54 protein-coding genes and 4 pseudogenes (2 of these 58 running past the window's edge) are annotated in these 56862 nt (G+C 51.5%); 31 read left to right on the top strand and 27 right to left on the bottom strand.

What is annotated here, in order from left to right:
• Positions 1-957 carry the 3' portion of an MFS transporter gene (locus QYH43_RS20395; protein ID WP_301157961.1) on the top strand. Its footprint begins 375 nt before the window's first position, so the window shows 957 of its 1332 coding nt (coding positions 376-1332); its start codon lies beyond the left edge, outside the window; the stop codon is at positions 955-957.
• Between the two features lie 78 nt (positions 958-1035).
• Here the strand turns inward: QYH43_RS20395 and QYH43_RS20390 are convergent, their stop codons facing one another.
• A complete protein-coding gene (locus tag QYH43_RS20390; RefSeq protein ID WP_095060196.1) occupies positions 1036-1524 on the bottom strand; it encodes a DMT family transporter in 489 nt (162 codons plus the stop codon).
• A 77-nt stretch (positions 1525-1601) separates the two neighbouring features.
• On the opposite strand from QYH43_RS20390, the gene QYH43_RS20385 reads away from it, so the two are divergent.
• Positions 1602-2510, top strand: a complete 909-nt coding sequence (locus QYH43_RS20385) for a LysR family transcriptional regulator (protein ID WP_301157960.1) — start codon at positions 1602-1604, stop codon at positions 2508-2510.
• A 20-nt stretch (positions 2511-2530) separates the two neighbouring features.
• Here QYH43_RS20385 and QYH43_RS20380 read toward each other — a convergent pair whose 3' ends face one another.
• Positions 2531-2815, bottom strand: a complete 285-nt coding sequence (locus QYH43_RS20380) for a type II toxin-antitoxin system RelE/ParE family toxin (protein ID WP_095060200.1) — start codon at positions 2813-2815, stop codon at positions 2531-2533.
• Entirely contained in the window at positions 2805-3044 is a 240-nt protein-coding gene (locus QYH43_RS20375; protein WP_095060203.1) for a CopG family ribbon-helix-helix protein, read from the bottom strand. The genes QYH43_RS20380 and QYH43_RS20375 overlap by 11 nt, the downstream gene beginning before the upstream one ends.
• A 154-nt stretch (positions 3045-3198) precedes the next feature.
• Between QYH43_RS20375 and QYH43_RS20370 the strand changes: the two genes are divergently transcribed.
• From QYH43_RS20370 to QYH43_RS20355, 4 genes are all read left to right on the top strand, one after another.
• Positions 3199-3837: a LysE family translocator gene (locus tag QYH43_RS20370; RefSeq protein ID WP_095060205.1), complete on the top strand. Its 639-nt coding sequence runs from the start codon at positions 3199-3201 to the stop codon at positions 3835-3837.
• A 102-nt stretch (positions 3838-3939) separates the two neighbouring features.
• Positions 3940-5280, top strand: coding sequence for a sensor domain-containing diguanylate cyclase (locus QYH43_RS20365; RefSeq protein WP_301157959.1), 1341 nt, complete (start codon positions 3940-3942; stop codon positions 5278-5280).
• Positions 5281-5397: 117 nt separating this feature from the next.
• Positions 5398-5559 carry a KGG domain-containing protein gene (locus QYH43_RS20360; RefSeq protein ID WP_082344429.1) on the top strand — a complete coding sequence of 54 codons (162 nt, stop codon included), beginning with the start codon at positions 5398-5400 and terminating at the stop codon, positions 5557-5559.
• Between the two features lie 72 nt (positions 5560-5631).
• Complete coding sequence (locus QYH43_RS20355; RefSeq protein ID WP_301157958.1) at positions 5632-6135, top strand: DUF4142 domain-containing protein; 504 nt, start codon at positions 5632-5634, stop codon at positions 6133-6135.
• A gap of 49 nt (positions 6136-6184) precedes the next feature.
• On the opposite strand, the gene QYH43_RS20350 is transcribed toward QYH43_RS20355, so the two are convergent.
• Positions 6185-6595 carry a low affinity iron permease family protein gene (locus tag QYH43_RS20350; RefSeq protein WP_095060211.1) on the bottom strand — a complete coding sequence of 137 codons (411 nt, stop codon included), beginning with the start codon at positions 6593-6595 and terminating at the stop codon, positions 6185-6187.
• A 153-nt stretch (positions 6596-6748) separates the two neighbouring features.
• Between QYH43_RS20350 and tam the strand changes: the two genes are divergently transcribed.
• Positions 6749-7519 (top strand): trans-aconitate 2-methyltransferase, encoded by a 771-nt coding sequence (gene tam, locus QYH43_RS20345; protein WP_301157957.1) that lies wholly within the window; start codon positions 6749-6751, stop codon positions 7517-7519.
• Between the two features lie 59 nt (positions 7520-7578).
• Here tam and QYH43_RS20340 read toward each other — a convergent pair whose 3' ends face one another.
• The 5 genes and pseudogenes from QYH43_RS20340 to QYH43_RS26930 form a co-directional block, all read right to left on the bottom strand.
• Complete coding sequence (locus QYH43_RS20340; protein WP_095060215.1) at positions 7579-7848, bottom strand: short-chain dehydrogenase; 270 nt, start codon at positions 7846-7848, stop codon at positions 7579-7581.
• Between the two features lie 431 nt (positions 7849-8279).
• Complete coding sequence (locus QYH43_RS20335) at positions 8280-8687, bottom strand: type II toxin-antitoxin system HicB family antitoxin (protein WP_034150108.1); 408 nt, start codon at positions 8685-8687, stop codon at positions 8280-8282.
• A gap of 37 nt (positions 8688-8724) precedes the next feature.
• Positions 8725-8904, bottom strand: coding sequence for a type II toxin-antitoxin system HicA family toxin (locus QYH43_RS20330; protein WP_095060219.1), 180 nt, complete (start codon positions 8902-8904; stop codon positions 8725-8727).
• Between the two features lie 203 nt (positions 8905-9107).
• Positions 9108-9338: pseudogene (locus tag QYH43_RS20325) on the bottom strand (type II toxin-antitoxin system HigA family antitoxin); the annotation flags it as partial.
• Positions 9338-9622: pseudogene (locus tag QYH43_RS26930) on the bottom strand (type II toxin-antitoxin system HigB family toxin). The pseudogenes QYH43_RS20325 and QYH43_RS26930, both read right to left, overlap by 1 nt.
• A gap of 361 nt (positions 9623-9983) precedes the next feature.
• Here QYH43_RS26930 and QYH43_RS20310 point away from each other — a divergent pair.
• The 3 genes from QYH43_RS20310 (at position 9984) to QYH43_RS20300 (ending at position 12445) form a co-directional block, all read left to right on the top strand.
• The gene (locus QYH43_RS20310) at positions 9984-10283 is read left to right on the top strand and encodes an FkbM family methyltransferase (RefSeq protein WP_301157955.1); all 300 of its coding nucleotides are present in this window, start codon (positions 9984-9986) and stop codon (positions 10281-10283) included.
• A gap of 244 nt (positions 10284-10527) precedes the next feature.
• Positions 10528-10875: a potassium channel family protein gene (locus tag QYH43_RS20305; protein ID WP_301157954.1), complete on the top strand. Its 348-nt coding sequence runs from the start codon at positions 10528-10530 to the stop codon at positions 10873-10875.
• 271 nt (positions 10876-11146) lie between these two features.
• Positions 11147-12445 (top strand): mechanosensitive ion channel family protein, encoded by a 1299-nt coding sequence (locus tag QYH43_RS20300; protein ID WP_301157953.1) that lies wholly within the window; start codon positions 11147-11149, stop codon positions 12443-12445.
• 711 nt (positions 12446-13156) lie between these two features.
• Here the strand turns inward: QYH43_RS20300 and QYH43_RS20295 are convergent.
• Positions 13157-13615, bottom strand: coding sequence for a helix-turn-helix domain-containing protein (locus QYH43_RS20295; protein ID WP_301157952.1), 459 nt, complete (start codon positions 13613-13615; stop codon positions 13157-13159).
• Positions 13616-13924: 309 nt separating this feature from the next.
• On the opposite strand from QYH43_RS20295, the gene QYH43_RS20290 reads away from it, so the two are divergent.
• From QYH43_RS20290 to QYH43_RS20270, 5 genes are all read left to right on the top strand, one after another.
• The gene (locus QYH43_RS20290) at positions 13925-14395 is read left to right on the top strand and encodes a hypothetical protein (RefSeq protein WP_301157951.1); all 471 of its coding nucleotides are present in this window, start codon (positions 13925-13927) and stop codon (positions 14393-14395) included.
• Between the two features lie 17 nt (positions 14396-14412).
• Positions 14413-15141, top strand: coding sequence for a metallophosphoesterase family protein (locus QYH43_RS20285; protein ID WP_301157950.1), 729 nt, complete (start codon positions 14413-14415; stop codon positions 15139-15141).
• A 42-nt stretch (positions 15142-15183) separates the two neighbouring features.
• Positions 15184-15585: a hypothetical protein gene (locus tag QYH43_RS20280; protein ID WP_301157949.1), complete on the top strand. Its 402-nt coding sequence runs from the start codon at positions 15184-15186 to the stop codon at positions 15583-15585.
• A gap of 51 nt (positions 15586-15636) precedes the next feature.
• Positions 15637-15993 (top strand): hypothetical protein, encoded by a 357-nt coding sequence (locus QYH43_RS20275; RefSeq protein ID WP_301157948.1) that lies wholly within the window; start codon positions 15637-15639, stop codon positions 15991-15993.
• Between the two features lie 188 nt (positions 15994-16181).
• Positions 16182-16481: a hypothetical protein gene (locus QYH43_RS20270; protein WP_301157947.1), complete on the top strand. Its 300-nt coding sequence runs from the start codon at positions 16182-16184 to the stop codon at positions 16479-16481.
• Between the two features lie 50 nt (positions 16482-16531).
• On the opposite strand, the gene QYH43_RS20265 is transcribed toward QYH43_RS20270, so the two are convergent.
• Positions 16532-16669: a type II toxin-antitoxin system CcdA family antitoxin gene (locus tag QYH43_RS20265; protein WP_301157946.1), complete on the bottom strand. Its 138-nt coding sequence runs from the start codon at positions 16667-16669 to the stop codon at positions 16532-16534.
• Positions 16670-17074: 405 nt separating this feature from the next.
• Between QYH43_RS20265 and QYH43_RS20260 the strand changes: the two genes are divergently transcribed.
• From QYH43_RS20260 to QYH43_RS20230, 7 genes are all read left to right on the top strand, one after another.
• Positions 17075-17650, top strand: a complete 576-nt coding sequence (locus QYH43_RS20260; RefSeq protein ID WP_301157945.1) for a hypothetical protein — start codon at positions 17075-17077, stop codon at positions 17648-17650.
• 145 nt (positions 17651-17795) lie between these two features.
• Positions 17796-18230 (top strand): LexA family transcriptional regulator, encoded by a 435-nt coding sequence (locus QYH43_RS20255; RefSeq protein ID WP_301157944.1) that lies wholly within the window; start codon positions 17796-17798, stop codon positions 18228-18230.
• On the top strand, positions 18217-19497 hold the full coding sequence (gene umuC, locus QYH43_RS20250) for a translesion error-prone DNA polymerase V subunit UmuC (protein WP_301157977.1): 1281 nt from the start codon (positions 18217-18219) through the stop codon (positions 19495-19497). The genes QYH43_RS20255 and umuC overlap by 14 nt, the downstream gene beginning before the upstream one ends.
• 545 nt (positions 19498-20042) lie before the next feature.
• The gene (locus QYH43_RS20245) at positions 20043-21479 is read left to right on the top strand and encodes an ABC-three component system protein (protein ID WP_301157943.1); all 1437 of its coding nucleotides are present in this window, start codon (positions 20043-20045) and stop codon (positions 21477-21479) included.
• On the top strand, positions 21469-22161 hold the full coding sequence (locus QYH43_RS20240; RefSeq protein ID WP_301157942.1) for an ABC-three component system middle component 1: 693 nt from the start codon (positions 21469-21471) through the stop codon (positions 22159-22161). The genes QYH43_RS20245 and QYH43_RS20240 overlap by 11 nt, the downstream gene beginning before the upstream one ends.
• The gene (locus QYH43_RS20235; protein WP_301157941.1) at positions 22161-24521 is read left to right on the top strand and encodes an AAA family ATPase; all 2361 of its coding nucleotides are present in this window, start codon (positions 22161-22163) and stop codon (positions 24519-24521) included. The genes QYH43_RS20240 and QYH43_RS20235 overlap by 1 nt, the downstream gene beginning before the upstream one ends.
• A 393-nt stretch (positions 24522-24914) precedes the next feature.
• A complete protein-coding gene (locus QYH43_RS20230) occupies positions 24915-25280 on the top strand; it encodes a histone-like nucleoid-structuring protein, MvaT/MvaU family (RefSeq protein ID WP_301157940.1) in 366 nt (121 codons plus the stop codon).
• 434 nt (positions 25281-25714) lie between these two features.
• On the opposite strand, the gene QYH43_RS20225 is transcribed toward QYH43_RS20230, so the two are convergent.
• Positions 25715-26980, bottom strand: a complete 1266-nt coding sequence (locus tag QYH43_RS20225) for a serine hydrolase (protein WP_301157939.1) — start codon at positions 26978-26980, stop codon at positions 25715-25717.
• Positions 26981-27179: 199 nt separating this feature from the next.
• On the opposite strand from QYH43_RS20225, the gene QYH43_RS20220 reads away from it, so the two are divergent.
• Both QYH43_RS20220 and QYH43_RS20215 read left to right on the top strand, forming a co-directional pair.
• The gene (locus QYH43_RS20220) at positions 27180-28064 is read left to right on the top strand and encodes an alpha/beta hydrolase (RefSeq protein ID WP_301157938.1); all 885 of its coding nucleotides are present in this window, start codon (positions 27180-27182) and stop codon (positions 28062-28064) included.
• Positions 28065-28167: 103 nt separating this feature from the next.
• Positions 28168-29466 carry a hypothetical protein gene (locus QYH43_RS20215; RefSeq protein ID WP_301157937.1) on the top strand — a complete coding sequence of 433 codons (1299 nt, stop codon included), beginning with the start codon at positions 28168-28170 and terminating at the stop codon, positions 29464-29466.
• A gap of 222 nt (positions 29467-29688) precedes the next feature.
• On the opposite strand, the gene QYH43_RS20210 is transcribed toward QYH43_RS20215, so the two are convergent.
• Positions 29689-31029, bottom strand: coding sequence for an aminotransferase class III-fold pyridoxal phosphate-dependent enzyme (locus tag QYH43_RS20210; protein ID WP_301157936.1), 1341 nt, complete (start codon positions 31027-31029; stop codon positions 29689-29691).
• Between the two features lie 744 nt (positions 31030-31773).
• Between QYH43_RS20210 and QYH43_RS20205 the strand changes: the two genes are divergently transcribed.
• The gene (locus QYH43_RS20205) at positions 31774-32697 is read left to right on the top strand and encodes a LysR family transcriptional regulator (protein WP_150757570.1); all 924 of its coding nucleotides are present in this window, start codon (positions 31774-31776) and stop codon (positions 32695-32697) included.
• A 67-nt stretch (positions 32698-32764) separates the two neighbouring features.
• Here QYH43_RS20205 and QYH43_RS20200 read toward each other — a convergent pair whose 3' ends face one another.
• Both QYH43_RS20200 and QYH43_RS20195 read right to left on the bottom strand, forming a co-directional pair.
• Positions 32765-34237, bottom strand: coding sequence for an aldehyde dehydrogenase family protein (locus QYH43_RS20200; RefSeq protein WP_301157935.1), 1473 nt, complete (start codon positions 34235-34237; stop codon positions 32765-32767).
• 126 nt (positions 34238-34363) lie between these two features.
• Positions 34364-35773 (bottom strand): APC family permease, encoded by a 1410-nt coding sequence (locus QYH43_RS20195; RefSeq protein ID WP_154861874.1) that lies wholly within the window; start codon positions 35771-35773, stop codon positions 34364-34366.
• Positions 35774-36229: 456 nt separating this feature from the next.
• Between QYH43_RS20195 and QYH43_RS20190 the strand changes: the two genes are divergently transcribed.
• The 3 genes from QYH43_RS20190 to QYH43_RS20180 all read left to right on the top strand — a co-directional run bounded on the left by QYH43_RS20190 (position 36230) and on the right by QYH43_RS20180 (position 41248).
• Complete coding sequence (locus QYH43_RS20190) at positions 36230-37528, top strand: hypothetical protein (RefSeq protein ID WP_154861900.1); 1299 nt, start codon at positions 36230-36232, stop codon at positions 37526-37528.
• A 141-nt stretch (positions 37529-37669) separates the two neighbouring features.
• A complete protein-coding gene (pobA, locus tag QYH43_RS20185; protein WP_154861873.1) occupies positions 37670-38854 on the top strand; it encodes a 4-hydroxybenzoate 3-monooxygenase in 1185 nt (394 codons plus the stop codon).
• 252 nt (positions 38855-39106) lie between these two features.
• Positions 39107-41248, top strand: a complete 2142-nt coding sequence (locus QYH43_RS20180) for a methyl-accepting chemotaxis protein (protein WP_301157934.1) — start codon at positions 39107-39109, stop codon at positions 41246-41248.
• A 203-nt stretch (positions 41249-41451) separates the two neighbouring features.
• Here the strand turns inward: QYH43_RS20180 and QYH43_RS20175 are convergent.
• Positions 41452-41684 (bottom strand): annotated as a pseudogene (locus tag QYH43_RS20175) (isochorismatase family protein); the annotation flags it as partial.
• Positions 41685-41741: 57 nt separating this feature from the next.
• Entirely contained in the window at positions 41742-42632 is an 891-nt protein-coding gene (locus QYH43_RS20170; RefSeq protein WP_301157933.1) for an MBL fold metallo-hydrolase, read from the bottom strand.
• Positions 42633-42824: 192 nt separating this feature from the next.
• On the opposite strand from QYH43_RS20170, the gene QYH43_RS20165 reads away from it, so the two are divergent.
• Entirely contained in the window at positions 42825-43853 is a 1029-nt protein-coding gene (locus QYH43_RS20165) for a GlxA family transcriptional regulator (RefSeq protein ID WP_154861870.1), read from the top strand.
• Positions 43854-43867: 14 nt separating this feature from the next.
• Here the strand turns inward: QYH43_RS20165 and QYH43_RS20160 are convergent, their stop codons facing one another.
• From QYH43_RS20160 to QYH43_RS20145, 4 genes are all read right to left on the bottom strand, one after another.
• The gene (locus QYH43_RS20160; RefSeq protein WP_301157932.1) at positions 43868-46921 is read right to left on the bottom strand and encodes an FAD-binding and (Fe-S)-binding domain-containing protein; all 3054 of its coding nucleotides are present in this window, start codon (positions 46919-46921) and stop codon (positions 43868-43870) included.
• Positions 46922-47052: 131 nt separating this feature from the next.
• Positions 47053-47691 (bottom strand): RraA family protein, encoded by a 639-nt coding sequence (locus QYH43_RS20155; protein WP_301157931.1) that lies wholly within the window; start codon positions 47689-47691, stop codon positions 47053-47055.
• 33 nt (positions 47692-47724) lie between these two features.
• A complete protein-coding gene (locus QYH43_RS20150) occupies positions 47725-48699 on the bottom strand; it encodes a hydroxyacid dehydrogenase (protein ID WP_301157930.1) in 975 nt (324 codons plus the stop codon).
• 10 nt (positions 48700-48709) lie between these two features.
• Positions 48710-50059 carry an MFS transporter gene (locus QYH43_RS20145; protein ID WP_301157929.1) on the bottom strand — a complete coding sequence of 450 codons (1350 nt, stop codon included), beginning with the start codon at positions 50057-50059 and terminating at the stop codon, positions 48710-48712.
• Between the two features lie 168 nt (positions 50060-50227).
• Here QYH43_RS20145 and QYH43_RS26925 point away from each other — a divergent pair.
• Positions 50228-50425 (top strand): annotated as a pseudogene (locus QYH43_RS26925) (helix-turn-helix domain-containing protein); the annotation flags it as partial.
• A 111-nt stretch (positions 50426-50536) separates the two neighbouring features.
• Complete coding sequence (locus QYH43_RS20140) at positions 50537-51775, top strand: IclR family transcriptional regulator (RefSeq protein WP_301157928.1); 1239 nt, start codon at positions 50537-50539, stop codon at positions 51773-51775.
• 254 nt (positions 51776-52029) lie between these two features.
• On the opposite strand, the gene cynS is transcribed toward QYH43_RS20140, so the two are convergent.
• The 6 genes from cynS to ntrB form a co-directional block, all read right to left on the bottom strand.
• Complete coding sequence (gene cynS, locus QYH43_RS20135; RefSeq protein ID WP_150757582.1) at positions 52030-52479, bottom strand: cyanase; 450 nt, start codon at positions 52477-52479, stop codon at positions 52030-52032.
• Between the two features lie 24 nt (positions 52480-52503).
• Positions 52504-53046, bottom strand: a complete 543-nt coding sequence (locus QYH43_RS20130; RefSeq protein WP_150757583.1) for an OsmC family protein — start codon at positions 53044-53046, stop codon at positions 52504-52506.
• 405 nt (positions 53047-53451) lie between these two features.
• Positions 53452-54315: an MBL fold metallo-hydrolase gene (locus QYH43_RS20125; protein ID WP_150757584.1), complete on the bottom strand. Its 864-nt coding sequence runs from the start codon at positions 54313-54315 to the stop codon at positions 53452-53454.
• 9 nt (positions 54316-54324) lie between these two features.
• Positions 54325-55140 carry a sulfite exporter TauE/SafE family protein gene (locus QYH43_RS20120; protein WP_301157927.1) on the bottom strand — a complete coding sequence of 272 codons (816 nt, stop codon included), beginning with the start codon at positions 55138-55140 and terminating at the stop codon, positions 54325-54327.
• Positions 55141-55247: 107 nt separating this feature from the next.
• Positions 55248-56162: an ABC transporter ATP-binding protein gene (locus QYH43_RS20115; protein WP_150757586.1), complete on the bottom strand. Its 915-nt coding sequence runs from the start codon at positions 56160-56162 to the stop codon at positions 55248-55250.
• Positions 56152-56862, bottom strand: the 3' portion of a protein-coding gene (gene ntrB, locus QYH43_RS20110) for a nitrate ABC transporter permease (protein ID WP_301157926.1). Its footprint extends 144 nt past the window's final position; 711 of the gene's 855 nt are visible here — the last part of the coding sequence; its start codon lies beyond the right edge, outside the window — the gene reads right to left on this strand; its stop codon occupies positions 56152-56154. Before ntrB ends, QYH43_RS20115 begins: the two co-directional genes overlap by 11 nt.

Genomic DNA, 56862 nt, shown 5'->3' with positions numbered 1-56862 from the left:
GTGATCGGCGCGATGGAGGCGGGTTTTGCGCCGGGCGTGCTGTATTACCTGACGCTCTGGTTTCCGCAGCACTACCGCGGTCGCATCACGTCGATGCTGTTCCTGTCCTCTGCGTTTGCCGGTCTGGTGGGCGCGCCGTTTTCCGGTTTGGTGTTGCAGCACCTCGACGGCGTATTGCAAATGCGCGGCTGGCACTGGCTGTTCCTGCTCGGTGGTGTGCCGTGTATCGGCCTCGGTTTGCTCGTGCTGACGCTGCTCAAGGATCGCATCGAAGACGCCCATTGGCTGACGCCGTCGGAGAAGACGATGCTGGCCAGTCGTATCGCTCACCACGAACCGCACAAGAGCGGCGGCTCGCTGCTCGCGGCGCTGCGGATTCCGGGCTTCCTGACACTGGGGCTGATCTACTTTCTGATCCAGGTGGCGTCCTACGGCCTGAATTTCTGGGCACCGCAATTGATCCGCAGCGCCGGTACCGAGAGCCCGGTGATGATCGGTCTGCTGACGGCTATTCCGTACATCTGCGGCGCGATCAGCATGGTGGTCATCGGGCGGTTGTCCGATGCGACGGGTGAACGGCGCAAGTTCGTCGCAGGTCTGGTGGCGGTGGGCGCGGTCGGTTTCTTCAGCGCCGGGATCTTTGCCAATCACACGACCTTCCTGATCGTCGCCCTGGGCTTGCTCGGTGCCGGAATCATCGCGTCCATCCCGAGCTTCTGGACCTTGCCGCCAAAACTGCTGGCCGGTGCCGGCGCAGGTGCGGCGGGCGGGATCGCGGTGATCAACACCCTGGGCCAATTCGGCGGCATCGTCAGCCCGGTCATGGTCGGGCGGATCAAAGACCTGACCGGTAGCACCACGCCAGCGCTGTATGTGATTGGGGTGTGTGCGCTGATCGCCGTGGCGCTACTGATGTGGGGGCTGCCGCAGAAGTTGCGTACCCTCGACAAGTTTTAAAAGATCGCAGGCTGCGCCAGCGCCTACAAAGACCACGCATTCCTTTAGGCGCTGGCGCAGCCTGCGATCTTTTGATCTTCAAGACGTCACGGTCAGCGCTTTCCCCGCCGCATCGCCAAACTGAATCAACACCACCCCCGCAATCAACAACAGCGCCCCCAACACCTTGGGCAATGTCAGGTGCCGCTCCACCAACCCAAACCACCCAAAGTGGTCGAGCAACATCGACGCCACCACTTGCCCCGCGAGCGCCAGGGCCATAAAGCCCGAAGCCCCAAGCTTGGGCAGCAGCACCAACGCCAACGAAATGAAGCACACCCCGAACGCGCCACCTGCCCACATCCACAGCGGCGCCTTGCTGATAAACGTGAGTGAAGGCAACGGCAAGCGCAATGCCAGGATGATCGGCAGCAGCACCAGAATGCTCACCATCAATGAGGCAAGCGTTGCCCACAACGGATGACCCAGGCCGCGCCCAAGATTGACGTTGATCGCGCTCTGGAAAGGCACCACCGCCCCGGCAAACGCGGCAAGCAGTAACAGGCCAGCCCAATGCAACGTACTCATGTTCTTACTCCAACAAGTTTCGCTGGACTGTAGGGTATTCGTCACGCAGATTTAAATTCCATTTTGCTATTCAGAACATGCATCAGATGAATGATCTGCGCCGCATCGATCTCAACTTGCTGGTGATCCTCGATGCCTTGCTCAGCGAGCAACACGTCACCCGTGCCGCTGAGCGCCTGCATTTGAGCCAACCGGCGGTCAGCCATGCCTTGGCCCGCTTGCGCGATTTACTGGGGGATCCGCTGTTGGTCCGTGCGGGGGCGGGTCTTGTGCCCACTCCGCGAGCACTGGAATTGGTGGTGCCGCTGTCCGAAACGTTGGCCCAGGTGCAATCCTTGTTGGCACCCAATGCCTTCGATCCTGCCACCGCCAAGCGCACTTTTCGCCTGGCCATGTCCGACTACGGCGCTGCCATCGTCCTGCCGGGATTGATCCGTACCTTGCGTCGAGAAGCGCCGGGCATCGACCTGCAAATCAGCCACGCCAGCCGCGAAGGCATGCTCGAAGGGGTGGTCAACGGTGATATCGATATCGCCGCCGCTGTCTTTCCAGAGTTACCCAACGAATTGCGCAGCCTGCCGCTGTTCGAAGAGCACTACGCCTGCCTGGTGGACCGCAACAGCCTGCCCGCCGAGGGCGTGCTCGACCTGCCCACCTACCTGAGTCGTCCCCATGTCTTGCTGGAAATGCGCGGCAGCGGCACGCCGGAAATCGAGCGCGCCCTGACCAGCCTGGGCGAGCGCCGCCGCGTTGCTGTCAGCCTGCCGCACTGGCGCGTCGCCCCGGAGTTCGTCAGCGGCACCGACCTGATCCTCACCGTCGCTTCACGGGCCTTGCGCGACATCGATGAGCAGACGCTGGTCGTGGTGCCGCCACCGTTTCAGATTCCGTCGTTCACCTTTGTGTTGGTGTGGCACAAGCGGCGAGGCGGGGATCAGGCATTGAATTGGTTGAATCAGCGGATTGGGGAGGTGATCAAACGCTAAAGGCTTTTTCTAAATGACCGTTACCAACTGGAGGGTGGAAGTCGACGCGTATGAAAAACTCGCAGTACTTGAAGCCGATCCTGGCGAACCCGATAGGGAATCAAATAGGGACGATCAGGCATGACCCATTCCCGCGTACCGGGTAGGCGTCCCTCGCGGCCTGTCGCTGGAAATCGGGCGAGGTGATCAACACTGGCGAGAATTGCCTGGACGAACTCGGCTGCAGCTTTTGGATTCTCGATGGCGATGTACGTGGCTTCGTCATCAAGATTCTTTAACGCCGTACGCAACCACTCAACCTGCATTGACAGTCCACTTTTCTGTGATTGCGTTCACTTCCTCCTGCGTCGCGAAGTCCCCATCCTCGGCTTCTTTCAAGGCTTTCTGAATTTCCTCGATTTGCCACGCTTCACGTGCCAGGTATTCGCGCAAGGCATTCACGGCGAGAAAAGATTTGCTGCGGCCCGTAGCTTTGGAAAGACTGGCGAGGGTATTGGCGATTTCGTCCGGTATGCGCAGTGACATAACTGACATGATGGTCTCGATGTAGTGATTTGTAATACAACATACTACACCGCGATCAGTAGGGCGCGGCCAGCCCGTTCGTCTATCGAGATGTTTCAGTCGAGTGCTACAGACCTGAGATAGACTGCCGAACATTCAACACTGCGCATAAAAAGGAGCCCCAATGACCCCCTCGCTACTCATGGCTGTGCTCGCCTCGGGTTTTATCTACGGCATTACGCCGGGCCCCGGCGTGCTGGCCGTCTTCGGCATTGGCGCGGCGCATGGACGGCGGGCCGGTGCAGGTTTTTTGTGCGGGCATTTGCTGGGCGATGTGGTCTGGTGCAGCACCGCGCTGGTGGCGATCGTCGGCGCGCGGGAAATCGGCAGTACCGCGTTTGATGTACTCGGCGTCCTCAGTGGGCTCTATCTGTTCTGGTTAGGCTGGCGTGCCGTGCGGGCCCGTCGCAGTGGCACCGAAGCTCCGCAGGGGCCGGCGCGGCAGCCGTTCTGGCATGGCATTCTGTTTGGCCTGACCAACCCGAAGGCATATCCGGTGGCAGTGGCCACGTTTACCGCATTGTTGTCGAGCCGCGCGGAGTTGCTGACCTGGTCGATGTTGCCGTGGTTGATCGTCCTCAGCTTCGTCGGCGGACTTATCGCCTACGCTATCCTCATCGGGATTGTCGGGGCACGGCGGGTACGCACCCTGTACCAACGCCATGAACTGGCGATCACCCGGCTGTGCGGGGTAATGTTCATCGGTTTCGCCATCAACGCGCTGGCGCATGCCTTGCCGGGGTTGGTTGCGAACAAGGCTTGACGTTGATCGCAGGGATGCATCAGTCACACCGGCAGCGCAGGGGCGCTTGATCGGTCAGGGATGGATTTGATTGCTGCATTGTCCGGAAGCGCTCTCTGTACCATGGCAACCAGAAATTCTGCGCCGCTGGCGAGCTACATCGATCTCTTGCTGGACGCCGTTTGCGCGGTGGATAAGCAGGGCCGCTTCGTCTTTGTCAGTGCAGCCTGCGAGCGTATTTTCGGTTACAGCCCCGATGAGATGATCGGCCTGCCGATGATTGATCTGGTGCACCCGGCCGACCGTCAGCGCACCCTCGACGCTGCACGGGAGATCATGGGCGGCGAGCCCAAGCTCAACTTCGAAAACCGCTACGTGCGCAAGGATGGCCAGGTCGTGCACATTCTGTGGTCGGCGCGTTGGTCCGAGGTCGACCAACTGCGTATCGCCGTGGCGCGTGACATCACTGAGCGCAAACAGGCCGAATCCCGGCAAGCGGCGCTGTACGCCATCTCTGAAGCTGCCCATGCGGCAGAAGATTTGCTGGCGTTGTTCAAACGCATCCACATGATCATTGGCGAATGGCTGCCGGCGCTGAATTTCTCCGTGGCGCTGTATGACGAGCACTGCGCACAACTGAATTTCCCTTATCACGTCGATGACCACGAGCCGCAACCCGGGCAGCCGGGGACGATTACCGGGCGTTTGTGCGTCGAAGTCATCCGCTCGGGGCAGCCGATACTGCTGACGCCGGACCAGATTGCGCCGGGTTTTGAGACGCTGATGACCGGGCACGACGCCCCTTGCTGGCTGGGCGTACCGCTGAACTCGCAAAAGGGCACCATCGGAGCGCTGATCGTCAAGAGCATCCCCGGCGGGGAGCGCTATACCGAGCAAGACAAGGAGCTGCTGCAATATGTCTGCGCTCAGGTCGCTACCGCCATCGAGCGCAAGCAATTGCACGCCCGTCTGCAACACATGGCTCAGTACGACCAACTGACGCAACTGCCCAATCGCGAGCTGCTGCGGGACCGGCTCAAGGCGTCAATGGAGGTGGCCCGGGAGGCGAACGGACGAATGGCGTTGTTGTACGTCGATCTCGACCGCTTCAAACAAGTCAACGACACCCACGGCCACGCGGTCGGCGACATGCTGCTGCAAGCGGTGGCCAACCGGCTCAGGGGCTGCGTGCGGGACACCGACACGGTGGCGCGCATTGGCGGCGATGAGTTCGTGGTGTTACTGCACAGCATTCAGGCTCCGGAAGACACCGACATCGTGGTCGGAAAAATCCGTCAGGTGCTGGACCAGCCCCTGCGCCTGGACGGCCACAGTCTGAACATCCAGCCCAGTATCGGCGTCGCCCAGTACCCTGAACATGGCACTGAAGATAAGCAGTTGCTGCGCCATGCCGACGAGGCGATGTACACCGCCAAGCGCGCACATCACCTGCGCTTCGTCTGAAAGTGTCATCACCGTTCGTCGAGACGATTTCAGGTTTTCTAAACCTTTTGGCACGCGAAAATTCAGATTCTATGCGGGCTACAGCTCGCCGCGATCAATACCAAGAGGAAGAGAATCATGCCTAACTCAAGAAACTCGAACTCGGGAAATTTCGCCAACGATCGAACGAAGGCATCTGAAGCCGGTCGCAAAGGTGGGAAAACGACCACCACGACTGTCGATAAAGAGAAGCCCGACATGGGTCGAAAAGGCGGACAAGGCGGGCAAAAGTCCCGCTAGTGGATAACGGTCGTTTTAATTGAGAAGCGGGAGCGAAAGCTCCCGTTTGAATTTTAAGAGGAGGGCGCGACCATGAACCGGATGGCCACCCGATTGCGTAATGCCAGTTTTGTAACGTTGTTGGGCCTGTGCGCCAGCAGCGCCTTCGCCCAGTCGCCTGCCGAATTCATCAACGATGCCTCCGCCAAAGGCATGGCGGATATCGAAGCCAGCCGACTGGCGCACCAGAAGTCCGAATCCAAAGAGGTCAAGGACTACACCATCGTCGTGATCAACGACCGCACCACCGCCAACCAGCACCTGGCAAAAATCGCCAAACAACTGGATCTACCGGTGGCACCGCGCGAGGAGGTGATGGAAAAAGCCAAGGCATTGATGCCGCAGGTCATGGAAGGCGCGACGTTTGATGAGGCCTATGCCGCCAGTCAGGTGAAAACCACTCAGGAAGCCATCGAACAATTGCAGCAGACGGCGCAGACCACTGACGTGCCGCAAATCAAAGCGTTTGCCGAGGAGACTCTGCCGAAGCTGCAGAACCATCTGGAAATGGCCAGGGCGCTGCAAGCCAGTCGCTGATTTTTGAATTGCGCAGGCGATGACAGACGCCTGTGCAATGGCTGTTTTATCAGCAGTCTTTCAATCCGGACTGAGCCTTTTCTTCGATAACGGTACCGTCCAGGGAAATGGTCTGGCCTTCGCCGAGGGTCCGATACTTCTTTCTCAGCGCCTCCAACTCCTTGAGGTCCAGCGCTTCGAGCCCAAGCATCGCGTTCTGCGCATCCTTGGTCACCCGCAGCAACTCATCGACCTTCAAATGCAAAATGTCCGTGTCGCGGTTCTGCGTGTTCTGGATCAGGAACACCATCAGGAAGGTGATGATGGTGGTCGAGGTATTGATGACCAGTTGCCACGTGTCGTTGTAACCGAAAAACGGCCCGCTCACCGCCCACAAAAAAATCAGAATGATCGCTCCCATGAACGTCATGGGACTGCCGGCCCACAGGGCGAGTTTCTGCGCGACTTTTGCGAATTTCATGGCCGTGTTCCTTATAAGAGGGCGCTTGAATTTCAGACAGTGGCGGCAAGGTGAAAATTCGATATGACTGAACAACCGGTTTTCTGAAACCTTTGATGATGTTCAACGCGGTATCGTAGCGACCCGAGGACAACACACCGACAGGAGAACGCAATGAGTTGGTCCGCCAAACAATACGTCGCTTTTGAAGATGAACGCACCCGCCCAGCCCGTGACCTGCTGGCGGCGATCCCCGCCGGTGATGTGCGCTCGGCCGTCGATATCGGTTGTGGTCCCGGTAACTCGACGGAGTTGCTGGTGGAGCGTTTTGCCGGCGCTGCGGTGCGCGGGTTGGACAGTTCGAGCGACATGATCGAGGCTGCACGCCAGCGCCTGCCACAAGTGCAATTCGATATCGCGGACATCGACACCTGGAGCGAAGCAGGTCCGTTCGATGTGATTTTCGCCAACGCGGTGTTGCAGTGGGTGCCCGATCACGCCACGTTGTTGCCTGCACTGGTGAACAAACTTGCGCCCGGCGGCAGCCTGGCGATTCAGATGCCCGACAACCTCCAGCAACCTTCGCATCGCTTGATGCGCGAAGTCGCGGCTGACGGACCATGGGCCAGCAAGCTTTCGAAAGTCGCCGGGCAGCGGACCGAGATGGCCGATGCCGGCGTTTATTATTCGATGCTCAAAGCCTGCTGCACGCGCGTCGATGTGTGGCGCACCACCTACCATCATCCACTCGCGGAGGGTGCGGCCGGTGTCGTCGAGTGGTTCAAGGGCAGTGGGTTGCGGCCGTTTATTGAACCGCTGGATGAGGCGGAGCGGGTGCAGTACCTCAAACAATATCTGTCAGCGATTGAACAGGCTTATCCGGCGCTGGCCGATGGTTCGGTGCTGTTGCCGTTTCCACGGTTGTTCATTGTCGCGACCCGCTGAGACTGCAAAGCACCCCGACATTGTGGCGAGGGAGCATGCTCCCTCGCCACAGGATTGCATCAGGACGGCTCTGCATCCAGCCGTCGAGCGATCACATCCAGCACATCGCAACCATCGCGCAATGGCACGCAGCACAGCAATGCAAAATCACTCAAAACGACGGTGTCAGAGGTCAGGTCACCGCGCATGGCGAGGTTTTCCAGAAGTTGAGTAACGGCTCGGATTCTGTAGCTGGCGGTGCTGAGGAGGGAGTGCAGAGGTTGGGTCGTGTTGACGTAGAGGGAGGGGAGGTCGTCGGCGTTGCTGGTTAAAGCCATGAATTCTTGCATGAGTATTGCTCCACTTAGTTGAGGTCTACCAACCGATCGTCGCCAAACGAAAGGGTGGCAACTGTACGCAGGTTGGCGAACCGGAGTGGAAGCCGGCAGACTCGAAAGTCTCCCGCGCACAGCTGCCAAAAAACGACAACTCTACAGATGCAAAAACGCCTGCAAGCAAGCCAGCGCGCTTTTGCATTCCACTTCAGGTCGCCAAACCCGACACGCCATTTGGGCGTCGGAGGACTATAGGCTTCGTGGCAAAAGCACAGCAATGCGCAAGTGTACGGACATTTCCCAGACTATTGTAGGACGTTGCTTTATCTACAAAACGGCCTCATTCGAGCGATCGAGGGTCGGGGGTGGATTCAGCGTTGCTCTAAACCCCGGCCATAAAAAAACCGGCCACAGGGGCCGGTTGATTTCTCGCTGAAGCACTGTCATCAGCCCTGCTGCAACACCTTGAGTGCCGCCGATGCCAAAAAGCCCGAACGGCTTTTCTCTTCCGGATGGTGCAGCACGTACTCATCAATACGGTTGAGCAGGTAACCCGGAAGCGTGATGTTCAGCTTCTGGGCCTTACCCAGATATTTGGTAACGTCGATGTCCACCAGCGCCCACGCACACCCGGCATATTTCGGGTCAGCTGCGTGCAAGGTCACTTTGTTGGCTGGTGGAATGGGCGAGCCGTCTTCGGCCAGAATCTCGAAATGGCCTTCGATGGCTTCCCGGGCCATCGCCATCGCGTCATCCAGATCTTCCCCGGCGGAAAAGCAGCCCGGAATGTCGGGGACTTCAACGCCCCAGGCGTGCTCGTCGTCGCCCATCGAAATCGCAATTGGATAAAGCATGTTCATTGTCCTCCGAGGACTTGGCGCCTAGCACTCGTCAGAGCAGCGCCTGTTGCAAAATACTGATGGCCGTTTTCTTGAGCAGATCTTTCTTCGGGTGAGGGACTGTCACCAACCCCGGCTTGGTCGGGTGCTTGAAGTGATGATGGCTGCCTCTGACTCGTACCAGATACCAGCCGTCTGCAATGAGTTGGCTTATCAAAAATCGGCTATTCACATCACCTCCCTGTGGTGTGCTTGTGGTTACTATACCTACTGATTTTTTGTAATCAACACTATAACCACCGAATCTCACGGGTTCGGCGGTGCAGCGATAGGAATCGAGTCTAGGAGGGCGCTGCGGGAATGGCTTTGTGCAAGTCTTGGTTTACGTGTTTTGTGTATTTCGAGGTTTTTCGTCAGGTACGCTCACACGAAATCGCTGGTGCCGATGAAGGGTTCCAGATCACGAGGCGTCAGGCCTTGTTGATCCATGCGAAATTTAATTGCCTCAATCGGATCCGAGGGGGGCATCGGGTAATGCTCGTCTTCGTACTTTTCGATGAGCAGCGCAAGAACTTCCAACTCATCGCCTTCCGAGCCCCACAATTGCTCAACACGAGCAAATGCAGCGTTCAGGTCTTCTTGGCTGCGAATAGGCTTAATGTTCATCACACGGTCTCCGTGTTGATCTGATCGTACTGAGCGTGAGTGCTAACGAATCGTATGAAACCAAGTTGGCGTTGGTAATCAATTGCCATGAACACTCGGTACTAGTTGCCACCGATGTTGAATACAACCCTGCCACCCTTGAAGATGCTGGTCGTTCTAAGCTCCGCTTTGACCTCGGTTTTTTCCATGTGCCGATACCCTTCAACCAGTGGTGTTTCGGAGTCAGCATAAGCCGGACTACTTTCCCAGAACTCCCGCAATGTCCCTTTTGCAATCACACGCACTGCATTACCTCGCGTTTTGGGAGGTGTCAGTCGTCGCTTCAAAGAGATGCAATCCTGGATCTGGACGAAATCCGTTACCGGACAAGAACAAACGTTAACAAAACTCAGATTTTGCGACGTTAATTTTTCAGGATATGGAAATGCTGACCAAATTGCGCCAACAGATTGGAGCTTCCAGGCACGCAAATCACAATGGGCGGCTGCAATACCTATCAAGCTCCTGCCGCTTTTCATGAAGCTGCTTTCGTCGACTTTCAATACGTTGAAGCGCTGCGCGTTGATCGAATTGCTTTTGCGCTGATTGACAGAAACTAACGAGCGATTCTGTTCAAAGAGCGTAATTAACCAGAAATATCAATTTTTGATTTCGTCTCTGCCTACTCCTGCGCTATTTTTGTTAACGAAAATGGCAATATGGGCGCGTCTGGTCTCGGGGGCGCGTGATGGCTCACATAGCACGGAAACAGTATCACTCATCAGAGGCGATGAATGGGTAGCTGAAAATTCGACCGCCATAACAAAAATTGATTTTATAAAAAATGATGTCGAAGGGCACGAATCCAAAGTAATACATGGCTTGAAGCAAGCATTATTTAAATTTCGCCCCATCATCATGCTTGAATATAGCGAACAATCAAGCGTCACAATATTTAGAATATGACGACATTTTTGAAACATATTTCAAGGATTATGAAATATTTGTTTTAGGTAGTAACTATGACCCCGCTTGCTATGGTGGCAAGCCATTTGTAAGCATTAAGAGAAATCTTGCAAAAAACTGGAAAAGAAAACAGCAAAACTTTATTGTTTTAATGTCACGCTCCCATAGGACAATATTTTAATTGTCCCTAAAGAGAGAGTTTCATTTCTCCCTGGCTCAAGCTTTATTAATGGAAATCCATAACATGCGTACGCGTATCACTTATGCCAAGAAAGTTCGCCGCGAGTTTTACAAAACTGTGTGGTTTTATTTTCTTGTTGTCTCGCCGATTTTTTTAATGCTCATTTTTATTATCTCGCTGCTCGGTCTGATCATCAGTCAGCTCGAAGGATGGAGCGCATTTGAAGGTATTTACTTTGCTTTTGTCACCGGCCTGACCATCGGTTACGGCGACCTGGCGCCCAAACTGGCTACCTCGCGTTTCCTTGCCATCGTGCTTGGTTTTAACGGCGTGCTGATGACGGCCATCTTTGCAGCTATCAGTATTAAGGCCATTGAAGTCACCGCTCGTGCGTCAAGTACCGATGAGTAGGACTGGCGCAATAAGCAGAACCATCTAGCCTCAAGCTCAAGGTTTGAGCAGTAGTTACGGCCCTAGAGAACAGATTGGTGCCGCCACCAGATTGACGAGGAAACTCGCTGCACCAGGTGCCCGCTTTGTCGCGGGCTTCCCAGTAGAGGTAGGGCACTTTCGGCCCTCTGGATTGAGCGACTACATCAATGAATTTGTCTTCAAACGTCATCTAAAGCGTCTTAAGTGCCCTAATTTCCCGCCGCGTCTTACAGAGGAATCGTTTTAGCCCATGGATATCAAGCAGCTCTGGCTCAACCTCCAAGGCCTCTGGGGTGCCCTCGATCAACACCCGCTCCTGCATACAAGCCTGGCGCTGATGCTGTTATTGGTCATTGCGCTGGTCCTCGGACGAGTGGCGCGGTACCTCATGTTTCATACGACCAAAATGCTCGGTCGCCAACCGACACTGCACTGGATCAACGACTTTTACTACAACAAGGTCTTTCATCGCCTGGTCCAGGCGACGCCGTTGCTGGTGATTCAGTTCGGCCTGCGCCTGGTGCCAGGGCTGAGCACGACCGCCCTGAATTTCCTCAGCAATGCGTCGCTGGCGCTCACCTTTCTGTTTCTGTTGCTGGCGGTCACATCCCTACTCAATGCGTCGCTGGACATCTACGCGCGCACCGAACACGCCCTTACCCGTTCGATCAAAGGTTACGTGCACCTGACAAAAATGGTCTTGTACGCGCTGGGCGCGATCATCATTGTCGCCACCCTGATCGACCGTTCGCCGCTGTTGCTGCTCTCGGGTCTGGGCGCCATGTCGGCGGTGATTATTTTGGTCTACAAGGACACGCTGCTGTCGTTTGTGGCCGGTGTGCAACTGACCAGCAGCGACATGCTGCGGGTGGGCGACTGGATCGAGATGCCGCAGGTCGGCGCTGACGGTGACGTGGTCGACATCACGCTGCACACGGTGAAGGTGCAAAACTTTGACAAGACAATTATTTCGATCCCGACCTGGCGCTTGATGTCCGAGTCGTTCAAGAACTGGCGTGGAATGCAACAATCCGGCGGTCGACGGATCAAACGCAGCTTGTTCATCGACGCCAGCGGCGTGCGTTTCATCCGCGATGATGAAGAGCAGAAATTGTCGCAGGTGCATCTGGTGAGCGATTACATCGGTCGCAAACAGGTCGAACTCAAAGCCTGGAACGAAGCGAAGGGCAATGTGGCAGCGATATCGGCCAACCATCGGCGGATGACCAACATCGGAACCTTCCGCGCTTATGCGCTGGAGTATCTAAAAAGTCACCCGGCGATACAGCCGAGCATGACCTGTATGGTCCGCCAGATGCAGGCCACCGCGCAGGGCATTCCGCTGGAAATCTACTGTTTCACAAGCACAACGGCGTGGGCGGATTACGAGCAGATTCAGGGGGATATTTTCGATTACTTGGTGGCGGTGCTGCCTGAGTTTGGGTTGAGTCTTTATCAACAGCCGAGTGGCGGGGATTTGCGTACAGGTCTGCTGCCAGCGATCCTCGGCGCAAGCCATATTCCCGAACCGGAAAAGCACATCATGTAACACCGCAATCCCCTGCGGCTTTTACCGACCTTTTTAGGCAAAAAAAACCGCCCCAACCGAAGCTGGAGCGGTCCACTGCTCGACCGTGTTACAGGTCGTCGATGTGATCTCGCAGCAATTCGAATAGGATCTGGTACACCTCGTCGGCGTCCTCCATGGCGAGCGTATTGGTAGTCAATCCTTTAGCATCCGTGGCTATAAAGGAATCTAAAAAGAATTTTACGTATGGCAGAAACAACAAAGGCCTGCATCGCTGCAAGCCTTTGATTTATATGGTATCGGTACCAAGAATCGAGCCCGGGACCTACTGATTACAAGTGCAGTAGGCGTCGCCTGAACAGTCGAAAGCCCGAAACTGACCCCAATACAGCCCCCAACTGAATGCAGTCATGTACATGCACCGCTGGAGGCCTTGAAATTAGTGGAGCGGGTGAAGGGAATCGAACTCTTATAGGACGGAAACAACACCAGACTGTGTAGGTGTGTAGGTGTCATCCAAACTTGAACCGCCCGTAATCATTGGGGCTCCACCGCTGGCTCGCGATGAAAATTCATTTCTCACATGTGATCAATGAACACTAGCCGGGCTAGAGAGGCTGTGATTGTTCAGCTAGCCCACTCACAGGAAGGTTTTGGGGCGCCCAAACCTGTGGCATGAAGGCACTTTGTGGATGTAACCACCGGTTTCCATTTAGCCGGATAAGACATTCTCTACGAATTTTTGTTGTGCCAAAGCCGACCGACTGTAGATTTCGGCAGTCCCAAAATCTGGCTAACCTCGGCTCGGCTGCGTCCTTCTTTTTTAAGCTCCTGGACGGCCTCCGATTTTTTCTCCGCTGCTACCGCCTGCGGATGAGACAGCTTTTCTGGCTGAATAGGGAGAGATGCATCTAGCAGCTCAATAATGGCCAACTCCTCCAGAGCTAACTGCAGAATTTCCCGAGCTGTTCGTTGGTCTTGGGCTGCGTGGACGAGTGCTAGAAGAGAAACAGGATGCAGGTGCAACGCTTGTGCAAGCTCCTGAGTGACTTCAAGGGTCGGTGACGTTTTGACCGCTTCCAGTTGGCTTACATGCGATGGCGTTACAGTCGTAGCAATGTCGTGCTGCGTCAGACCCAACCGAGTCCTTACTAGCTGTAATACCGCTGCAAACGCGTTGCGAAGCAACATCCTGACTCCCCCCCCCAAAGCAGGACGGTATGCCGTGATTGCGAAGACCCATGCAAATCTATATATTTACTCGGGTGGGTCTGCATATAAACGGATTCTAGTTTCAGCAGCGTCATCCCATGACAGCCGACACAGGCCTGTCTCATCAAAGGGAGGCGAAGCGGACGCAATGATCTGGCACGCCCCCATCCTCTGAGCAGGAGCTGCTTCTTCATACTGAACAATAGCTATGTATTGCCAGAATGTCTGAGCTAGATCCCTTGTCAGTAAGTCGAACCGTCGCATCGCAACACGAGGAAAAGTCGCGAAATGTTTATTACTCATGAGTCTTACATAGACAGTGAGCCAGACTCTCTTGGCCCTGACCGTATTGCTTGGAGAATGGTGCAGTTTGAATCTGTGGATCCTTTTTATTACGTGACCGTCCGCTTCTATGAAGGGAGCAAGCACCGCACCAAAAAGGTGATGCCCGCGAACGTGTCCATGCTGTCCGATGTGCTCGCGGCGCAAGATTCAACATTCTCAGTGGAGGAGGTTCAGGTCGTGACCTCACCTCGACTGAACGGAAGCAATTCAGTACGTATGGAAAAGCTAATTAGCCTGTTCGTCGGATACGACCAAAACGGTAAGCGCGTCTTGTTGCTTCACAAAGTTGCAAGCGGAGCTGTTTACAGCCGTGCTGCAGATATTCTCGACGCTCGTTCAGTCATCAACACTCGCATGATCTATGAGGATACGAAGACTGCTCATTCACCAGCTCAGGAATGCGCGGAGCACTGAACAAAACGGCGACCTCTATGAAACTCCAAATCTTTTCGGATCTGCACAATGAGTTCTCTCGTTTCGATCCCGCCCCAAGCGATGCGGACGTGGTCATCCTGGCTGGCGACATTGATAAAAAAGCGCGCGGAGTGAAGTGGGCGAATGAGACATTCCAGTGCCCGGTGATCTATGTCTGCGGAAATCACGAGTACTACGGAGCCCACCTCGATCACACGTTGCGCAAGATGAAGGAGGCGGCATTACCGCATGTGCATGTGCTGGAAAATGAGGCTCTGATTTGGGATCAGACGCGTTTTCTGGTTACTACGGGGTGGACGGATTACACCTCGACTGGAGATGTCGAAGCAGCGACCCGCACCGCGCGGGAGTGGATGACGGATTTCCGCGTGATCAGAGCTGACATGAATTATCGCCGCTTGCGTCCTGCTGATCTGATTGCCAGATCGAGGATGGCTTATAGCTGGCTAACTCAAGAATTGGAAAAGCCCTTTGACGGTAAAACAGTGGTGATCACCCATCATGCGCCAGCGCCGGACTATCTTTCTGAAGACGTTGAAGGCCACTTGGCGGCGTCCTATGCGAACGACTGGTCGGATCTGTTGGAGAAGGCAGATCTGTGGGTGTATGGCCACACTCATGTTGCTGCAAGCTTCACCAAAAATGGATGCAGCGTGGTTTCAAATCCACGCGGTTATCCAGGGCAGCGCACCGGCTTCGATCCTGATTTAATTATCGAGGTTTGAATCTGGCGATTTCCCACCACTCAATAGTTTTGAGGATCGGAGATGGTAACGTTGGAAGAAATCACCCAGCTCCTTTACGGAGTTGGGGAAGGATCGGCCGGCTGGCAGGGCTCTCAGGAGGACTTGATTTCCCTAGCGGCGAAGATTTTCCCTGGCAAAGCGTTCTGCGTTGTGAGGCAGTGGATCTTGATCGACCTCATTATGACATCTGAGGAAAAGGAAAAACTGACGAGGCTCGGCCTGCTACCCGCGACGCTATTCGCTCATGAGGTAGTCCTGGACAGTAGAGGGCGCTTTCAACCCAATATGTGGGTGCGAAGCGATTTCCAGGTTTCTTTCATTTACGGCTGCATGTTTGAAACCAAAAATACGGTCTACCTGCTTTGGGGTTCGGGTCAGAGAAAAGAGGCCACGGTGGGGGCAGCTTTTTCAATGTCGGCCTGACGCGTGAAACGCGCCAGCAATTCATTTGGATTCGTTTTGGAGCCTTTCGGGATGTCTGAAATCATCGAGCTCGAATTTCATAGCAAAGAGTTGACCGACTTTCAGTTGTGCCGCCTCGGGCGAGCGAGCATCCGGAAATATTCGGTGCCGGTCACTGCGTTCATCAGCGATGCCTTCATCGCAAATGACACATGCCTTGGCGTTTCCTTTGATCATGCTGGGCACGGTGACGCTTTTCGCCCCGCAGATGGCGGCCTTCTTCGGACAGGGAAAATTCAGAGTGCCTGGAAAGAGGGACGTTTCTGGCTTCTTGAAACTCAAAGTGGCAATTACGTTCTCGGAAGTTTCCTGCGAGGTGTCGGACGGAAAAGTTTTCGTGAGTTTCTTCAGACAGGTGAGCGTTACTGAGGTGTAAATTCAGCAACGCACCATTGTGGCGATTGTCATGCGCACACCAAATCACCTGTGACTACCTGGCTTTTGAAGGCGCTGGCGCGCAGGGGCGATTTCATCGATGGTGCACGCCTATCCATAGTGTCCTCGGACAACACTTGAGTACTCATTTGCGAGCGGTTTTTTTCACCTAGGAGCACGATATGGGACATCTCAGCTTGGAGGACATTTACCCTGATGAAGTGAGGGAATATGGTCACATGCGTGTGGGTATGACTTACCTCTATGTTAAGGAAAACCATGTCATACGTGGCGTTACTACGCTCGGCGAATGCCGCGATTTGACTCGCCGCTTGTTGCGCGATGAAACAGTGCAAATGCTCATTAGCGCCAAGCTCGCCACTTTGCCCGATGACTACGATCCCTGGATCTGGCAGATCAAACGAAATCGCGCCTTGCATGCCAAGTACGGGGACAAGTTCGATCCTTGGGGAGACGACTGACAGTCCATTTTTAAAGTCGTTTTTGGGGAATCCCAACACTTGCTGAAGCTTCAAAAGCTTCGTACAAAGTCGCTGAAGATGCCGTGGGCCTCCACGAATTCGTTGTAGGCTTTAACGGCCTCGCGGTTCGCTGTCAGCCATTGCTCGAACTGCTTCCGCCTCAGTGCCTCGGCCAGAGCCAGTTCCAATTGAATTTCCTCCTCACTCTGCATGGTGTTGTCTCTTCAGACGCGATAAGCAAGCTTACACTTTAGCGAGCATCCTATTTTATACGGCCAATAAGACCGTTTCTGATTGCAATATTTCAGCCTGCACGGCTAGCCGCTTACTCGACCTCAAGATTCAGAGAGTGTCATGAGCGCGTAAGCAGAACTCCACAGAGAGATTAAATGGGTGTAATTGGGTGTGTAATTGGGTGTGGAGGCGCTAACTCTCGATTTAGGTCGATCTTCCACCGGCTGGGAGGTGCAGAGCCTGGTCAATTTCGATTCATGCATCTGGCTGACGTGCTCAATAAAATTTTTGGAGCCTGTTAAAGATTCGTAGGACTCGAGCCGAATGGAGATTTAGTAAACCAATTCTTTGAGAGTGCTATGAGCGTCAACGACCGTTTGAAATCCAGCCTCATCTTCAAGTCGTCTGAGTTTTTCACTTTCCCGGGAACTGACGAGCATTATCGCGCGAGGGTCAAACTCACCCCGTCTCGACTCATACGGGTAACGCTACACGACTTCAAAGCATGCTTCACCACACGGCAAGCTTATGAGGTCGCGTCTGGTCTAATCAAAGCGGTACTCAACTCGTTTGACCATAATCACCCAAAGTCGGATAAGTCTAATATCCAAACAACCCATGACAATTGGGCTGCTCTCATTGAGCGTCATGAATCGTCCGGGTCACAGGAAGCATCTGATCTGCTCCAAGTTGTGAGCATTGGTAGAAATTTCCTAATGGAAGGAGCCCTGTTCGATCCCGAGCCGGAGGTGGAATTCAAAGGTGGTGAAGAGCCTATCTACGACTTTCAAATTAGGCTAGATGACCAATACGTTTTGATGCGCTTTGGTTGGGTTGGCTGGAGTCTCAGTCGAAGTGAGGCTCAGTGGTTGGCGGAACAGCTATGGACTGCGGTTTTTTTGGCAACAAAGCCAAGCCGCGCAATCAGCAAATAAAATTAGGGTACCTATCACGACCATAGCCGTACTGCCCGCTGATGGGGCGTCATTCCCTTTGGTCTATTTTTCTCGCTCGACATTGACCGTCAACCGTCTTCGACGTTTACTGTATGTATGTACAGTTTTGGTTGAGGCACCCACCATGAGCGTCACAATCATCGGCCCGTTAGGAGGAGGGGGAGTCCAGCTCCCGTTCTACTCGTTCAAAGTCCCAGCCGGCTTCCCATCCCCTGCGGCTGATCACCTTGAACAACACATCTCCATCGACGAGCTGTTGGACATTCGAGCCCCGCATATCTATCTGGTGCGCATTGAAGGCCACAGCATGGAAGGTGCGGGCATCTTTGATGGGGACATGGCAGTGGTTGATCGCTCGATCACCGCTGAACACGGCCACATTGTGATTGCGGCAGTGAACTGCGAGCCGGTGTGCAAACGCCTATGCAAGCGAGGCTCCGACATCATCCTAATGTCCGAGAATGCAGGTTACCCGCCGCGATACATCCTTGAAGGTGATGAACTGATCATCTGGGGTGTCGTGACATTCAGCGTGCGTGCCCATGATCCGAAAGCCTGAGCCTGTCTTCGCGCTGATCGACTGCAATAGCTTCTACGCGAGCTGTGAACGTGTCTTTCGCCCTGACCTAGCCAAGACCCCCATCGTGGTCTTGTCCAACAACGACGGTTGCGTGATCGCCCGCAGCGCAGACAGCAAACCCTACGTTAAAATGGGTGAGCCGTACTTCCAGATCAAACACAAACTCAAGCAGCATGGCATCGTCGCGTTCTCATCGAACTATGCGTTGTACGGCGATATGAGCCAGCGAGTGATGAGTGTCATTGAGTCTCTCGTGCCCGCCGTTGAGGTCTACAGTATTGACGAGGCCTTTGCTGATTTGGCAGGTGTGCCCGGTGATCTTGAGGCACTGGGACGGCGTATCCGGGCTCAGGTTTATCGAAGCACCGGCATTCCGGTCGGCGTCGGTATTGCCGGTACCAAAACCCTGAGCAAACTCGCCAACCATGCAGCAAAGAAATGGCAGGCGCAGAGTGGTGGTGTTGTTGATCTACGTGACCAGGTTAAGCGCGACTGGGTACTCAAGAAATGTTCCGTCTCCGACGTTTGGGGTGTCGGGCGCAAGATGACTCTTCACTTGGAAGGTATGGGCATCAAGACTGCATGGGATCTCTCCAAAACAGATCCATGGATGCTGCGAAAGAAATTCAGCGTAGTAATTGAGAAGACGGCGCGCGAGCTTGCGGGTACGCCGTGTCTTGAGCTCGATGAACCTGATCCGCCCAAGCAAGAGATCTGTTGCAGTCGGATGTTCGGTAAGCGTCTGACCGAGATTGCACCGATCAAGGAGGCCGTCGCCACCTACATGATGCGAGCTACGGAGAAGCTTCGGGCTCAGCAATCTTTGTGCAAGAAGATCAGGGTCAGCATTCGCACGGGCATGTTCAATCCCGAGGAAGCGAAGTACGCCAATGGTGTGTTGGTGGAATTGCCCTATCCAACGGACGACGTTCGCTTGATGACAAAAGCTGCAGTGGACGCAGTAGATCGGGTTTTCCGACAAGGTTTTAAGTACAGCAAAGCCGAGGTGCTTCTGGTTAACCTTTGTCAAAAAGGCGAGTACACCGACGACCTTTTCTCTATCTCTCAGCCCGAAGCTACCGAGAAGGTAATGAGGGTGTTGGATGCAATAAATGGGAGGTGGGGCGGGGGGACATTACGTGTCGCCAGCGTGCCCACAGATCCGGACTGGGGGATGCGACAAGAGATGATGAGTCAGAGCTTTACGACGCGCGTTGATCAGCTTTGGACGGTGTACTGCAAGTAGTTAGTATCGCCTGTTGGCTCCGCCCGAGACCCTGATTGGACTATTCGAAATTATGGTTCAGCAATAATTATTCGCTGGTCATATTTGCTTCCTGTTTTCTACCAAGTGAAAGGGCTTTCTCGGTCGCTAGCATAGAGCTACTAATTGGTCGATCTGAGGGATTCGTCATACTGCCATTTACCTTCACCCCTTAACACTCTCCTGGTATGTTCCTCCATCCTCCATCCTCCATCCTCCATCCTCCATCCTCCATCTCCTAGGACGACGCCGCTTACGTGGTAGGCCAGTCGCTGTCTTTTTGGCATCGCCAGAACCTCGCCCTGACGACTTCGTGAGAATCAACGGTGCTTCCATAAGGTGGCACGCTGGCAATTTTTATGTTAGCCGTCATGTCAGACGGTTATCACAATCCCCCAGTAATAGCATTGTGCAATCCATTGCTGCGTGGCATCTTGAACCGGCTTTATAACGGTTGGCCCGCCAATAATTCGGAAAGGGTGCAGCAAACAGAGTGCTGGGGAAATTCTAATAAAGGAACTGCCTGAATGATCCACGACGCAACTCCCTCTTGGAGTGGATATAATTACCAAGGGAAAGTAGCTATCCATTATATGCTTTGTCACATAATCGATAAGCTCGGAGCAGACGCAGCGTACACATTTCAGGGCGACTCCATTGTCTTAGAAAATAACGAAGACTTTGAGTTGTTCGCCAATAGCAATTTGGTGTCATTTCATCAGGTGAAAGCCTATGCCGAGCAAAGTTTTAGTTCTTATGATGATGCGTTGTTCGGTTTGGCATTGAACTTGTATGGTCAGCCAGGGCCTGTCGGATATATTCATACTTGGAAGTCTATCAATTTTCCAGCGGGACAGAGTTTGCAGCAAGCCATCGCTGCGTTTGTCCAAGTATTGATAAATGAACACGTGGCAACACCGGCTAACAGCACGATTTTCAAGGCAGTAAATCGTAGTAAAAATAGGAATAAAACCGCTAGAATAATCGGCCAAGCGTTCGAGACCTTCACAGTAGATCAGGTTAGTGACGCCCTCCAGTTAATCGTCGGAGACCCATCATTGGCAATTTCCAGGATACAGATCTATCTGTATGGAGGGGATGCATGTTGTAGCATTGATGATATTAATGAACTAATAAAGTCAAAGCTAGTGGACGTTCTTGCAATGAGGGGAGGTGTGAATACTTCAAAGCAAGTCGACAGCGTTTTTCATTATCTGTTAGAGACGCTCGACTGCTACGTAACAGAACGTCACCTAAATAAACAAAATAACGAGCTGCTTCACATTGATGTGCGTGATGTTCTTGCTATTTTAGATACGGATTTTGATGATGTCAGTAGCGAGTATTTGGCGATTAAATTCAAAGAGAGATTCTTTTGCCTATTTGACGAGTTTATGAGTAACCCGGATTATTACACGGCTCCCGAAGATCTAGATGATTTTGTGTGCAACCTATCCCAGATACGATATTCACTGATGTGTGCCAAACCGGATAAGTTGTTTGCGTATTACAAAAATTTCTCCCCAGCGGTGAGGTTTGAGGGGCGAACAAATGTTGATCAGGCTTTTGCGGTTAATGAGAACGGTATCGCGGATGTGTTGTTGAAGATTTTTAATTCTTTGGATTTCCATTGTTGCGAGAATGATGCAGATCAAAATAAGCTGGTGTATCGCTCACAATCTCACCCTGAAAACTATTATCTGCCGACAACCATAAATGACAAGTCCCCGACAAAAATCGCAAAAGCACTGATAGCGAATACCCGAATAGTTGTAGACCTATATGAGGTCAATCACCTGATCTATGATGGGCCTCAAGTCATGTCGTTGTATGAGCAAGCCGCAAGACACACCACTCCTCCCCAATTAATCGGTGTTGAGGAGCGTGAGCCTCGGGATGAGTATTTTGGTAAGCTTCGGTTGATACCCATTCAGCAAGCCATGGATGAATTAAATGCTGATTAATTTGATTGATAAAGTATTTTTAAATAATGGCTATGAGTCAGTAGAGTTTGAGCACGAATATGAGGAGTTCGTGGCTAGGCTTTTCAAACCAAAGGATACTGAAAATAAGGCAGAGTTTTATCTGGTTATTGAGGGCCAAAATGCGACTCACCAGCAAGCCGATCTGATATTGTCTGTTTGGGCGGATGATCTATATTCGAAAATTCGTCAAGACCCAATTGTTGACAGGGTGTTTGCTAAGAATTGCACGATGATTATTTGTTGGCCCGACCTTGCAATCACTAACAAGCAGGTTTTTCAAATAGAGGAAGATCGGTACAACTTCAAAAAAAATGTGATTTCATACAGCGCTGCAGAGTTGATGGATTTAGAAGCAAAAGATATTGATTTCACTATTGCAAAGATAAACGAACTCGTTGGAGAGGGAGACGGACGTTTCTTTCAAAAATTTAAAGAGAAGTCTGCTACGCTGAAAAATTATTATTCGCTGCTATTAAAAATAATTATAAAAATACCTTTTGTAATTTATGTGCATGATCCGAAGCGTTTATTTGATCTTGATGCATCTTTAGTCTCTGGGCTTACTGTTGATGAGCAGACATTGTATGAGTTTGCGTTAGGTGTTGATGATGATATCGTCGATGAGGAGTTGATGATGCAGTTCCTAGGGAGAGCGAGCTGATGCTTAAACTCATGAGTGTGGAATTCACCAACTTCAAAGTCTTCGGTGGAGAAGCATATAAGGTGAGCTTCAATGGAAGTGACCTAATGCTCCTTGATGGGCCTAATGGCTACGGGAAAACTTCGGTCTTTGATGCCATTGAATTGGCGCTAACTGGGGCAATCAATCGCTTTATAAGCACGGACGGACGGCAGACTCCTGAAGACGTAGTAGTTGCCCACAACCCTCGATCAGACGTCTTGATTGATATTAAGCTTTCCCGCTCATCAGGGGAGACGTTGTCACTAAGACGAAAGCTTAAGTCACCGATTCCTACAGGAGCGCAAAGAATATCCCGCTTCCCTGAGCTTTGGGATGTTTTCATTGAAAGCGCTGACGGTTGGACGCCGATAAAGCAGGTAGAAGTAGAAAATCTTCTTGGAAATAGTGATTTCACAAGAGACTTCCATCTATTTCACTATATTCAACAGGAGGAGGCAGCCTCCTTTTTGAAAACGAATAGTGAAACTGGTCGAGCATTGCAAATATCCAAACTCTTTGGTGATACTGCCGCAGCCGAGGCTAAGTATGCTCGCTTAAAAAGCATCGAGAAGAAACTCGGTTCTCAGCGTGGGATGCAGAGCGAAAAAGCCGAGCTGTTGAAAAAAAGCCACAACATTGACAGTGCCAGTCACGCGGCAAAATTTGGCGATGTAGAACACCGTTATTTGTTTCCTTGGCTGATTGAATTATCGAAATCCCCTGAGTGGGATTTGGAAGAGTTTGAGGCCTTCAATCAAACGAAGCTTTCATCTTTTTCCGCTGAATTAAATGTCCTGCAAGAATTTATTCACTACAAAGATATCTATCTCATAACTCTCCCCTATTTTAGAGCATTGCGATCATCTGAGCTTCTTACAGATTATCTTGGTTTTTATAATTCTTTAGATCACATAAAGGAGTTCGATGAGAAGAAGTCGAAAGATCAAATACTTGAGAGGTCTCACAGCTCCCTGGTACAAGGAGATATCCCGACCAATCTTTCTCTCGTTTTTGATCTACTTGGACGCAAAGACTATGATGAGTTCGAGACCGCTCAGGAGGCAGTTAAGGAGCTTCGCAGGACGAGCTCCGGTCTTAAAACAGTATTCGGTAAAATTGTAGCCCAGCACGCCGAACTATCGCGCTCCCTTAGTCAGCTGCCTGAAGAATTTAAATGTCTCTTCTGTGGCAAGCCTCATGATGATCATACAGATCTGGAAGTAGCTGCGGCTAATCGCGTTAATGATTTCTCGGTGCTGTTATCAGGACAAGATCTTGCGGTTCTTGCATTAGAGAATGATATAAATAAGCGATTCATCGATCCGGTCATTGAACAAATTTCAGAGTTTCGTGCTAATAATCCAGTTCTGCGTGATGAAGTATTGGAATCACTGGAGAAAGCGGTACTAGTTAAAGAACGGTTGCACAAACTGAACTTATGGCTTGGTAGTTGCCCGTTCAGTGTCAGCGATTTGATGCTTCCAAAGTTAACTAATAATTTAGACAGCGATTATCTATCTCGAAACCTAGAAGAGATGATGAACCGCGTCCGCACCAATACTCCGCAGACATCTATCGAATACCAGATTGCAGACGACGGTAATGCTTTTGATCGTATGTTCAAAGACTACTTTAATAATATAAATAATAATTTGGCTTCTGTGACGGAAGAACACGTTGCTCAAAAGAAGAGATACCTAGAGTCTTGCTATCATTCATCATTTCAGCTTGTGCTCAAAGATATCGCTACCCACTTAGAGAATGCTGAAAAACTTCTACGGCTTGAGCAGGATTTGGCTAATGTTTCTTTAAAGGTTCTTAAACAAATTCGTAGATACAAAAAGAAGTTGATCGGCGATATTGAAATTCCATTTTATATCTATTCCGGAAAAATTTTGCAATCCCATCAGTCTGGTATCGGGCAGGGAGTGTTTCTCAAAGACCCTACAGGCGGAGAAGAACTTAAAAACGTACGATTGGTGTCAAATTATCAGCGTGATCACGACGTCCTTAATACGATGAGTTCAGGGCAGATCTCAGCAGTGGTAATTGCCTTAGCGCTAGCTTTAAATAAAATATACGCAAAAGGCTTTTCCCCAGTGCTGATTGATGACCCGGTACAAACCATGGATGACATCAATATGTCTTCCTTAGTGGAGTTGTTACGTAACGAATTCCCAAACAGGCAAGTTGTGCTTTCGACGCATGAGGATAAAGTTGCTAAGTATTTCGTGTACAAGTACCTGAAGTATGGACGTTCTGTACGACAACTTAACCTCATGACCGGAGAAGAGTATGACTCTGTAGATAACTATCAATACTCTCCGGTTGTCGGATAGTATAATATTAGCTATAGGGTGAGCGGGAATGCGGAATTGGCAGGTCTCTAAAACCCCTGCCAACACCTCAGCGACGGCGTGTCTGTCGTAGAAGTGGCTTAAACTTAGCGGCACTGTGCCCCTCGCGTAAATTCCCTTGTTTTAGTAAATCGATAATGCTTACTAGGTTGAGAGTCGCTGGAAATTATGCTCAATAGGTTGCCTATAAGAGGGCCACGGCCACGGCCACGGCCACGGCCACGGCCACGGCAAGGGCAGATGCAGAACTGACTGGTATGCCTTGCCTGAAGCCACCAATGGATACGATTTGATGGAGAATGACAAGAGCACTGACTAAATTCAAATCGCAGTTTTTGGTGTAGTGTTAGGGGACTAACTAAGCAGAGATCTACCATGTCTAAACTCGCAGAATTCCGCCAGCTCGAAAAACACCTCGCCGAACAACTCCAAGCGCTCGAAGCCCTCAAAGGCGACGCTGGCCTCAAGAAAGAAATCGAATTTGAAACCAAGCTGCGCGCTCTGCTTGCCGAGTACGGCTACAGCCTGCCGAACGTGATCAACCTGCTTGATCCGAAGTCTGGTCGTCACGCTCCAGCAGCCGAATCCAAATCCGGCAGCCGTAAGCCACGCCAGGTGAAGATCTACAAAAATCCGAACACCGGCGAAGTCGTCGAAACCAAGGGCGGCAACCATAAAACTCTGAAAGAGTGGAAAGCACAGCACGGCTCCGCGACTGTTGAGTCTTGGCTGACCAAGTGATGTTGGTTTGAGTACAAGAGGGCCTGAGCGGGCCCTTTTTACTGGCGCCTGTAGCTCACTATGCATGCTCAAACGATATCGAATGCAGACTGATCATTACGCACACGGGATTCTGGTCGAACATGTGTAGCGCACCGGGTAGGCTTGACGCTCTACGGCTAGGCCTGAGCGAGACAGTCTTAATGCAAAGGCGACGTCTACTTTTAGGAGTAAATCCAGTGTCCGACCGACATAAAAGTGCTCGCCATATCGCTGAGGTCTGACTGCGGTGGCTCGGGCTGCAACCGGTGGTGAGCCCGGAAAGGCCACGGACAATCTTTACGTTGAGGTTCTCCTCCGCAATCGACATGCAGATGAAGTCGCAGGGCCACGAAGGCAAATACAGCGTAGAAGAGCGAACGGCGCAAACCTTCCTGGGCCATACCATAGAGTGATCATCCTGCCCAAGTCCTGGAAATAAATCGCAATAGTCGCACCGTATCAACGTCCAATAGGCTAACAGGGTCTTCAGAAGAAGAAAGTTTTGCGATGACTGTGTTAGTTTTCTGATCGACAAATAAATACTGACCATGGATACCGCTTGCCATAACGGTGTCAGTATCAAAAACGTAATTTAAACTTTTATATGAAGCTCCAGGAGACCAAGTGTTGTAATCGGTTTGCCGTGAAAAAATGGATGGATCTCCGCCCGCAAAAATATTGCTAAATACTTTTTCTGGGATAATTTGGCGATTTCCTACACGACCGTTATTCACCAGCAATTGGCCTAGTCGTCCCATGTCGTTCAGCGTTGAGCAGAATCCGCCAGCTGCTGCGCTGCGTCCCCACCCGTCAGTTACATAGTAGGCATCTCCTTCACACCGCAATTTTTTCCAGAGATTGGATATTAGTTGTGCGAAGCGCTCGCCGGTGATGACTTCCAAAACCCACGATAGCGCTTCACAGTTCGCTGATACGTATTGAAAAAATCCACCATGCTCACGCTCTGGTTTGAGCGAGCGTAGATATTCGCATAAGGATTTAGGCACAGTGTAATTTGCTGGCGTCTCTCGAATGCCAGTTATGTACATATACTTCGCACTATCCGAGTTAACATCTGAATAATCCTCATCGTATCTGACCCCTACGCTCATATCCAAAAGGTGTCTAACGGTGGCATGTTCATAGGCGCTTCCCTTAAGTGCTGGGATTATTAGACCTACTGGCATCTCTGGATTAAGTACGTCTCGAAAAATTAGTTCTTCAGCTAAAATGCCTATGAGGGTTTGACAGGCTGAGAACCATGCATGCCGGTCATTGGTTGTCATACCGGAAAAGTATCTTTCATAAAGAACTATGCCATTTCGTATTACGATCAGCCCATTTGTCCTAGTTGCTAGCAAATGCTGATTGATTGAGAATTTTTCACCACAAGCACTTTTGAATTCTAGCTTCTCCAGTTCCGTGTATTTTGCTGTCAGTAATTCAGGCTCCCCACCGCTACAAAATATGGGTTCTGAAGGAAGCAACCTCGACATATTTCTGAAAGACCAACTGCTAAACGGTTGGCGATGGTGATTAGCTCGGGTTGCCACATACTCCAAAGGAGGGGGGAAGCCTTTCATGACTTTTTTTTGTTCTGTGGTCATTTCATCATCGCTGCGCTTGTAGAGGGCTTTCAGGGCTCTAGGATCGGCCATTACATAAAGTTGCGTAGTCATAAAGTAGCCTTGGGAGCGGTGGCTCTAAGAAATCGCTAAACCAACCCTAACTGAACAAGAATAAGTATTAGGGTGAAAAAACGACATGGCGTCGCTTCGGGATACGCCAGTCGTCCAGAGATAAGAAAAATGTCGTACTTGGATCATTGGCTGCCTTCGCGAAAGTGAATAGTTAAGTTCACTAACCAGCGAGGTGCATATGAATCGATTTTTCGCAGCTTTTCTCTTAGCTCTATGTGTTTCCCACATGGCGCAGGCCACCACCAATATTGACCAGGAAGAATTTGCAAGTACCAAGCAGATGGTTAGCTTGCCTAACGATATAAATCTTGCCTACAGAGAATTCGGTAATCCAAATGGCAAAGCTCTGGTTCTCGTTCACGGTTTTACTGATAACGCAAGATCTTGGAGTCTTGTGATTCCTTACATTGACCATAATTACCGCATTGTTGCACTGGACGTACGAGGGCACGGGAAGAGCTCTGCACCTGAATGCTGCTACGCGTTTCCCGACTTGGCATATGATGTCAAATTGCTTATGGATCATCTCAACATTGATAGTGCGACTCTGATTGGACACTCCTTAGGGAGTATGATTTCTCAAACAGTAGCTGCAACTTATCCGGAACGTGTAAACGGCGTTGTACTTATATCTTCAGCGGCAACTAACGATGCCTTCCAAGATGGTTCTTGGTTAGCCACTGAGTTGCCTAAGTTGACCTATCCATTGACCCCAAATTCCAAGTTTATGAATGAGTGGTATACTAACGAACTTCCGGTTGATCCTGAATTTATCAGTTACGAAAAAAACGAGAGTGCCGGTGTGCCGAAACAAGTATGGTACGGCGTTATGTCTTCGGGAAGAATCAGTGACATCAGCAAAAACCTTTCTAAGATCAAAGCCCCCACCCTCATTATTCATGGCTCGAAAGATATTTTCTTCGCAGGTGACTCCCAAGCCAAGCTAAGAGAACTCCTGCCGCAGTCAAAGTACGTCGAGTTTACAGGGGCCGGCCATAACGTCATGTGGGAGAAACCTCAAGAAGTCGCAGCAGTGATTGGCGATTTTCTAAAAACTAAGTGATTTTTCAGTTGGTTGGTGTCTTGTCCTAGTTTGCACCAATTTTAAAGCCCTACACCAAAGTTGCGTCTGAGAAGGCGCAACTCAAAATAACTATAGGTGGATTATGCACATCACAGTGAAAACAGTAGTGGTGGGTTCAGTATGTGGGCTGTATTCACTTTCACTGCTTGCTATGGAACCGGCGAAATTTGGGGAGCTGACTTTTCTGCCTGTTCTCGAATTTGGGGTGGCTGGCATTTATCAAAAAAACCAAGCGTTTGGCTCAAAATCGAGCTTCTACGGATACCCAATCGATAAAGATGGTGATCGTGTTGAGGGTTATGCCAAATATGGAATGGGTTTTTCATTTCCATTGGTTGAAGATAAAATCGTTCTCTCTGGAAAGGTTTCAGCCATTAGCGCTCTAACTCGGGGGAATAGTGATGGCCTTGGCTACACTTATGATAATCCCACAGATACTGATTGGGAAGATGGATATTTAGACCTCACGTATTTCAATCTATTAGGATTTGACTCGATTGGCGTGAGCTATGGTCGGCAGAATTTTAGCGTTTCGAATGGGTTCCTAATATCTGAGGGGCATGTCGATCAGGGACATGAGGCAGGATATTGGCTAGGTGCCCGGAAAGCTTTTGACAACGCGTTTATTGTTCGAGTCAATCGTGGGTCGTGGCACTTTGACGGCTTCTCTTTAAAAACTAAGGCGGATGTTGATGCGGTGCAATACAAGGAGCGAATTGAAATAAATGGAGGTAATGCTCAATATGACTTAGCCTCTGGAGGTCATCTCGGCTTCATGCATTTGGAAGTTACCGACGATCAGCTCAAGACGCGAGATGGCCTTGATGTTTCCGACGTCCGAATGATAAATATTTCCATCCCTGGGGTGGAGCAACTTAAGACGTCCGCAGAGTACGTATGGCAGGAAAATTCGAATATTAAATCGCACTCTTGGTATGCGGGGGCGACCTATACATTTTTCAGCGCGCCATGGGCACCTGATTTGACATATCGGTATTCGGCATTTTCTAAAAATTATGATTCGCTGTTGTACGGTTATGGTGGTGATTTGGGGACGTGGGTGCAAGGTGAAATTGTTGGTAACTCAATGTTGTTCAACACCAACCAGCGCACATCAATGATTAAATTTGGTTTGCATCCGTCTGAAGCGCTTACAGCGGGGATTGCATACTACGACTTTTCTTTCTACGGGAAGCCAGAAGGCGTGAGCCATTCAGAATTCGCCAAAGAAACAAATTTATTTATCGATTGGGTGCCAAATAATAACGTGGCTGTTGGTGCGGTGATGGGCATGGGAAAACCAGGTGAGGGAGCCAAGGAGTATCTTGGCAGTAATTCGACTTCATATTTATTTGAGACGTATTTTATATATTCTTTTTAAGCTTTTGACCTGCTTTGCCATGCTGGCTATTTAGTCGACCCTATAGTTGTGGTTCCTGTAGCGCCCCCATATCCTACTTCTAATTAAAAAACACGGAGTGGATCTATAATTTCACGGCAAGAAAACGCTATTCAGAATGTTTGTAGAGGGTAGAAATTTGCTTTTTGAATTCTAATAACATCTCGGCTTGCGTATCTAGGAAGGATACGCAAGCCGTTAATGTTAGGCGTAGATATGACGGATAATGTCCTTTGTGGTTTCAATGTAGCCGTCGACGTCTTCGTCAGTCATCGGAAGTGTGAGACCTACCTGGCCACGGTGGACAGGGTAGTAGCCGCGAGTCGCCATTTCCAATGCATAGATACCCATGCTGTCTTCGTCGATCTTATGCCAGTAGTCACGATGCGTGTTAATGGTCTGACCGAGCTCTTTAGTGAATGCATAAGCGAATACCGAGAAGGATCCGAAAACGGTAAATGGGTATTTGGATTCTTTGGCCCAAGTATTCAGCTCGGATTTGATCTTCGCTGCCATTTCGTTGAGTCGTGCATAAGCCTTTTCATCCATGGCTTTAAGGCAGGCAATGCCCGCTGCGCATGCCAATGGGTGGCCATGATGGGTGCCTGAGATCATGACCTGATTTTCCTCGATTACCCGGAAAACCTCTTTGCTGCCGCCCACTGCGCCAATTGGCAGGCCGCCACCGATCATTTTCCCAAGGACGGTCAAATCTGGCTTGATTTGATACTCACTTTGCAGACCTTTGAAGTTCGCACGGAGTGTAATGGTCTCATCAGCGATTAGCAGGATGCCCAGCTCTTTAGTAAGAGCTCGGAGCTTTTGTACGAAGTTTTTATCCAGCTCAACAATTCCGCCAGCGCAAGTTTGCAGTTCCATGATCAAACATGCAATTTCGTCCGCATTGCCACGAAGGATCTTCTCGCAGGACTCAAAATCATTTTGGGTCAGAACAATGACGTTATCGCTCTTATAGGCAGGAATGCCGTCGGAATCTGGAAGTGCTTTCGGATTAGTATCCGGGCCAGGGAAATTGTTCGGGTTAGGGTGGGCGGAAATCGCCAAGTCATCAGAAAAGCCGTGATACCCGCCCTCAAATTTTGCAATCTTTTTACGGGCTGTATAGCCTCTGGCGATACGCACCGCACTTAAACATGCCTCGCTTGCAGAGCAAAAAAACTTTACCTGTTCAACAGAGTCGATGCGCTCACAAATTAGCTTGGCCAGATCAAGTTCGTGGTTGGTAGGATTCCCGAATGAAAAACCATTGGGTAGCGTTTCCTGAATTGCTTTTATAATCGCTGGGTGATTATGACCTAGTACATTGGTAGCGAAATTGTTATTTAGGTCGAGAAGTTTTTTACCTTCGATGGTATGAAGGTATTGAGCTTCGCCTTTATCGACGAAAATCGCATGTGGGCCATAGCCAAATGTGCGCCTGCTAAAACCTCCTGGAATGTATTCCTTTCCTTTCGAGGTTTCTTCCTTGGAAAGAGAAAAGGCTTCAGAGAAATTTTTTAGCGATTGCTGGTAATTAAGCTTCATGGCTATTTCCAAATTTACTTAAATTATGGTTGTTTTTTGAATGGCTCTCAGACTTTGCCAATAGTTTATGCACATTACGGCTTTGGACTTCGACACCAGAATTGAAGGTCATGAGGCTTTGGTTCTCCTCATAAATACAGCTTCGGCTCCTGTGCACTTGACGAAAGCTAAGGTCATAGTATTTTGACAATTAGTATGTGGGCAATGGTGATTTATAGATTGCTTGATCAGGTTTTGTGATTGCTGCTTATCGGCAAAAAACTACCAAAATCGGAAATATTGAGTTGCCACAGATAACCCTCCATTGACTCCATTTTTAGACTCAAACGGAATATGGCCATGAATTAAAATATGGCGCTCCGGCAGAGGACAAGGCATTGCGCAACTCGCCGTGTGTTACCGCTCAAATACGTTTTGTTACTGTGTGCTTCTTAGCTGCCCATATGCGCACAATGCGAGGGCATTTTTTGTAGGCTCACCCCGGATCCAGTTCCTGGATCATGAGCTGGACGGCGCCGTGAGCGCTGCGATGAGCGTTGAAGGGTTATTCAAGCAACTTCGAGATGGCCGTGTAAGAAAAATCCTAACGAATTGCCTCATTTGGGCGCATTATTCATTTAGTAAAGTGGCCCGGGATCCGCAGGTCGGAGAGTGCGTCGCTGCTATTACGCGAATGCAGTGATTTGCATGAATTTTGCTACGGATAGCTTTTCCATACGTTCCGTGAGTAGCAGGTACCCCTCAATGGACACTAGACAGCTTCTCTTGGCAACCAGGCTTGCTGAGACCCTCCATTTTGGTAAGGCAGCCGAGATCGAGAACATTGCCCAATCTGGCTTGAGCGCGCAAATTGCTAAGCTTGAGAGCGAGCTGGGCTTCAGATTATTTGAACGTACCAGTCATCGTGTTTCATTGACTGAGGCAGGTCAGGCTTTCATAGATCAGGCTCGCACGCTTCTAGGGAGCATGAACAATACGATCCTGGAATGCCGTGCCCTAGCTGAAAACAGTCGCGGTGTCCTGAAGTTAGGCTTTTTTGGTGATGCTGCGGGTGAACTCACCCACCTTATTTTCACACTCTTTCAGCAGAGCAATCCTGGTATCCGGTTGGTGTTTACTGAGCTGTCCATGACAAATCAGGTGCAAGCGCTCATCTCTGGCAAAGTAGATGCTGCGCTCGTTAGGCTACCGATTTGCGATCCGCGTCTTGAGCTCGATGTGATGTTTGATGAGCCGAGAGTCGCTGCCGTACCGGCCAATCATGAAATGGCAAATGCCTCGATCCTTACTATTTCAGACCTGATCGAGCAACCATTCGCGGTAGCGGGTGAGGGGGCTCCCATAGAATGGGCTGCTTATTGGAGTTTGGGGTCGGAGCGGCATGAGGCCTGCCGGATTGGAGCTTATGTACAGTCGATTCCTGAGAGCTTGGCTGCTGTGGCCTATGGTGGCGCGTTTGATACGTTCCCACTCACAGCCACACGCTTATTTAGCCACCCTGGCGTGCGCTACGTACCTCTAGCTGACGCTCCACGTAGCTCATTGGCGTTGGCAACACTTGCTGGGAACAGGTCGCCATCAGTTAGATCGCTTCGACGCTGTGTGGCAGAGACTCTTGAAAGTTCTCTTTCTTGCATTCCTGAGGCTCGTCGCTGCGAAGTGGCTTAATCGCTTGCGAGCCCCAGGAGTGTATGCACCTACCCCTCCAGTCTATTCTTCAACTGGGGGGGCTTACTCAGAAGGGATAGTGGCGGGGTTGCCGCTGAACAGACACCCATTGAGTAGTTGTGAACTCATCAATTGCCCAGTCGCCATTGAATCTGCCCAGGCCTGAGTTTTTCTCCCCGCCAAAGGGGACGTTAGGTGCATCTGCAACCGGCATGTCGTTCACATGGGCCATACCGGAATGGATGTCTCGAGCAAATTGCACCCCGCGTTCGATGTCACCCGAAAAGACCGCAGCGGAAAGCCCAAAACGGGTAGCGTTAGCCAGTTCCAATGCGTGATCGGCATCGCGTGCACGCATTATCCCGGCGATAGGCCCGAAAACTTCTTCGTAGGCTAATTCCATGTCGGATGTCACTTCAGTGAAGACGTGCGGCGCAAATACGAGTCCTTCAGATTCGCCAGCGTAAGCCAATGTTGCGCCTTCCGCTTTGGCCTGTTCGACCTTGTGAGCTAATCCGGCAAACTGTTTGCGGTTGATCACTGGCCCAACGGAGGTCGCCGGATTCTTAGGATCACCGATTACGAGGTTACTGACGCGCTGAATGAACAGGGAAACAAATGAGTCGTAAATCGGCTCCTCCACAATGATTCTATTGATGGCCATACAGATTTGGCCTTGATGCAGAAATTTGCCTACAACAGCCGCGTGAACTGCTTGCTTGAGATCCGCATCAGCTAGCACTACAAAAGGGTTGTTACCGCCCAATTCCAACGCCACATGTTTCAAATAATCGCCACTACCAGCTTGGCGGGCGATGTTTTGGCCAATCGGGGTTGATCCTGTGAAGGAAATAAAGCTTGGTGCAGGATGGAGAACGAAGTCATCGCCAATCTCTGATCCCGCTCCCACTACCACGCTGAGAACTCCTTCTGGCAGTCCTGCTTCTTCGAAGATGCGCGCAAGCAGTAGGCCTCCGGTGACCGGAGTGTCACTGGCAGGTTTCACAACTACAGCGTTGCCCAGAGCCAACGCCGGTGCCAGAGATCGCTGGGTAAGATGGAAAGGGAAGTTCCAGGGACTGATTACCCCCACGACGCCAAGTGGGCGCCGATAAACGCGGCTTTCTTTATTGGGCACATCGGATTCCACGATGCGGCCATGAACCCTGCTTGGAAATGAAGCAGCCTCCAGAGTGATAGCTTTAGCTGACGCCCATTCGATCTCAGCTTTTATCCGCGTGCTCCCTGATTCAGAAATGATCCATTCAACCAATTCGTCATGGCGCTCATCAAAAATCTGAGCAGCTCGTAGGAGCACTCCCGCTCGCGTAGACGGGCCCATTGCCGCCCAACCGGGTTGTGCTGCTTTGGCTTTAGCATAGGCTTCGTTCAAGTCGTCCTTGTTAGCCAAGGCAATCTCAAGCAGCGTTTGCTGGGTGAACGGGTCGCTAACAGTCATGGAACGCCCCGTCCGGCCTTCGCGCCAAACTCCCCCAATCAACTGCAAATTCAGGTCGCTGTAAGGATGATTATTGTTCACGTTATTCTCCGATTTTTTGACGACCGTAGCTTTGGATTCTGGGTCGCTGGCCTTCCTGGGGTGGCCCCACAATTTAAGAACCACCCATCGATATTGATTCAATTTTGCTAGTGGGAGGTGGTCGCTTCAGGAAACCGCCGGTGTCACAGGAAATTTCCCTTTGGCTCGGACTCCATTAATAACTCCCAGCAAGGCCGCTATTACAACCAACCACGGAAGCAGCGTTGCGATACCTTCCTTAGCACCAGTGAGTTCGCCAAAATTTGCCACGGCGAGAACAACGGCGGTTGCCAATCCACATCCACCAAGGGTGGGAGCGATCACGCCTTGCCATTTACTGCATTTCTGAGTTTTGAGAGTGAATCCCACGACAGCGGCTGCACCCAACGTCTGCAAGGCGAGTACAGCAAGGGTGCCAAGTCCAACCATCCACATGTAGAGGTGCATTATCGGGTCGGCATTGGTGACCATGAAGACACCAACGGCGACGACGGTTGTGATCGAGAGCGCAATGCTTGCAACGTGAGGGCTAGCGTGTTTTGGATGTACTCGGCTGAGCTGCTGAGGTACGAAGTGGCTGCGAGCCAGTGCGAAAAGATAGCGGCTCAGGGCATTGTGAAAGGAGAGCAACACGGCAAAGACGCTCGTGACTACCAGGATTTTCATGATTTCGGTAGAAAGGGGGCCGACGTATTGTGTGTTGGCATTGAACACGAAATTGATCATGTCATTGGCGGCGAGGCTTTGAACATCGCTATTCGCATATGCCAGGCCGAGGCACCAAGTGGTAAGCGTGTAAAAGATCCCGATAATGGCAATGGCAACATATGTAGCAAGGGGAACTGTGCGGCTAGGATTCTTCGCCTCTTCCCCATATAGGGTTGTTGACTCGAATCCTACAAAGCAACAAAACGCGAACATCAATGCCACCCCAAGACCAGGTGTGAATATCTGGGAGGGCAGGAAGCCATTCCAAGAGAAATTCTTGGCGTCCGTTTGGGCGATGACCGCGATGTCAAAGACAAGCAGGATCAGGATCTCGAAAATCATCAGCACGCCTAACACCTTGGCTGACACTTTAACGTCCATGTATCCGAAAATACCGACCAGTCCGATGATGAGAAGAGCTACGACGCGCCAGTCCACCTGCAATCCCGCCATCGACAGAGCAAGGTCTGCTCCGAACGCAGCGAATTGACCGTAGATGCCAGTCAACATCGCGATATAGGCAAGTAACGCGATTCCGCCAGCTGCGTTGCCTGCTGCGCGTCCTAATCCGTGAGTCACTAGCTCGGCGAAGCCACCAGCACTGATCACATGACGACTCATCGCTGCGAATCCAATGGCAAAAAGCAGCAGGACGAGCGAGGCGATCAGATAGATGCCTGGAGCACCTGCACCTCCCATTGCGAAAACCACAGGGCCTGCACCAAGGGTGGCGCCGAGCGGGGCCGCAGCTGCAATTACAAAAAAGACGATGTCGGAGACACCTAAGGATTTGGGCTTAAGCCCTGGTTGTGTCGGCTCAATTTGCATACAGGCCTCCCCTTACAGCAAGACGGGATTTGAATTGTTATTGGTAGCCTGATTTTTCGCTCAGTGGCTCAGACTGGCAATCCGCAAACGCTGATCGTTCGATCTTAGACGGTGATTGAACTGACGCTTGTCCGTAATCATGGGTAGGTATGCATAGCCCTTGGTTGCCCGTTTGCCATTTTGCGTCCACGAGCTTTGATCTGAAGTCGCGATCATTCAATCAGCAAAACGCCATTGCCAAAAACACCTAAAGGCTCAAAAAATCAGTCCGCCTGACGCCACATTTTTTGGGCTGGCTGAGTGTGATTCGTCCGCCCAGGAAATCATCGGAGCTTGCTTTAGAACTTTGGGTTTCAGTTGTAACGAAAACTCTGCCAAATTAATTTGATAATATAATAAATATAAGGGTGCGTTATGCCGTTTAAGTATGAAAGTAAAAAATTTGGATATACTTCGATGGCATTAGCGGTAGGTGCTTTAGCCTTGCCCCTAGAGTCCCGTGCTTATGAGCTATACAGTCAGGGCGGTAATGTACTTAACTCCAAAGTCGAGGCAGTATTTGCCGCGATGCACAGCGACGAAAGTTATGCGACAACTGGAACGCAGGATTCAGGCTCTTCAAATTGGCGAGAGGGATTTATCAAGTATGGGCTGAATGGAAGCAGCGAACTTGTAAATCAATCAAGTGTATATGGCGCCTTTAGCCTCTTAAGTTCAGGTACGTGGGGTGATGGGGATGCGGCAGGTTTTACGGAGGGCACCGAGCGACGGACTGCGGTCGAAGATGCTTACCTAGGTTGGCGCTCAGGAAGCCTTTTTCCTACTTTAGGAGAAAATGGCATCGAATTTTCCGCCGGACGCCAAGAAGTTATTGTTGGAGATGGATTTCTAATCAAAGGCGATGCCCTAAACCTTGGTGATGTCGATCTTGGTGAGAACTATGACCGGGGTGGAGCTTATTATTTAGCTGCCCGTAAAGCATTTGATAAAACAGCTGTGCTTCAAGTCGGAGGGGAAAAAGGGTGGCGAGGGGATCTCATGTGGCTAGGCTCGGATAACCGAGCACAAGCGGACACTGAATTAGCTGTGGCCACTTTAGAGCACGTGGCAGATGAAGGAACATTAGGGCTAACATACATCAAAGGACTAGATGTCGATGAGCGCTTTGCCACTCCTTTTCAATTAGAGCGAGACGGCATGAAAACTGTCAGCCTTCGGGGAGCAGGCTCTTTAGGAGTCAAGAATCTCAACCTTGCATTCGAGTATGCCACTCAAGATCGAGACAGTGGTCGAGAGAATGCTTGGTATCTTGAGGGGAGCTGGACGTTTGCCGATGTGCCATGGTCTCCAACTGCCACCTATCGCTATAGCAGCTTCTCTGAGTCGTTTGACCCACTATTCTATGGCCTGAGTCGTGGCTATGGAACATGGTTTCAAGGTGAAGTGGCATCCAATTATGCAGGGCCTTTTAATAGCAATACTCGTGTTCAGCATGTTGGATTAAAGGTCACCCCGCGTGAAAACCTCACGTTAGGTGCGTTGTACTTCGACTTTGATCCAATTGATCGAAGCCTTGGTAACCTCGGTGGACGAGAGTTCGACCTATATGCCGAGTTGGCGGTAAATGAGCACGTTTTCATCAGTCCGTTGGTTGGATTCTACAAACCGGAAAAAAGTGCCAATCAGGGCGGTCTTCAGTTAGGCGGCGATGATACAAATACATATCTCCAGCTCATCGTGGGAACCTCCTTCTAAAATTGGATTTTTTATGGGTGAAAGTCCAGTTAAGGGATCGGATACTGTGCTTCAGGTGCGGGCGACATAAAGCATTAATCCAGTAAGAAATAAAGATGAATTGCGAATGTGCTGTTCATTACCTCGTTTAGGACAAGAACAATGAGAACTAAAGTTGCAATTATCGGCGCTGGCCCTTCTGGCCTGCTGCTTGGTCAACTGCTGCTAAAAGCTGGCATTGACAACATAATCATCGAGCGACAGAGTCCTGATTATGTATTGGGGCGTATCCGTGCCGGCGTGCTTGAGCAAGGGACTGTAGATTTGCTGCGACAGGCGGGTGTTGCTGAGCGAATGGATCGCGAAGGCCTAGTTCATGACGGATTCGACTTGGCGTTCGATGGGCGTTGTGAACATATCGACTTGAAAGGTTTGACCGACGGTAAAACGGTAATGGTTTACGGTCAGACCGAAGTCACTCGTGATCTAATGGAGGCCAGAAGCTCCTGCGGAGGTATTAGCTATTATAGCGCTGCGAATGTACAGCCGCACGATATGAAATCCCACGCTCCTTACATTACCTTTGATCATGATGGAGTGACAGTTCGCTTGGACTGTGACTACATCGCAGGTTGTGATGGGTTCCATGGTGTGTCGCGCAAGACAATTCCGGACGGGGTTCTCAAGGAGTTCGAGCGTGTCTACCCATTCGGTTGGTTGGGGGTATTGGCGGATACACCTCCTGTGAGTGAAGAACTCATCTATGCCAACCATGAGCGTGGTTTCGCTTTATGCAGTATGCGTTCGCCTACACGCACCCGCTATTACATTCAGGTGTCTACCGAAGAAAAGGTCGAGGATTGGTCAGACGAGCGATTTTGGCAGGAACTGAAAAAGAGACTCCCCAAAGAAGCAGCCGACAAACTTATAACGGGGCCGTCCATTGAAAAAAGTATTGCCCCACTTCGCAGTTTCGTTGTCGAGCCTATGCAGTACGGGAGTCTTTTTCTATTGGGTGATGCGGCCCACATTGTACCTCCAACTGGCGCGAAAGGCCTTAACCTCGCGGCCAGTGATGTGAGCACCCTGAGCCGCATTCTCGTTAAGGTTTACCAAGAGGGGCGTACGGATCTACTTGAACGCTATTCTGAAATTTGCCTGCGTCGAATCTGGAAGGCCGAGCGCTTCTCCTGGTGGATGACCTCAATATTGCATCGCTTTCCTGGTACTGATGATTTTGGACAGCGCATACAGCAGGCAGAGCTCGACTACTTTGTCCGCTGTGAGGCAGGGCGTCGGACGATTGCAGAAAATTACGTAGGGCTTCCGTACGAGGCTATTGAGTAGTTAAGCCAAGCCTTAAGGTTTTTCAAGTCACTCAGGGCCCATTATTGTGGGTCGGTCGTAGATCTGAGTGAATGAATAATACTTTGGCAAACTTAAAGCGTTGGGGACTTCATGATTCGTTGGGGTAAACTCTCGTTTCTCCTGACCATGAGGTCTTTTCGTTTTTGCTAAGTGAAAAATAATGGATGCGGTCAGCACGGATCGACTTTGCATCTCTTGATGTGGTCTCCGTACTAATTTCGAGGATGTGTGATGATCTTGCTCAGGGATACAATTAAATTTCGCATGCTTGTAATGGTGGGTGCTTGTCTCGGCTTGGTAGTGATTTTGTTAGTCGCGATATCTATATATAGAACTAATAAAAATACAAGCTTGGTCAGTGCTGAGGCTCAGACGCTTCTCAAAGATTCTGCTAATACAACGCTACTGGCTGAAGGCGCGCTGCAAAGCAGCTCAGTGCAAAAATATTTTCAAGCTGGTTATCACGTTGGACTTGATCTAGCAGAGAATGCAGTTCAATTTCGCAGGATGGTACTTGGCGGTGATTTAGAGGCACTTACTGCTAGGCGAGAGCTTACAAAGCTGGTGGCAGATAGTCTGGTTCGACATTCTGAGTTGCTGAGCCTTTATATCGTGTTTGAGCCTAATTCGCTCGATGGACATGATAATGATTTTATCGGTCGTAAAGAGTTAGGTAGTAATGAGACTGGTCGCTTTTCTATCTACGCTGCGCAGCAGGATGGGCGTCTTGTATTGCAACCAACGGCTGAGGCTCTGATATCTGACACAACGATTATGCTTGATGGTACCCCTTTTAATAAATGGTATACCTGTCCGAAGTCAACTGGCAAACCTTGTTTGCTATCTCCTTATTTTGACGAGTCATCTGGCCGGAAGACGCTAATCACGACCCTATCCTTTCCCCTCATAGAGGATGGAAAGGTACTGGGAGTGGTGGGAATGGATATCAGTTTGGAGTCAGTGCAACAGCTAGTACAGGAAAGTAGCAAAAAACTGTTTGGTGGTGCAGGACAGGTAAGCATTTTCAGCCCTACCGGTCTCTTAGCTGGCCATAGCGGAGATGCTGAAAAACTAGGCTTACAATTAGTTCAAGCGGGTGTTGGTGATGCGCTTAATCTGGAGAGTTCAGTTAAAAGTGGATTGACGTCTCTCGGGGTCATAAACAACAATCAAAGGGTGGCTGTTCCCGTTCAACCAATTCCAGGATCTTCTTATTGGGGAGTTGTACTAGACATTCCTAGTGATGTTGTGATGCAGCCAGCCAATGCTCTTAAAGTAAAGTTGGATGAGCGTAATTTTGTTGATGCTGCATGGTCGTCAGTATATGGCTTGGCTGCTTTAGTCTTTGGGCTGATCATGGTTAGTGTAATCGCTCGAAGGATAACAGTTCCAATTCACCGTATTTCTGAAATGCTAAGAGAGGTCGCGGGTAGTGGGGGTGATCTTACGAAGCGATTGCAATATCCCCGCAACGATGAGTTGGGATTGTTGGTGATGTGGTTTAACGCTTTTCTCGATAAGTTACAGCCTATGATGTCTGAGCTTAAGCGTCTGGTCTTAGAAGCGCACAGTAATGCTGATCGATCTGCAATCATCTCCAGTAAAATCAACACGGAAATGCAGCAACAATACCGAGAAATAGACCAGGCGGCGACAGCCTCCAATGAAATGAGCTCATCAGCTCAGGAAGTGGCATGTAGCGCAACTAGAGCGGCGGACGCTACGGGCGTGGCTAGTATTGCAACTCAGGATGGCCTGCGGGTTATTAGATCGACTTCTGAAACGATTGAAGGTTTGGCCAAGGATCTTTCGATGGCAATGTCCAAGATTGAGGGTCTAACCGGCAGTAGCGAGCGCATCGGTAACGTCCTCGAGGTGATTCAGGCAGTTGCTGAGCAAACCAACCTTCTCGCGCTCAATGCTGCAATCGAGGCTGCTAGGGCGGGAGAGGCAGGGCGTGGTTTCGCAGTAGTGGCTGACGAAGTACGCAATCTTGCGAGCAACACCAGTGATTCCATCGAGGAAATTCGTGACGTTATTCAGCAGTTGCAGAGAAATACCCTTGAGACTGTTAGCGCCATGAAAAAGGGTTCTGCTCAGGCCGGCGTCGCTGTAAAGCATGTCAGCCAAGCTTCAGAGGCATTTGACCGAATCAAAGAGTCTGTGGGAATCATTAGCGAAATGAATTTCCAGATTGCTGCAGCGGTTGAGGAACAGAGCAGGGTAGCGGAGGAGGTTAGCCAAAACGTAGTGACAATTCGGGATGTCACCGAGTCGCTTTCAGCGCAGGCGCAGGAGTCCCAGCAAGTCAGCAGATCGATTAATTCGTTGGCCATCAAGCAGCAGGCGCTCGCCAACCAATTTGTGACCTAGGGGCAGCTGTTTTCCCTAGTATGTCCTGGGGAGAGAGTAGGTCTTATTGAGTCCTCCGCCATGAGAACCGGGCTTTGTAAAGCCGGACTCTCATGGTTTACCTCACAACCCAATTCGTGTTGTTGGCGTTCCTCTAAACGCACCGGAAATGGAGCTGGCCTAGAGTGGGGCAATTAGGGCGCCCTCACTCAAAAATTAGGCGTTTACGCTGACACATATTCGTCTACCGATTTAACGGTTGCATAGCCGAATTCAAATGCGGCCATCACGGTTGCATGTGCTTGGGCAGCAGGGACAGTCACGCCGTGAAATGTCAGATCCAAGGTAGCGCAGCATCATGTAGCACGGTCACGAGATACCCCATGTCCGCTGCAGCGCGTACTACGGCTTCAATGCACATGTGGCTCATTGCACCTATGACCCAGACCTCCTGCATACGGCTGAGATCGGGGAGTAAAGAACCTGTCTATACCCCGACCCAGGAAGGTTTAAGTCAGAACTCTAGCGAAGCGCCGTCTTCCGGAATATCTACGCGACTCTCGATACCTTCCTTCTTAACGTAGGTGCGCAACGCTTCACGTGTCAGGGACGTATGGTTGATTGCATTCATATGCACGGCGACTATCTTCGCGTTTTTTGCGGCTTGGGATGCGTGTAGGACATCGTCCTCACCCATGATGATTGCGCTATCGAACCCATTCACCTTCGCCTTCCCGGTATTGAGTACGATGACTTCGGGATGATACTTCTGAATGGTCTGATCTACTTCTTTACGCCAGATAGTGTCACCGGCAAGGTAAAGAGTTTTGTAGCCAGGGGCTTGAAACACAACGCCCATTGCCTCGCCCAGAAGTTTCGCGAGGGGAGGCACGGCATACATCTCATCGGTGCCGTGCTGACCACCTGCCTTAGTGATTTTGACTCCGCCAAACTCAGCTTCGTTAGTCAGTACGCGCACATTCTTGAAGCCTTGGGAGCGAACCAATTTCGCGTCGTCCTCATCTTGAGTGAACAGCGGAATGTCTTTAGGTAGCGCTTTCTGCGCGGCATCGTCCCAGTGGTCAAGATGTGTGTGGGTGAGGATGACGGCGTCTACGCCAGCGATTACCTCGGAAGGTGGTTCAGTGAGATCGACCATTGGGTTACGGAGGTTGCTTCGGTAGGTATTTTCAAATCCAGGGTAGGCTCCCTTTTTCGCGAGCATTGGATCGATCAGGAACGTTGTGTCGCCATAGGTGATTTTCACCGTTGCATTACGAATTTGCTGCAAGTCCACTTTGTGGGCCGTGATCGGTGTGGACGGGACATCTGTATCCGCGAATGCCCATGTGCTGGCTGTTGCGCAAGTGAGGCTGAGGGCAAGAGGGAGCGTTTTGAAATTCATGGGATAGATCCTGGTAGTACATCGAGAACATCATTCTTCCCGAGTGCTCTACATCGCAATAGTGGCCTGAATGACATATTTCGATATAATCGGGCCAGTCGACCAGCGTAGGTATGAGAGAGGTCTAGAGCAAGCGTCCACTCTGCAAAAGCGCTCCTATGAAACGGTCAACCGTCAATCCGAGGCTATCTGATGCAATCCATACGTGTTGCTGTTCTGGCTTTTAATGGCGTAAGTCTGTTCCATCTTTCCGTGCCTGGAATGGTGTTGGGTACGGCACATTCTGCACCTGGTGAACCTCAATACGAGGTTAGCTACTGCGCGGAGATGCCGGGAATGGTGACTTGTGATCAAGGAATCGACTTAGCGGTTATTCATGGCTTGGAGCTGATGGAGGCTTCAGATGTAATCGTCGTTCCTGCCTGGGGGGATCAACTGATCACCGCATCTGCACAACTCGTGAAAGCGCTACTGGCCGCGAACTGCCAAGGCAAGCTAATAGTAGGGCTATGCTTAGGAGCGTTTGTGCTTGGAGATGCCGGGCTGCTTAATGGGAAAGAAGCAACCACTCACTGGGCAGCACGAGAAGAGTTCGCGCAACGTTTCCCTGAGGTTCGTTTCAAGCCCGAGGTGCTCTACGTCAGCGCTGGAAATATCATGACCTCTGCGGGAACCGTGGCGGCAATCGATTGCTGCCTTCATTTGGTACGCGAGCGGCTTGGTGCTGACGTTGCGAATCGCACAGCGAAGATGCTGGTGACGCCGCCTCATCGGCAAGGTGGGCAAGCTCAATACGTTGAACATCCTGTACCGCAACTTTCCAGTGAGACGCATTTGTCTGATGTGCTGGTGTGGGCTCGGATGAACTTGGCCAGTGATCTGTCGCTCGACGTCCTGGCGGACATGGCGAAAATGAGCAGGCGCACATTTACTCGGCGGTTCAAGGAAGCCACGGGCAGTACCGTCTCAAAGTGGTTGAATGCAGAACGCGTAGTTAGAGCCCAAGAGCTGTTGGAAACGACTGACTTACCTATCGAGTGTGTTGCTGGCGAGGCGGGTTTTGGAACGCCCTTGTCGTTGAGGCAACAATTCGGCGTTCATCTAGGCACATCACCTTCTGAGTATCGGCGAATGTTTTTTCGCGAAATGAAGCCGGGACGGAAAGCGAGCGGCAGTGAGCACACCGCCGAGCCATTCACCCAATCCGGCGCAAAGGTTTAATGATCACTCGGAGTTCAGGCAGCGATATTCCTGACGACAGCGAGTAGCGCCTGCAGCGGATGTAAGACGGTTACCCCCTCCTGTCGTTTCACCTGGCTTCGGCAAGAATATCCGTCGGCCAATAATCGGCCAGTTGCATTAAATTTTTTCACAAGCGGAGCCCAGGACTGTTTGTAGATCACAACAGAAGTGCCAGCATTTTTCGTTTCATGACCATACGTGCCAGACATGCCGCAGCAACCGCTAGCTTGAACGCTCAGCTTCAGACCCATTCGCTCGTAGACTTGCTGCCAAAGGCCGATACTGCTTGGCTCATTTGTTTTTTCAGTACAGTGGGGAAGGAAGTGATAGGGATCGGCATCTTTCACAATCTGCGACTGTGGAAGCGTATTGGCGAGCCACTCCTGCGGCAGTAGTACGGTAGGAGCCTTGTGACTGCCAAGCGTCTTCGCATACTCCTGGCGATACACCAATGTCATCGCGGGATCGAGGCCCACGAGCGGTATTTCGTACTCCTGAAGCTGGTGCAAAGCTTCGCCGTTGAAACGTGCGGCCTTTTCAAAAGCCTTGATGAATCCTTGTACCTGAAGCGGTTTTCCGTTGGGCGCAAAGGGGGCGATGTAAACCTGGTAGCCAAGCCTTGAGATCAGTTCGATCCAGTCCGAAAGCACTGGTGTTTCGAAGTAACGGGTAAATGCATCCTGGACGAGGATTACGCTGCGAGCACGCTGCTGATCAGCCAATGTCGAGAGGAGCTCAGGTGTCGCAATCTCAACACCCCAACGACGGCATACAGCGTCAAAGTCCGTCATGCTGAGCAATGGGCTATCGACCATACCGGCCACATGCTCAAGGATGAAGCGTACCGGGCGAACCCCCATGACAAAGTTGTACAGGCGTGGGACACGAGCGATGTAGGGAATCGTGTATTCCAGCGAACTGATCAGGTAGTCCTTCAGCGGGCGCAGATATCGGCTGTGGTATAGCTCCAGAAACCGGGAGCGGAACTCGGGCACGTTGACCTTCACCGGACACTGCCCTGCGCAGGATTTGCACGCCAGGCACCCAGACATTGCCTCATAGACTTCGTGGGAGAAGTCTTGCTGCCCCATTTTTTGGGCGACTGTGTTAATGGCACGTTTGGCGATGCTGGTGACATTGCTGGTTGATCGTAGGTGATCACTGGCCGCCACTACATCAACGTCTTGCTGGCCCTGCAGTCTCAGCCACTCACGAATCAGCGAAGCGCGGCCTTTGGGGGAGTGAATCCTATTGCGGGTGCCTTTCCACGACGGGCACATGGCATCGTCTGGATCAAAGTTGTAGCACGCGCCGTTCCCGTTGCAATGTAGAGCGGTGTCATAGCTTCGCCATACACGCTCGTCAATTGTCCGGTCTAACTCGCCTCGTAACTCGACGCCATCTACCCGAGTTAGCCGAGCCTCAGGCACCGTCCTGGGGGTCGCGATTTTTCCTGGGTTGAGTTGATTGTGCGGATCAAAAGCCGCTTTCAACTCCTGCAGTGCCGGGTAAAGGTCGCCGAAGTAGTCGGGCACATATTGGGATCTTAAACCCTTCCCGTGCTCGCCCCACAACAAGCCGCCATGCTTTTGAGTCAAGGCGGCGACAGCGTCGGAAATGGGGCGGATCAGAGCAGCGTGGGTTGGATCTTTCATGTCGAGAATCGGGCGCACATGCAGTACGCCAGCGTCGACATGGCCAAACATGCCGTATTGCAATTCATAGCTGTCCAGCAGCGCACGGAACTCCTGGATGAAATCCGCAAGATTTTCTGGAGGTACAGCGGTGTCCTCTACGAATGGCTGTGGCCTGGCTTCACCCTTGACGTTGCCCAGCAGCCCGACAGCCCGTTTGCGCATGGCGTAGACGCGCTTCAGCGCATCGGCACCAATGGCAAGCGTATGGCCCAGGCGCACCACGGAGGTATCGCGCTGCAGGTGCAAGACAAAGTCATGAACGCTCTGCTGGACAGCGGCTTCATCGTTGCCGCTGAACTCTATGAGGTTGATGCCCAAGGTAGGTGTGCTTGGATCTTCGGGGAAGTATTCAGCAACGCCATGCCAGACGATGTCCTTCATCGCCAGCATTAAAACTTTGGAGTCGACGGTCTCAATCGACAAAGGTTTGTGCAGCATTAATGCTTTCGCATCACGCAACGCATCCATGAAGCCGGCATAACGTACGTTGACCAGGATGGAATACTTTGGGATCGGCAAGACGTTGAGTTTGGCTTCGACAATGAAACCCAACGAGCCTTCGGAGCCGCACAGCACGCTGTTGAGGTTGAACCGGTTACCTTGCTCGCGAAGATGCGCTAGGTCATAGCCGGTGAGGCAGCGGTTGAGTTTAGGAAAGGTATGCTCAATTAGATCTGCCTGATTATCCGCGATGTCGACCGCACACCGGTAAACCTCACCGATCCGATCCGGGCGCGCAGTTTCTTGCTCCAGTACACCTTGCTCTACTACCCCGCTGTGGAGTAACTCACCTCCAAGCAAAACCGTGGAAAGCTCCAGAACGTGGTCGCGGGTTTTGCCATAGGTGCAGCTGCCCTGGCCGCTGGCATCGGTGTTAATCATGCCGCCAATCGTTGCTCGGTTGGACGTGGACAATTCCGGCGCGAAGAAAAGTCCGTGAGGTTTAAGCGCAGCATTCAATTGATCTTTCACCACGCCACTTTGAACGCGCACCCACCGCTCTTCAGCATTGATTTCAAGAATGGTGTTCATGTGACGTGACAGGTCGACGACGATGCCATCGGTCAACGACTGGCCATTGGTGCCGGTGCCGCCACCTCGTGGTGTGAGTACAACAGATCTATGCGCGGGATCAGCCGCAAGCGTCGCCAGAATCGCTACGTCCTGAGCATCTACGGGGAATACGGCTGCTTGAGGTAGGCGCTGATAAATCGAGTTGTCAGTTGCAAGTACCGTCCGCTGGCCATAGCTATAGGCGATTTCTCCTCGGAAGCCCGCTTTAGCGAGCTGCTTCAGAAAATCGTCGTAGTTCACGCTTTGATTTTTGGACGGTAGCAACCGTGCGATCATGATAAAACTCCAACCGGCATGCGGCTACTTTGACCCGCCTTGAAATGCATACGCTCGTGACGGTCAGTTTGAATGTTTTAGCGTTACCCAAGGGAGGCTGAGTAACCCTCCCTATTAATAGCCGCCGACGCTCAGCGAATGCTCGCCCGGACTTTCTCTCTAAAGCTGTTCTCGATCCCATCTTGGATCTTGAGTTTCTCGGCGAGCGATGGAACCAAGTGGCGACTGATAACGATGATTCCGTCTTTGTCCCCCAAAATTGCGTCGCCCGGATTGCAAACAACATTGCCGCACGCGACAGGCGCACCGACCTGTCCAGGGCCGTACTTGGATGGGCCGGCTGGATTCACAGCGCGCGCATAGGTCGGCAGACCCATGACGCTCAGCTCCTCCACATCTCGAACTGCTCCGTCGATGACCACAGCTGCGACTTCGCGGGCGAGACAGACCTCACCCAGCAGATCACCAAAAACAGCACGGTTGGTTTCACCATTGCCATTGATCACGAGAACATCACCTGGCTTGGCATCATCCAGAGCCCTGTGGATGGCGAGGTTGTCACCTTCCCAAGTGAGGATGGGCAGTACCGTTCCGTAGAACGAAGCCTTACCTGCAACATGGTGGATAGCGGAAGCCATCATTCCCATGCGCTGCAAAACATCGCCAATTAGCGCGACCGGGTAATGCGATATCTCTTTAATTTCTTTAAGTGACGCGCGTTCCCAATCTTCGCTCACGGTGATGCTTTCATCAGATACATTGATAAACATGGTGACCTCGGCGTGAATCCGTTTAAAGCGCTATTAGTTGAACGACTTGGAGACAGGTTTGTTGACTGGGTGCAGGGGGGCTTCGCCGCGCAAGACTGCGGTAATCGCCTCTACTGCGCTCATTCCAACGCGCAGCAGTGACTCATTGGTTTGCCCAGCAACGTGAGGCGTGACGAGCAGGTTGGGAAGGTCGGAAACAGGAAACGTGTTGCAGCTGAACGGGGTGATCATGTCCGTGTTTTCTGCAGCCAGCACGTCGACACCTGCGCCACCCAGCTTGCCGCTACGTAGTGCGTCAGCAACCGCACCTTCATCAATCACTCCTCCTCGGCTGGTGTTGATCAAGATGGCGCCAGTTTTCATCTTCTCGATTTCAGCCCCGCCAATGAGGTTCTCAGTGCCTGGCTGCAGAGGCACGTGGAGGCTCACCACGTCGGCCTGAGCCAACAAGGTATCGAGATCTACCAAGCGTTTATCGAAGCTCGAGTCATAAGCAGGGTCAGTCGCCAGCACCTTCATGCCGAAAGCTTCAGCCACTGGCGCAACATGCCGTCCAATGTCGCCGAAGCCGATCAGGCCCAAGGTGCGCCCCTCGAGTTCGATACCTGTTAGGGAAAGTCGATCTGCCGCCCAAATGTTGTTACGGGTCTGATCCGTTGCCAGTTGAATCTTGCGGCTAATGCCCAGCAGCAGAGCAAATACATGCTCCACAACACTTCTTCTATTTGCGCCAGGCGTATTGGTTACCCAGACACCCAACTCGGCTGCAGCTTTGTAGTCAACGTTGTCGTATCCCGCGCCGTGTCGGGCGACGATCCGCAGCTTCGGGGAGGCGGCGATCATCTCTGCAGAGATATGGCCTCCGCGCAAAAATACGGCATCTACTTGTTGTTGGATCTCTGCATAAGACACCGCATCCGGGCCATAGCCGAGTCGAACCTCACCAACTGAGGAAAGAGCCTTAAGTACATCTGGATGGATCGGGCTTGTCACATAAATGGAAGGCATGATCATTACCTTAGGAGAATTGGTGGGTGTTGGCGTCATCGCCAGCCACCGGCGCATTTTTACGAACGGTCGAGATGACGATCAGTCCCAGAAGCCCTGAAGCGCACAAGATGAATGCGGGGGTGGACTGATTGCCGGTGGCTCCGATCAGCCAGGTCGCCAGGAATGGGCCTGAACCTCCGCCGATAACCGCGCCGACGCTGTGGCCGAAGGCGACGCCGGTGTGGCGGATATGCATTGGGAAGAACTCCGGCATCACTGAATAAGTGCCCGCTTGGCAGAGTGCATACGGAATCATGCCGAGTGCCAGCCCAGCCATTGCCAGATTCACCGAGCCTTGCTGCATCAGCATGAAGGACGGTATCGACACTACGGCGTAGGCCACATAGGCGTAGCGCAGGATGGACTTGCCGCCGCGATAGGAACCGAGCTGACCAGCGAGAGGAATCAAAAATGCGGCGAGGATCACGGCGACCAATACGATGGTTGATGCCTGGCCCTTCGAGTACCCCAGAATCGAGCTGAAGTAGGCTGCGATGAATACGGTACCGATGTAGGTGCCGATGTTCTGCACCATCGCGATCATGATCACTTTGACTAGAGGCTTGCGATAGTCGCGGATCAGCTCAGCGAAAGGTTGGCCTTGCTTGACTTCAGTATCGTTTTTCTTGGACGCGAACTCGGGGCTATCTTCAATGCTCAGTCGCATGTAAAGGCCGATGATGCCGAGCGGCAGAGCCAGTAGGAACGGGATACGCCAGCCCCAGGAAAGCATTTCTGGATCTGTAAGTGTCGCTGCAGCAAGACCTGCAATTGCAGCCGCCAAGCCTTTACCGAATTGAGCAATGGAGGGGAGGAAGGAAATGTACAGAGCGCGGCGTTTAGGTGGCGCCCACTCCCGAATGTAGCTCGCAGCACCACCGATTTCACCACCAGCGGAAAAGCCCTGCAGCATACGCAGCACGACTAGGAGTATTGGCGCCCAGACGCCTATCTGAGCATAGCCGGGCAGTAAGCCAATGAGGGTAGCCGCAGCGCCCATCAGAGTGATGCTGGCGATCAGGCTGAAGCGTCTGCCTACCTTGTCACCGAGCCACCCGAAAGCGATGGCGCCAAGCGGTCTGACCAAAAATGCAGATCCGAACACAAGGAAAGTGTTCAGCAAGCCTGTCGTCGCGTCGTCTGACGGGAAGAAAACCATTGCGAGTGTTGCAGCGACATACCCGTAGACGCTGAAGTCGTAATACTCAACAAACGTGCCGAATACAGCGGCCCTGGTTGCTTTCTTGGCCTTCCGTGTCTGCTCCGTCTCTTCAACGGTCTGCACAACAGGCTCGGCCATAACGTTATTGTTGTTCATGGGCACCTCGGGTTGTCGGACGTCGGTCTCATTCAAAAAATGGGACATTGTCCTGCTTTTGTTTTGTTTAGATTCTAGAACCGCGAGACGGTTGTCAACAGCTTGGTGTGATTTGCGGTTGGGCAGCTTTTGACCCCAGAATGGGGCCCCCGAACCTCGATTTATCTAATGATGGCTCAATCAGAACGCTCTATTACCGCCTCTACGCCCACTACCCCTGCTTCCAGCCATACCAGGCTGATAGAGGTAGTGGACGCACTTGTCAGGAGAGCGGGCGGTGAGCCATGGGGGGTGCGAGAGCTCGCTGCAGAGCTTTCCGAGAGCAGAAGTACCGTTAATCGGATTCTGGTCTCCCTTGTTGAAATCGGCCTAGCGAGTGAGGTTGGAGTTGGTAAGTACAGCATAGGGCCCAGAGTCGACGTCCTTACCAGAACGCTCAGTGATTCGAGTGTGCTTCTTGGGCGGTGCGGGGCATTTTTGAGTGAGCTGGCTGAATCATCACAATGCACCGCGCTCGTGTCTGTCTACTGCCCTTTCAGTAACGGTTATTTCGTAGCTGCTTGCCGGGAAGCCATAGCGACGCTTACGTTCAGGCCTGAACTGGGTGTTGTCTTTCCGCTTACATTCGGAGATATCGGTCGGCAGTTTTGTGCATTTATCGAGGCCGAATCTTCACATTCAAATGTGCTAGGTAATGCACGTGAAGCTGACTGTAGTTCGAGTCACCACGATGCCCTTGGATTGCTATCGGAGGCAGAGTTTCCTAGCGCGTTGTCGATTGCCACAAAGAGTCTTGCGAATGGGCTAATCGTATCCGTCTCTGTCCATTCGGTTGGTAGCGTCGGGTCAAATAAAAACTCGCAGATTGATGCAGATGTGCAACGAGTCGCTGAAGAAATAGAAGCGACTGTAAAGTCTCGAATTCTGGGCAGCCCTCAGAAAGCGCCTAATATATTGATCGAGGAGACTAAGTCCACCGTTACTCGCCTCGAAAGACTTTTACTATTGGCCTGCGCTTTTCCGGATGGGCTGAAAAACTCTGTGGGGTTGACTGAACAACTCTTATGCAATGAGGCTACTGCCAAACGACTGATACAATCGGGAATTCAAGCGGGGATTGTAAGTTTATCTGGCTCCACCTTGTTTCCTGGTTCAAAGCTCTATCAATGGGCGTCCAAAATTGGCAGCGATCACAGCAACCTCGCTGATCTTACCCGGCCAATTTTGTCAGGATTAGTCCAAGAGACCGGTGAGACAATCGCGTTTCTCGCCTACGACGAAGCTACTGAGAAAGCTGAGTTTCTTGATGTAATTCAAGGATGGCGACCGATTCAGTACAAGCTGCAGGTCAACGTGGAAGTACCGCTTTATGCCGGTGCAGCTGGTAAAGCTGTATTAGCTTTTTGTGATCAAAAATTAGTCGACTCTATCGAGCTAAAGAAAATTACTGAGGCAACTATTACTTCTCGTGAAGTGCTAAAAGAAGAGATAAAGGTAATTCACGAAAGAGGCTGGGCCACTGGTGACGGTGAGCGTGTTCTTGGTGCATTCGGCTTGGCTGTACCATTTTTCGTAGACGGTAAAATTCGAGGGTCGATTTCAGCCACTATTCCTCAGTACCGCAAAGATGAGCGTGATCTTCCATTGCTGACTCAGTTGATGCGCGAGGCTACTAAAAAGATAGAGCGACTTCTATCTTTGGGTGTGAAGTGTTAACGGGAATATAGCAAGCGCCTGCTGAGTCTAGGCTCACCATGTGATTTTGGTTTGAGTACAATGGGTCTTCGTCGGGCCCTTTTTCACAAAGAGTCTTCTAGGGACGCTCAATTGGCGGACGGCCTGATAGCTAATCAGTGATTGTTGTCTGGTCAACCTCTCATAAAAAACGCTGTTTAAGGCCGTCCCTCAGATTTCTCGCCTTGGTAAGGCGCCTTCCCTGTGTTTGGCGAAGGCGCTTGTCTACACGGGGATCAGTAGCTCTTGTAGGGCAGGAATTTACCCGACAGAACTACGTTAACTCGATCTCCCTTGGGATCGTTTTGACGTTGGATATCCATGCTGAAATCGATGGCGCTCATGATGCCATCACCGAATTCTTCGTGAATGAGCTCTTTAATAGTGGTGCCGTAGACGTTGACCATCTCGTACCAGCGGTAGATCAGGGGGTCTGTAGGGACTGTTGTTGGCAGTGATCCTTTGTAAGGTGCGATCTGGAGCCAGGCTACTGCCTCGTCGGGTAGGCCAAAGATTTTTCCGACAGCTTCGGCTTGGGGTTTATCGAACGTCATCTGGCCCAGGCAACCTGCCGTCGTCCATTCTTTGGACATGCCCAACACTTCTGCAACCTGACCCCACTTTAGGCCTTTGCTGACTTTGGCAGAAACAATCAGTTTCGTGACTTCTTCGCGAGACGAGATCATCAGGATTCTCTCTATGTTTATGAGTTATTCAGCTAGTGAGATGCTGAACTGGATTGGATTACGCATGGTGTTCGCCACTGGAGAATAGAAGTTCGCGTGTTTGACGATTTCGTCCAGTTCTTCGCGAGATGCGTCGCCCTCAATCAACACTTTTACGCGGATGTCTTGGAAGCCCATTTGTGCTGGTTCCTTTTCTGAGCCGCCAGCTCCCCAGGCAGCTGGATTACCGATATCGCCTTCCATGAAGATTTCCAGCTTGCTCAGCTTGATCTGCTTCCAGGTAGCGACAGCGGTGATACCCACTGCCAGGCAGCCGCCCAGACCCGACAACACAATCTCACCTGGGGCAGGGGCAGTGTCTTCACCGAACAGGTGTAGAGGCTCGTCGACGACTACAGCTTCATGCTGGCCCACGTAGCTGAGGCTACGGTACATGCCCTGCATAACGGTATGGACTTTGTTGGTGCCACGACTCGCTGGATTGTTTCGACCTTTTTCAGCAAAGGCCATTAGGCCGTCACGATCAATTGGGCGCAGGTAGGCTTTGACGGTGGTTGCTTCGGACATTATTGACTCCTCGGGGTAAGCACGCAGCCAAGGCTGCTCGTATGGACAATTACGTTTTGCAAGCGTGGTGCCAACTCGAGAATTTATTTTTTATTCAATAAAAACAGTTAGATAGATCTAGTAAGTCGATATTAAGGATTATTTTTCAGGGCTTCCAATTTGTTGACAATGTTTACAAATTGTAAGGTTGGTCTGTTTGTCAGGGGAGTACATGGAGAGGATATGCTGATTACGTTTGGTGTCAGACGCCATGGGAGTTTGAAATCACTTGAATACCCAACCACCAACGGAATGCCGGGCTCTAAAGGGAGTAACGGTGGGGAAAATGAGACGTGGGGAGTGAAGGAGGGGGCTTCGAGACTGGGGGGAGGCTTATGCCGTAACTGAAGAACGCCGCTTGGAAAATTAATCCTCGTCTAGAGGAATTCGTAAGTATCGTTTGCCGTTCTCGGCTGGTTCCGGGAGTACCCCGGCCCTGATGTTCACCTGGAGTGACGGAAGCAACAAGTCGGGCATGCTCAGAGTAGCGTCTCGCGTCTGTCGTACCCTCACGAAAGTGGCCATATCGGAGCCTTGGCGAACATGAATGTTTTTACTTCGCTGCTCACTGACGGTCACGACGCTTTGGCGCTCTCGACCTTCTGGCGGATAGTCATGACACAAATACAGTTGGATCTGCGATGGCAATGAGAGAAGGCGCTGAGTTGAGGTGAATAGTTGCTCGGCATCTCCGCCAGGGAAGTCGCACCTAGCGGTGCCCAAATCCGGGGCAAACAAGGTATCCCCAACGAAGGCCGCCTGGTTATTCACGAAATAAGCAACATCAGCTGGGGTATGACCGGGTACATACAGTGCAACCGCTGGCATACCGGCGATTTCAAATTTTTCATCGTCCTTGAAGAAATAATCAAACAGGCCGTCGGCCTTGTAATACTCCGGCGCAAAGTTGTAGATCTTCCCAAATACCGCCTGTACGGTTTTGACCTTCTCGCTTGCGGCTATTTTTCCTCCGACTTTGCTGCGCAGGTATGCCGAAGATGACAGGTGATCGGCATGCATGTGAGTTTCTAGTAGCCATTGGACTTTTAAACCTTGGCTGACGATGAAGGCTATGATGTCATCTGCGCCTTTCGTGTCGGTTTTTCCAGACCTGAAGTCATACCCTAGTACCGGGTCGATGACGGCGCATTCCTTCCGATCTTTTCTGTAGACGACATAGCTAAAGGTGCCTGTCAGCGTATCGGTAAAAGTTTTGACTAGCATGTTCATCCAGTGGCCTCAGTGAAGAAATGGCATCAATGTCTTTACCAGCAGCATCACAGCAGCTACACACACCAGCAGAGAAAATCCTATTTGTAGCAGGCTTCCTGACACTTTTGGTGCGAGTGTGCGACCGAGCAACATTCCAGCCAATGCGGCTCCGATAAATCGCCATGCGGTGGGTTCTATGACTCCGCCGGCTATCAGGAATGCGCTTACCGTGCCTGCTGAAATGAAGGCAATCACCGCAAGCGCCGTAGCAACGGTTCCGTGCATGTTGAGATTACTGAACTGTCGAACACCTGGCACGATTATGAACCCGCCGCCCAAGCCGAGCATTCCGCTGAATAATCCAGAGACGCCACCGATTGTTGAAAGGCTTACAAAGCAACGGTTAGTCCACTGAAATCTCCCTGTTGACGGATTAACTAAGCACTTTGCTGTGAGCAGGTTTTGCTCTTGGTTGCCTTCAGATATGTGAGGGAAAACAGCTTGCGCGAACATCCTGGCCGAGATGAATAAGAGCACTGTGCAAAAGATAATCATCAAAGTCGTTACTGAAAGGATTTTCGCAAGCCACAAACCAACGGGGGCGAACAAAGCTCCAAGTAAAGCCATCAGCAGAGCCGCCTTGTACCTGACCAACCCCCGACGTAAACCATCGAGGCAGCCAATGAAAGCAGCGCTGCCGACGGCAATCAGTGCGACAGGTTTAGCTTGTGGCAGGGTGTAGCCAAGCCCCAGCATCAGTGCCGGCACGGCAAGAACACCACCTCCGCCCGTCATGCCTAAGGCAAGACCAACTCCTGCGCCATACAAAAAATCGAGAACCATATCCTTCCCCTGGTATCGGGTGTCAGAAGCTAAAAGCCGGGATGAACTCCCCCTCGCTGCGCCTGCGCAGAGTGAGAGGGAGTAAACAATCGATAATTGCTAAAGGATCAGTTAACGATTCTGATTTTGGCGTGCTGGTCGTTGGATGGCTCAGGGGGCGGCGTGCTCTCTTCCAATCCCGGGAGAACGATCAACGGCTCACTGTTCTGTGCAGAGCCGCTCTGCTGGATTTCCTTGGAACGACGAACCAGGAAGTCGACTAGGTGATTTCGAATTCGATAGAACTGGGGATCATGGTGGATGGTCTCGCGAGTACGGTCACGAGGTATCGTATTGATCACTATCTCTGCGACTCTGGCGTGGGGGCCGTTGCTCATCAGCATGATCTTATCTGCCAGCAGGATGGACTCGTCTACATCGTGTGTGATCATGAAGACTGTTTGTTTTGTTGCCGCGCAAATTTTTAGGAGCTCATCCTGAATGACGCCTCTGGTCAGAGCGTCCAAGGCTCCGAACGGTTCATCCATCAGCAGCATTTTTGGCTCAACTGAAAAAGCTCTCGCGATACCTACACGTTGCTTCATCCCCCCTGAAAGCTCGCTGGGCTTCTTTTTCGCGGCAGCCTTGAGGCCGACCAAATCGAGAAATTTGGCGCCATGCTCAAGGACTTGTTTGCGGTTCCACTCGGGGTGGCGAGAGCGCACTGCAAAGGCGATGTTGTCCTCCACGGTTAACCAGGGGAGGAGGGCGTGGCTCTGGAAAACCACGCCGCGATCAAGACTCGGGCCTGAAATCTCTTTGCCGCCCATGATCACACCACCGCTGGTTGCTTCTTCCAGTCCCGCGATGACATTCAAAATGGTGCTCTTACCACAGCCCGAATGCCCAATGATGCAGACGAACTCGCCCTTCTGAATTCCGAAGTTGATGTTCTCGAAAACCGGTGGAAGATCCGGACGATATCGCTTGGTCAGTCCTTCGACTTTAATGAAGGGAGCATTATTGGTTTCGTTATTCAGCATAGGTCACCTTCCGTTGCAGGCGAGCGAACAAAAGATCGAGGAGCATACCGATCACGCCGATCATCAGAACGGCGAAGATGACGTTGCCCAGAGAGAGGTTGTTCCATTGGTTCCAGACGAAATAGCCGATCCCTGTTCCACCGATCAGCATCTCGGCAGCGACAATGACCAGCCATGCGATACCCATGGAAATACGCATGCCTGTAATGATCGTCGGCGCCGCGGCAGGCAGTATCACTAGGAAGGCTTTTCGTAGCGGGCTAACCTCAAGCACGCGGGCGACGTTGAGCCAGTCCTTCCTTACACCTGCGACTCCGAAGGCTGTATTGATCAGCATCGGCCAGACTGAACAGATGAAAATGACAAAAATCGCCGAGGTGGTCGAATCCTTGATGGTGTAAAGCGCTATCGGCATCCAGGCCAATGGAGAAATCGGCTTGAGCACCTGAATGAATGGATCCAGGGCGCGGTACAGCAAAGGCGACATGCCGATTAGAAAGCCCAGAGGAATTGCGACCAGAGCGGCGAGGAAATAACCAGCACCTACGCGTCCGAGCGAGTAGGCCAACTGAATACCAATACCCTTGTCATTAGGGCCGCGATCATAGAAAGGATCGCTCAGGTTTTTATAGGCCAGGGAAGCGAACTGAGTTGGGGTTGGAACCCCATTCGTGTTGCTTGAAGTTCCATCGGCTGACTT

The organism is Pseudomonas sp. C32 (genome assembly GCF_030417915.1).
Classification (GTDB): Bacteria; Pseudomonadota; Gammaproteobacteria; order Pseudomonadales; family Pseudomonadaceae; genus Aquipseudomonas.
The sequence above is the reverse complement of the archived record's forward strand: the minus strand, read 5'-3'. Positions and strand labels throughout refer to the sequence as shown.

Bases quoted from the DNA above. Each gene is read 5' to 3' on its own strand.
- QYH43_RS20215 (WP_301157937.1), top strand. From the start codon at position 28,168: ATGCACATCACAGTGAAAACAGTAGTGGTGGGTTCAGTATGTGGGCTG.
- QYH43_RS20190 (WP_154861900.1), top strand. From the start codon at position 36,230: ATGGCATTAGCGGTAGGTGCTTTAGCCTTGCCCCTAGAGTCCCGTGCT.
- QYH43_RS20260 (WP_301157945.1), top strand. From the start codon at position 17,075: ATGAGCGTCAACGACCGTTTGAAATCCAGCCTCATCTTCAAGTCGTCT.
- QYH43_RS20150 (WP_301157930.1), bottom strand. From the start codon at position 48,699: ATGCCTTCCATTTATGTGACAAGCCCGATCCATCCAGATGTACTTAAG.
- QYH43_RS20385 (WP_301157960.1), top strand. From the start codon at position 1,602: ATGCATCAGATGAATGATCTGCGCCGCATCGATCTCAACTTGCTGGTG.
- QYH43_RS20145 (WP_301157929.1), bottom strand. From the start codon at position 50,059: ATGAACAACAATAACGTTATGGCCGAGCCTGTTGTGCAGACCGTTGAA.
- QYH43_RS20255 (WP_301157944.1), top strand. From the start codon at position 17,796: ATGAGCGTCACAATCATCGGCCCGTTAGGAGGAGGGGGAGTCCAGCTC.
- cynS (WP_150757582.1), bottom strand. From the start codon at position 52,479: ATGATCTCGTCTCGCGAAGAAGTCACGAAACTGATTGTTTCTGCCAAA.
- QYH43_RS20370 (WP_095060205.1), top strand. From the start codon at position 3,199: ATGACCCCCTCGCTACTCATGGCTGTGCTCGCCTCGGGTTTTATCTAC.
- QYH43_RS20270 (WP_301157947.1), top strand. From the start codon at position 16,182: ATGGGACATCTCAGCTTGGAGGACATTTACCCTGATGAAGTGAGGGAA.
- QYH43_RS20335 (WP_034150108.1), bottom strand. From the start codon at position 8,687: ATGCTTTATCCAATTGCGATTTCGATGGGCGACGACGAGCACGCCTGG.
- QYH43_RS20210 (WP_301157936.1), bottom strand. From the start codon at position 31,029: ATGAAGCTTAATTACCAGCAATCGCTAAAAAATTTCTCTGAAGCCTTT.
- QYH43_RS20295 (WP_301157952.1), bottom strand. From the start codon at position 13,615: ATGTTGCTTCGCAACGCGTTTGCAGCGGTATTACAGCTAGTAAGGACT.
- QYH43_RS20160 (WP_301157932.1), bottom strand. From the start codon at position 46,921: ATGATCGCACGGTTGCTACCGTCCAAAAATCAAAGCGTGAACTACGAC.
- QYH43_RS20240 (WP_301157942.1), top strand. From the start codon at position 21,469: ATGCTGATTAATTTGATTGATAAAGTATTTTTAAATAATGGCTATGAG.
- QYH43_RS20130 (WP_150757583.1), bottom strand. From the start codon at position 53,046: ATGTCCGAAGCAACCACCGTCAAAGCCTACCTGCGCCCAATTGATCGT.
- QYH43_RS20375 (WP_095060203.1), bottom strand. From the start codon at position 3,044: ATGTCAGTTATGTCACTGCGCATACCGGACGAAATCGCCAATACCCTC.
- QYH43_RS20275 (WP_301157948.1), top strand. From the start codon at position 15,637: ATGTCTGAAATCATCGAGCTCGAATTTCATAGCAAAGAGTTGACCGAC.
- QYH43_RS20225 (WP_301157939.1), bottom strand. From the start codon at position 26,980: ATGACTACGCAACTTTATGTAATGGCCGATCCTAGAGCCCTGAAAGCC.
- QYH43_RS20300 (WP_301157953.1), top strand. From the start codon at position 11,147: ATGGATATCAAGCAGCTCTGGCTCAACCTCCAAGGCCTCTGGGGTGCC.
- QYH43_RS20340 (WP_095060215.1), bottom strand. From the start codon at position 7,848: ATGCAAGAATTCATGGCTTTAACCAGCAACGCCGACGACCTCCCCTCC.
- QYH43_RS20155 (WP_301157931.1), bottom strand. From the start codon at position 47,691: ATGTTTATCAATGTATCTGATGAAAGCATCACCGTGAGCGAAGATTGG.
- QYH43_RS20115 (WP_150757586.1), bottom strand. From the start codon at position 56,162: ATGCTGAATAACGAAACCAATAATGCTCCCTTCATTAAAGTCGAAGGA.
- QYH43_RS20230 (WP_301157940.1), top strand. From the start codon at position 24,915: ATGTCTAAACTCGCAGAATTCCGCCAGCTCGAAAAACACCTCGCCGAA.
- QYH43_RS20235 (WP_301157941.1), top strand. From the start codon at position 22,161: ATGCTTAAACTCATGAGTGTGGAATTCACCAACTTCAAAGTCTTCGGT.
- QYH43_RS20290 (WP_301157951.1), top strand. From the start codon at position 13,925: ATGTTTATTACTCATGAGTCTTACATAGACAGTGAGCCAGACTCTCTT.
- QYH43_RS20205 (WP_150757570.1), top strand. From the start codon at position 31,774: ATGGACACTAGACAGCTTCTCTTGGCAACCAGGCTTGCTGAGACCCTC.
- QYH43_RS20170 (WP_301157933.1), bottom strand. From the start codon at position 42,632: ATGAATTTCAAAACGCTCCCTCTTGCCCTCAGCCTCACTTGCGCAACA.
- QYH43_RS20220 (WP_301157938.1), top strand. From the start codon at position 27,180: ATGAATCGATTTTTCGCAGCTTTTCTCTTAGCTCTATGTGTTTCCCAC.
- QYH43_RS20355 (WP_301157958.1), top strand. From the start codon at position 5,632: ATGAACCGGATGGCCACCCGATTGCGTAATGCCAGTTTTGTAACGTTG.
- pobA (WP_154861873.1), top strand. From the start codon at position 37,670: ATGAGAACTAAAGTTGCAATTATCGGCGCTGGCCCTTCTGGCCTGCTG.
- QYH43_RS20380 (WP_095060200.1), bottom strand. From the start codon at position 2,815: ATGCAGGTTGAGTGGTTGCGTACGGCGTTAAAGAATCTTGATGACGAA.
- QYH43_RS20350 (WP_095060211.1), bottom strand. From the start codon at position 6,595: ATGAAATTCGCAAAAGTCGCGCAGAAACTCGCCCTGTGGGCCGGCAGT.
- QYH43_RS20245 (WP_301157943.1), top strand. From the start codon at position 20,043: ATGATCCACGACGCAACTCCCTCTTGGAGTGGATATAATTACCAAGGG.
- QYH43_RS20125 (WP_150757584.1), bottom strand. From the start codon at position 54,315: ATGAACATGCTAGTCAAAACTTTTACCGATACGCTGACAGGCACCTTT.
- QYH43_RS20360 (WP_082344429.1), top strand. From the start codon at position 5,398: ATGCCTAACTCAAGAAACTCGAACTCGGGAAATTTCGCCAACGATCGA.
- QYH43_RS20180 (WP_301157934.1), top strand. From the start codon at position 39,107: ATGATCTTGCTCAGGGATACAATTAAATTTCGCATGCTTGTAATGGTG.
- tam (WP_301157957.1), top strand. From the start codon at position 6,749: ATGAGTTGGTCCGCCAAACAATACGTCGCTTTTGAAGATGAACGCACC.
- QYH43_RS20305 (WP_301157954.1), top strand. From the start codon at position 10,528: ATGCGTACGCGTATCACTTATGCCAAGAAAGTTCGCCGCGAGTTTTAC.
- QYH43_RS20280 (WP_301157949.1), top strand. From the start codon at position 15,184: ATGGTAACGTTGGAAGAAATCACCCAGCTCCTTTACGGAGTTGGGGAA.
- QYH43_RS20390 (WP_095060196.1), bottom strand. From the start codon at position 1,524: ATGAGTACGTTGCATTGGGCTGGCCTGTTACTGCTTGCCGCGTTTGCC.
- QYH43_RS20120 (WP_301157927.1), bottom strand. From the start codon at position 55,140: ATGGTTCTCGATTTTTTGTATGGCGCAGGAGTTGGTCTTGCCTTAGGC.
- QYH43_RS20195 (WP_154861874.1), bottom strand. From the start codon at position 35,773: ATGCAAATTGAGCCGACACAACCAGGGCTTAAGCCCAAATCCTTAGGT.
- QYH43_RS20285 (WP_301157950.1), top strand. From the start codon at position 14,413: ATGAAACTCCAAATCTTTTCGGATCTGCACAATGAGTTCTCTCGTTTC.
- QYH43_RS20165 (WP_154861870.1), top strand. From the start codon at position 42,825: ATGCAATCCATACGTGTTGCTGTTCTGGCTTTTAATGGCGTAAGTCTG.
- QYH43_RS20365 (WP_301157959.1), top strand. From the start codon at position 3,940: ATGGCAACCAGAAATTCTGCGCCGCTGGCGAGCTACATCGATCTCTTG.